The 56,306-nt window shown below is 55.4% G+C and carries 57 protein-coding genes and 1 tRNA gene (2 of these 58 running past the window's edge); 37 read left to right on the top strand and 21 right to left on the bottom strand.

Annotated features, from left to right (window positions below; genetic code table 11):
* From LB462_RS12170 to LB462_RS12150, 5 genes are all read left to right on the top strand, one after another.
* On the top strand, window positions 1-207 hold the end of the coding sequence (locus LB462_RS12170) for a hypothetical protein (protein ID WP_224508172.1). It extends 1,917 nt beyond the left edge of the window; only the last 207 of its 2,124 coding nucleotides appear in the window; its start codon lies beyond the left edge, outside the window; its stop codon occupies window positions 205-207.
* 519 nt (window positions 208-726) lie between these two features.
* The gene (locus LB462_RS12165) at window positions 727-1,545 is read left to right on the top strand and encodes a transporter substrate-binding domain-containing protein (protein WP_224508170.1); all 819 of its coding nucleotides are present in this window, start codon (window positions 727-729) and stop codon (window positions 1,543-1,545) included.
* Window positions 1,546-1,599: 54 nt separating this feature from the next.
* Complete coding sequence (locus tag LB462_RS12160; RefSeq protein ID WP_224508169.1) at window positions 1,600-2,247, top strand: amino acid ABC transporter permease; 648 nt, start codon at window positions 1,600-1,602, stop codon at window positions 2,245-2,247.
* Window positions 2,247-2,909, top strand: a complete 663-nt coding sequence (locus LB462_RS12155) for an amino acid ABC transporter permease (RefSeq protein ID WP_224508167.1) — start codon at window positions 2,247-2,249, stop codon at window positions 2,907-2,909. Before LB462_RS12160 ends, LB462_RS12155 begins: the two co-directional genes overlap by 1 nt.
* 1 nt (window position 2,910) lies before the next feature.
* The gene (locus tag LB462_RS12150; RefSeq protein ID WP_224508165.1) at window positions 2,911-3,684 is read left to right on the top strand and encodes an amino acid ABC transporter ATP-binding protein; all 774 of its coding nucleotides are present in this window, start codon (window positions 2,911-2,913) and stop codon (window positions 3,682-3,684) included.
* Between the two features lie 257 nt (window positions 3,685-3,941).
* Here LB462_RS12150 and LB462_RS12145 read toward each other — a convergent pair whose 3' ends face one another.
* Window positions 3,942-4,559 carry a Type 1 glutamine amidotransferase-like domain-containing protein gene (locus tag LB462_RS12145; RefSeq protein WP_224508163.1) on the bottom strand — a complete coding sequence of 206 codons (618 nt, stop codon included), beginning with the start codon at window positions 4,557-4,559 and terminating at the stop codon, window positions 3,942-3,944.
* A gap of 287 nt (window positions 4,560-4,846) precedes the next feature.
* Between LB462_RS12145 and LB462_RS12140 the strand changes: the two genes are divergently transcribed.
* The 7 genes from LB462_RS12140 (at window position 4,847) to LB462_RS12110 (ending at window position 12,393) form a co-directional block, all read left to right on the top strand.
* Window positions 4,847-5,731 (top strand): helix-turn-helix domain-containing protein, encoded by an 885-nt coding sequence (locus LB462_RS12140; RefSeq protein ID WP_224508161.1) that lies wholly within the window; start codon window positions 4,847-4,849, stop codon window positions 5,729-5,731.
* A 182-nt stretch (window positions 5,732-5,913) separates the two neighbouring features.
* Window positions 5,914-6,972: an ABC transporter substrate-binding protein gene (locus tag LB462_RS12135; protein WP_224508158.1), complete on the top strand. Its 1,059-nt coding sequence runs from the start codon at window positions 5,914-5,916 to the stop codon at window positions 6,970-6,972.
* 83 nt (window positions 6,973-7,055) lie between these two features.
* The gene (locus LB462_RS12130) at window positions 7,056-7,877 is read left to right on the top strand and encodes an ATP-binding cassette domain-containing protein (RefSeq protein WP_224508156.1); all 822 of its coding nucleotides are present in this window, start codon (window positions 7,056-7,058) and stop codon (window positions 7,875-7,877) included.
* Window positions 7,874-9,133 carry a sugar ABC transporter permease gene (locus tag LB462_RS12125; protein ID WP_224508154.1) on the top strand — a complete coding sequence of 420 codons (1,260 nt, stop codon included), beginning with the start codon at window positions 7,874-7,876 and terminating at the stop codon, window positions 9,131-9,133. Before LB462_RS12130 ends, LB462_RS12125 begins: the two co-directional genes overlap by 4 nt.
* A gap of 28 nt (window positions 9,134-9,161) precedes the next feature.
* Entirely contained in the window at window positions 9,162-9,890 is a 729-nt protein-coding gene (locus LB462_RS12120) for an SDR family oxidoreductase (protein ID WP_224508152.1), read from the top strand.
* 2 nt (window positions 9,891-9,892) lie between these two features.
* Complete coding sequence (locus LB462_RS12115; RefSeq protein WP_224508149.1) at window positions 9,893-11,533, top strand: FGGY-family carbohydrate kinase; 1,641 nt, start codon at window positions 9,893-9,895, stop codon at window positions 11,531-11,533.
* A 74-nt stretch (window positions 11,534-11,607) separates the two neighbouring features.
* Window positions 11,608-12,393: an SDR family NAD(P)-dependent oxidoreductase gene (locus LB462_RS12110; protein WP_224508148.1), complete on the top strand. Its 786-nt coding sequence runs from the start codon at window positions 11,608-11,610 to the stop codon at window positions 12,391-12,393.
* Between the two features lie 135 nt (window positions 12,394-12,528).
* Here the strand turns inward: LB462_RS12110 and LB462_RS12105 are convergent, their stop codons facing one another.
* Window positions 12,529-12,831 carry an I78 family peptidase inhibitor gene (locus LB462_RS12105; protein ID WP_224508146.1) on the bottom strand — a complete coding sequence of 101 codons (303 nt, stop codon included), beginning with the start codon at window positions 12,829-12,831 and terminating at the stop codon, window positions 12,529-12,531.
* A 158-nt stretch (window positions 12,832-12,989) separates the two neighbouring features.
* Here LB462_RS12105 and LB462_RS12100 point away from each other — a divergent pair, with 158 nt between their 5' ends.
* The gene (locus tag LB462_RS12100) at window positions 12,990-14,390 is read left to right on the top strand and encodes a tyrosine-type recombinase/integrase (protein ID WP_224508143.1); all 1,401 of its coding nucleotides are present in this window, start codon (window positions 12,990-12,992) and stop codon (window positions 14,388-14,390) included.
* Window positions 14,391-14,499: 109 nt separating this feature from the next.
* On the opposite strand, the gene LB462_RS12095 is transcribed toward LB462_RS12100, so the two are convergent.
* From LB462_RS12095 to LB462_RS12080, 4 genes are all read right to left on the bottom strand, one after another.
* Window positions 14,500-15,483: a DarT ssDNA thymidine ADP-ribosyltransferase family protein gene (locus LB462_RS12095; RefSeq protein ID WP_224508141.1), complete on the bottom strand. Its 984-nt coding sequence runs from the start codon at window positions 15,481-15,483 to the stop codon at window positions 14,500-14,502.
* On the bottom strand, window positions 15,474-16,382 hold the full coding sequence (locus LB462_RS12090; protein WP_224508139.1) for a macro domain-containing protein: 909 nt from the start codon (window positions 16,380-16,382) through the stop codon (window positions 15,474-15,476). The genes LB462_RS12095 and LB462_RS12090 overlap by 10 nt, the downstream gene beginning before the upstream one ends.
* Window positions 16,383-16,629: 247 nt before the next feature.
* Entirely contained in the window at window positions 16,630-17,712 is a 1,083-nt protein-coding gene (locus tag LB462_RS12085; protein ID WP_224508137.1) for an HNH endonuclease family protein, read from the bottom strand.
* Window positions 17,709-18,797, bottom strand: a complete 1,089-nt coding sequence (locus tag LB462_RS12080) for an adenine-specific methyltransferase EcoRI family protein (RefSeq protein ID WP_224508135.1) — start codon at window positions 18,795-18,797, stop codon at window positions 17,709-17,711. Before LB462_RS12080 ends, LB462_RS12085 begins: the two co-directional genes overlap by 4 nt.
* Window positions 18,798-19,184: 387 nt before the next feature.
* On the opposite strand from LB462_RS12080, the gene LB462_RS12075 reads away from it, so the two are divergent.
* Complete coding sequence (locus tag LB462_RS12075; RefSeq protein WP_224508132.1) at window positions 19,185-19,610, top strand: hypothetical protein; 426 nt, start codon at window positions 19,185-19,187, stop codon at window positions 19,608-19,610.
* 129 nt (window positions 19,611-19,739) lie between these two features.
* On the opposite strand, the gene LB462_RS12070 is transcribed toward LB462_RS12075, so the two are convergent.
* Window positions 19,740-20,543 (bottom strand): hypothetical protein, encoded by an 804-nt coding sequence (locus tag LB462_RS12070; protein WP_224508130.1) that lies wholly within the window; start codon window positions 20,541-20,543, stop codon window positions 19,740-19,742.
* 241 nt (window positions 20,544-20,784) lie between these two features.
* Between LB462_RS12070 and LB462_RS12065 the strand changes: the two genes are divergently transcribed.
* The 4 genes from LB462_RS12065 to LB462_RS12050 all read left to right on the top strand — a co-directional run bounded on the left by LB462_RS12065 (window position 20,785) and on the right by LB462_RS12050 (window position 24,163).
* Window positions 20,785-21,339 carry a recombinase family protein gene (locus LB462_RS12065; protein ID WP_224508129.1) on the top strand — a complete coding sequence of 185 codons (555 nt, stop codon included), beginning with the start codon at window positions 20,785-20,787 and terminating at the stop codon, window positions 21,337-21,339.
* 177 nt (window positions 21,340-21,516) lie between these two features.
* Window positions 21,517-22,929 (top strand): hypothetical protein, encoded by a 1,413-nt coding sequence (locus tag LB462_RS12060; RefSeq protein WP_224508127.1) that lies wholly within the window; start codon window positions 21,517-21,519, stop codon window positions 22,927-22,929.
* A gap of 130 nt (window positions 22,930-23,059) precedes the next feature.
* Window positions 23,060-23,341 carry a hypothetical protein gene (locus LB462_RS12055; RefSeq protein ID WP_224508125.1) on the top strand — a complete coding sequence of 94 codons (282 nt, stop codon included), beginning with the start codon at window positions 23,060-23,062 and terminating at the stop codon, window positions 23,339-23,341.
* A gap of 144 nt (window positions 23,342-23,485) precedes the next feature.
* Window positions 23,486-24,163, top strand: a complete 678-nt coding sequence (locus LB462_RS12050; protein ID WP_224508123.1) for a hypothetical protein — start codon at window positions 23,486-23,488, stop codon at window positions 24,161-24,163.
* 273 nt (window positions 24,164-24,436) lie between these two features.
* On the opposite strand, the gene LB462_RS12045 is transcribed toward LB462_RS12050, so the two are convergent.
* The 3 genes from LB462_RS12045 to LB462_RS12035 are packed head-to-tail and all read right to left on the bottom strand — an operon-like array spanning window position 24,437 to window position 27,520.
* The gene (locus LB462_RS12045) at window positions 24,437-25,393 is read right to left on the bottom strand and encodes a hypothetical protein (RefSeq protein ID WP_224508122.1); all 957 of its coding nucleotides are present in this window, start codon (window positions 25,391-25,393) and stop codon (window positions 24,437-24,439) included.
* A gap of 13 nt (window positions 25,394-25,406) precedes the next feature.
* Window positions 25,407-26,297 (bottom strand): zinc metalloprotease, encoded by an 891-nt coding sequence (locus tag LB462_RS12040; protein WP_224508120.1) that lies wholly within the window; start codon window positions 26,295-26,297, stop codon window positions 25,407-25,409.
* Complete coding sequence (locus LB462_RS12035) at window positions 26,294-27,520, bottom strand: trypsin-like serine peptidase (RefSeq protein WP_224508118.1); 1,227 nt, start codon at window positions 27,518-27,520, stop codon at window positions 26,294-26,296. Before LB462_RS12035 ends, LB462_RS12040 begins: the two co-directional genes overlap by 4 nt.
* A 125-nt stretch (window positions 27,521-27,645) precedes the next feature.
* Between LB462_RS12035 and LB462_RS31435 the strand changes: the two genes are divergently transcribed.
* The gene (locus tag LB462_RS31435) at window positions 27,646-29,724 is read left to right on the top strand and encodes a S8 family serine peptidase (protein ID WP_224508116.1); all 2,079 of its coding nucleotides are present in this window, start codon (window positions 27,646-27,648) and stop codon (window positions 29,722-29,724) included.
* Between the two features lie 535 nt (window positions 29,725-30,259).
* On the opposite strand, the gene LB462_RS12025 is transcribed toward LB462_RS31435, so the two are convergent.
* Window positions 30,260-30,350 (bottom strand) — tRNA-Ser (locus LB462_RS12025).
* A 169-nt stretch (window positions 30,351-30,519) separates the two neighbouring features.
* Here LB462_RS12025 and LB462_RS12020 point away from each other — a divergent pair.
* From LB462_RS12020 to LB462_RS12010, 3 genes are all read left to right on the top strand, one after another.
* Window positions 30,520-31,047 (top strand): hypothetical protein, encoded by a 528-nt coding sequence (locus LB462_RS12020; protein ID WP_224508114.1) that lies wholly within the window; start codon window positions 30,520-30,522, stop codon window positions 31,045-31,047.
* Window positions 31,048-31,282: 235 nt separating this feature from the next.
* On the top strand, window positions 31,283-32,278 hold the full coding sequence (locus tag LB462_RS12015) for a BMP family lipoprotein (RefSeq protein ID WP_209998481.1): 996 nt from the start codon (window positions 31,283-31,285) through the stop codon (window positions 32,276-32,278).
* 166 nt (window positions 32,279-32,444) lie between these two features.
* Window positions 32,445-33,086 (top strand): LysE family translocator, encoded by a 642-nt coding sequence (locus LB462_RS12010; RefSeq protein ID WP_224508112.1) that lies wholly within the window; start codon window positions 32,445-32,447, stop codon window positions 33,084-33,086.
* On the opposite strand, the gene LB462_RS12005 is transcribed toward LB462_RS12010, so the two are convergent.
* A complete protein-coding gene (locus LB462_RS12005) occupies window positions 33,087-33,299 on the bottom strand; it encodes a SlyX family protein (RefSeq protein WP_209998478.1) in 213 nt (70 codons plus the stop codon).
* A gap of 121 nt (window positions 33,300-33,420) precedes the next feature.
* Between LB462_RS12005 and LB462_RS12000 the strand changes: the two genes are divergently transcribed.
* From LB462_RS12000 to deoA, 7 genes are read left to right on the top strand one after another with little or no spacing between them, the layout of a single operon-like run.
* On the top strand, window positions 33,421-34,953 hold the full coding sequence (locus LB462_RS12000) for an ABC transporter ATP-binding protein (RefSeq protein WP_224508110.1): 1,533 nt from the start codon (window positions 33,421-33,423) through the stop codon (window positions 34,951-34,953).
* On the top strand, window positions 34,950-35,501 hold the full coding sequence (locus LB462_RS11995) for a cysteine hydrolase family protein (RefSeq protein WP_224508109.1): 552 nt from the start codon (window positions 34,950-34,952) through the stop codon (window positions 35,499-35,501). Before LB462_RS12000 ends, LB462_RS11995 begins: the two co-directional genes overlap by 4 nt.
* Window positions 35,498-36,643, top strand: a complete 1,146-nt coding sequence (locus tag LB462_RS11990) for an ABC transporter permease (protein WP_224508107.1) — start codon at window positions 35,498-35,500, stop codon at window positions 36,641-36,643. Before LB462_RS11995 ends, LB462_RS11990 begins: the two co-directional genes overlap by 4 nt.
* Window positions 36,643-37,614: an ABC transporter permease gene (locus LB462_RS11985; RefSeq protein WP_224508105.1), complete on the top strand. Its 972-nt coding sequence runs from the start codon at window positions 36,643-36,645 to the stop codon at window positions 37,612-37,614. The genes LB462_RS11990 and LB462_RS11985 overlap by 1 nt, the downstream gene beginning before the upstream one ends.
* On the top strand, window positions 37,611-38,015 hold the full coding sequence (locus tag LB462_RS11980) for a cytidine deaminase (RefSeq protein WP_224508261.1): 405 nt from the start codon (window positions 37,611-37,613) through the stop codon (window positions 38,013-38,015). The genes LB462_RS11985 and LB462_RS11980 overlap by 4 nt, the downstream gene beginning before the upstream one ends.
* Window positions 38,012-38,812: a purine-nucleoside phosphorylase gene (locus LB462_RS11975; protein ID WP_224508103.1), complete on the top strand. Its 801-nt coding sequence runs from the start codon at window positions 38,012-38,014 to the stop codon at window positions 38,810-38,812. The genes LB462_RS11980 and LB462_RS11975 overlap by 4 nt, the downstream gene beginning before the upstream one ends.
* Before the next feature lie 6 nt (window positions 38,813-38,818).
* The gene (deoA, locus tag LB462_RS11970) at window positions 38,819-40,132 is read left to right on the top strand and encodes a thymidine phosphorylase (RefSeq protein ID WP_224508259.1); all 1,314 of its coding nucleotides are present in this window, start codon (window positions 38,819-38,821) and stop codon (window positions 40,130-40,132) included.
* On the opposite strand, the gene upp is transcribed toward deoA, so the two are convergent.
* Together upp and LB462_RS11960 are read right to left on the bottom strand one after the other, a co-directional pair.
* Window positions 40,133-40,759, bottom strand: a complete 627-nt coding sequence (gene upp / locus LB462_RS11965; RefSeq protein WP_112525651.1) for a uracil phosphoribosyltransferase — start codon at window positions 40,757-40,759, stop codon at window positions 40,133-40,135.
* A gap of 177 nt (window positions 40,760-40,936) precedes the next feature.
* Window positions 40,937-41,956, bottom strand: a complete 1,020-nt coding sequence (locus LB462_RS11960; RefSeq protein ID WP_224508100.1) for an adenosine deaminase — start codon at window positions 41,954-41,956, stop codon at window positions 40,937-40,939.
* A gap of 112 nt (window positions 41,957-42,068) precedes the next feature.
* Here LB462_RS11960 and ubiE point away from each other — a divergent pair, with 112 nt between their 5' ends.
* From ubiE to LB462_RS11940, 4 genes are all read left to right on the top strand, one after another.
* On the top strand, window positions 42,069-42,845 hold the full coding sequence (gene ubiE / locus LB462_RS11955) for a bifunctional demethylmenaquinone methyltransferase/2-methoxy-6-polyprenyl-1,4-benzoquinol methylase UbiE (protein ID WP_224508098.1): 777 nt from the start codon (window positions 42,069-42,071) through the stop codon (window positions 42,843-42,845).
* A 7-nt stretch (window positions 42,846-42,852) separates the two neighbouring features.
* Complete coding sequence (ubiB, locus tag LB462_RS11950; protein ID WP_224508095.1) at window positions 42,853-44,430, top strand: 2-polyprenylphenol 6-hydroxylase; 1,578 nt, start codon at window positions 42,853-42,855, stop codon at window positions 44,428-44,430.
* A gap of 68 nt (window positions 44,431-44,498) precedes the next feature.
* Complete coding sequence (gene coaBC / locus LB462_RS11945) at window positions 44,499-45,887, top strand: bifunctional phosphopantothenoylcysteine decarboxylase/phosphopantothenate--cysteine ligase CoaBC (protein ID WP_224508093.1); 1,389 nt, start codon at window positions 44,499-44,501, stop codon at window positions 45,885-45,887.
* 23 nt (window positions 45,888-45,910) lie between these two features.
* A complete protein-coding gene (locus tag LB462_RS11940) occupies window positions 45,911-46,435 on the top strand; it encodes a GNAT family N-acetyltransferase (RefSeq protein WP_224508091.1) in 525 nt (174 codons plus the stop codon).
* Window positions 46,436-46,491: 56 nt separating this feature from the next.
* On the opposite strand, the gene LB462_RS11935 is transcribed toward LB462_RS11940, so the two are convergent.
* From LB462_RS11935 to dut, 6 genes are all read right to left on the bottom strand, one after another.
* Window positions 46,492-47,037, bottom strand: a complete 546-nt coding sequence (locus LB462_RS11935) for an SRPBCC family protein (RefSeq protein WP_224508089.1) — start codon at window positions 47,035-47,037, stop codon at window positions 46,492-46,494.
* The gene (locus LB462_RS11930; RefSeq protein WP_224508088.1) at window positions 47,034-47,438 is read right to left on the bottom strand and encodes an ArsR/SmtB family transcription factor; all 405 of its coding nucleotides are present in this window, start codon (window positions 47,436-47,438) and stop codon (window positions 47,034-47,036) included. Before LB462_RS11930 ends, LB462_RS11935 begins: the two co-directional genes overlap by 4 nt.
* 95 nt (window positions 47,439-47,533) lie before the next feature.
* Window positions 47,534-48,538, bottom strand: a complete 1,005-nt coding sequence (locus tag LB462_RS11925; RefSeq protein WP_224508085.1) for a proline racemase family protein — start codon at window positions 48,536-48,538, stop codon at window positions 47,534-47,536.
* A complete protein-coding gene (locus LB462_RS11920; protein ID WP_224508083.1) occupies window positions 48,538-49,194 on the bottom strand; it encodes an HAD family hydrolase in 657 nt (218 codons plus the stop codon). The genes LB462_RS11925 and LB462_RS11920 overlap by 1 nt, the downstream gene beginning before the upstream one ends.
* A 4-nt stretch (window positions 49,195-49,198) precedes the next feature.
* On the bottom strand, window positions 49,199-50,017 hold the full coding sequence (locus LB462_RS11915) for an isocitrate lyase/PEP mutase family protein (RefSeq protein ID WP_224508081.1): 819 nt from the start codon (window positions 50,015-50,017) through the stop codon (window positions 49,199-49,201).
* Between the two features lie 29 nt (window positions 50,018-50,046).
* Window positions 50,047-50,532, bottom strand: coding sequence for a dUTP diphosphatase (dut, locus tag LB462_RS11910; protein WP_112525631.1), 486 nt, complete (start codon window positions 50,530-50,532; stop codon window positions 50,047-50,049).
* A 165-nt stretch (window positions 50,533-50,697) separates the two neighbouring features.
* On the opposite strand from dut, the gene LB462_RS11905 reads away from it, so the two are divergent.
* From LB462_RS11905 to LB462_RS11895, 3 genes are all read left to right on the top strand, one after another.
* On the top strand, window positions 50,698-51,090 hold the full coding sequence (locus LB462_RS11905) for a type II toxin-antitoxin system RelE/ParE family toxin (RefSeq protein ID WP_370637117.1): 393 nt from the start codon (window positions 50,698-50,700) through the stop codon (window positions 51,088-51,090).
* Window positions 51,087-51,368: a helix-turn-helix domain-containing protein gene (locus tag LB462_RS11900; RefSeq protein ID WP_224508077.1), complete on the top strand. Its 282-nt coding sequence runs from the start codon at window positions 51,087-51,089 to the stop codon at window positions 51,366-51,368. Before LB462_RS11905 ends, LB462_RS11900 begins: the two co-directional genes overlap by 4 nt.
* Window positions 51,369-51,474: 106 nt before the next feature.
* Entirely contained in the window at window positions 51,475-53,064 is a 1,590-nt protein-coding gene (locus LB462_RS11895) for a peptide chain release factor 3 (RefSeq protein ID WP_224508075.1), read from the top strand.
* Between the two features lie 7 nt (window positions 53,065-53,071).
* On the opposite strand, the gene LB462_RS11890 is transcribed toward LB462_RS11895, so the two are convergent.
* Window positions 53,072-55,057, bottom strand: a complete 1,986-nt coding sequence (locus LB462_RS11890; protein ID WP_370637124.1) for a long-chain-fatty-acid--CoA ligase — start codon at window positions 55,055-55,057, stop codon at window positions 53,072-53,074.
* Between the two features lie 399 nt (window positions 55,058-55,456).
* Between LB462_RS11890 and LB462_RS11885 the strand changes: the two genes are divergently transcribed.
* On the top strand, window positions 55,457-56,306 hold the 5' portion of the coding sequence (locus LB462_RS11885) for a Na+/H+ antiporter (protein ID WP_224508073.1). 785 nt of this gene lie beyond the right edge of the window; 850 of the gene's 1,635 nt are visible here — the first part of the coding sequence; it begins with the start codon at window positions 55,457-55,459; its stop codon lies off the right edge, out of view.

Below are 56,306 nucleotides of genomic sequence, written 5' to 3'. Positions count from 1 at the left end.
ACACCATCCCCAATACCGTCCACTACCGATCCCACAATTCCGAATATACCGTCCCCGATACCCCCTATTCCCGATCCCGCGATGCCGAAAATACCGTCCCCCTTGCCGCCAACTTCCGACCCCACAATTCCGAAAATACCGTCCCCCCTACCGCCAACTCCCGGTCCGACGAGCAATCCGGTAGAAATACTGCACGATCTCTTTTGACTAACACCTCGATCCAGGCGCAGGCCGAAACGGACCTGGAAGTTGCCTTGGTCGGATGGGTCTCCACGTTAGTGGGAATTATGACTGCTTGTGGCGTGAAGCCGGCTTCGCGCTGTCCAATGTTCAAGGTTCGTGCTCCAAACGTTGTATAACGTTTCATCGGAACCGTACTTATTAACGATGCGGATATGACGTCAATTTTCTTGCTTTCCCGCTTGGCTGAAACGTATGAGTAGACTCCCAGGTTCGGTCGCTTTGCCGAATCGCGGAAACAAGGACTTCTCGTAGCGTTCAGGCAGTCTTGCGTGGGCGAAGCAGAATATGCAGGGGCGGTGCCCCTGTCGCTGTGGAGTGACCGGGCGATGAACGTGACGCGTCACGCTGACGCCAGCTCGAAGGTGGAAGCAGCCGATTGCGCGCAAAACACGTACATCGGTCCGGCACTCTTTGATCTACAATACGGCAACGCAGTGCGTATTGGCCGTATCCATCCCGTTGGTTCAAAAAGGAGCAACTGCAATGAACATTCACATGACCGTCAAAGGCACGCTTCTCGGCTTAGCCGCACTTTGTTTTGCCAGCGCCGCCGGGGCCGACCAGCTTGCGGACATCAAGGCGGCCGGCAAGATCGTCACTGCCACCGACATGCACTACGCGCCCTTCGACATGTTGAACAACGGCACCTATGAGGGCATGACCAAAGACTTGTTCGATGAGGTTGCCAAAGAAATCGGGGCTGAGCCAGTGTATCAGGATATCCCCTGGACTGCCGAGCTGCCGGGACTTGAGGTCAAGAAGTTCGACATCGTGATCGCCCCGGTGACCATTACGCCGGAGCGGCTGGAGCGTTACGGCTTTACCTTGCCTATTGCTGATGCAACCGTCTCGCTGCTCAAGGCCGCGAACAACAGCGAACTTACCAAACCTGAAGACATCAAGGGCAAGACCGTCGGCGTCCAGCAGGGCACCGCGCAGTTCAAGCAGCTTGAGGCCTATGGCCAGAAGCTGGGCGGTGTGACGATCAAGGAATACGGCACCACGGACGAAGCTTATGCCGATCTCGCCGCCGGCCGGCTGGATGCGGTCGCAGGATCACTTCCAAACCTCACCTATCTCGTGAAGAGCCGTCCGGAGAGTTTTGCTCTCTTCACGCCAGCCCAGTTCGGTGAACCGAAATATTTCGCATGGGTGGTGCGCAAGAATGCAGATAGCGAAAGCTTCAACAAGGCCATCAACGATGCGATGATCAAGATGACCGACGACGGCCGCGTCAAGGCTATCCAGGAAAAGTGGCTGGGCAGCTATACCGAATTGCCCCGCGAAGTTCCGGCCAAATAAGTCGCTCGCGGGCGGAGGTGGCGCCGCCCGCGCGCTTGAGCATAGTGAGGGTGGATGTTTTCCCTAGCGGTATTCTTTCAAAGCTTCGGGCCATTGTTCTGGGCAGCGCGATATACACTGCTGATCTCGGTTCTTGGCATCGGGTTGGGTATTGTGATTGGCACGCTGATTTGTGCCGCTCGCCTGTCGCCGTACCCGCCGCTGCGCCGCTTTGCGGCCGTTTGGGTCAGTTTCTTGCGCGGCGTGCCACTGCTTGTCCAATTGCTGGTGTTCTACTATGCCTTGCCGGTTATCGGCCTGGACGTGCCAGCAATGGTCGCCGCCGTGGTGACCGTGGGCATCTGCGCCAGCGCTTATATCTCCGAAATCTGGCGCGGCGCGATCGCGGCGTTACCGAAAGGACAAGCGGAGGCTGCGGTCGCCATCGGCATGACGCCTGTCGACGTATGGACCCGGGTTATCCTCCCACAAGCCGTGACGCTTTCACTGCCGGCTTTGATCAATGAACTCATCCTGCTTGTGAAGGCGTCTTCATTGGTTTCGGTCGTCGGCATTCTCGAAATCACTCGCGCCAGCCAAGCGCAGGCCGCCACCACCTTCCGTCCGCTTGAAGTCTATATAGCGGCGGCCTGCATCTATCTGCTGATCAATCTGTGCCTGGCGGCGCTGGGACGTTATCTCGAACACAGGACGGCCGTCTGATGGAATGGAGCGTTCTGCAGCAATACGGCCCCTCGCTGCTGAAGGGCTTTGGCAATACCATCCTGTGCTGGGCGCTTGGCACGGTCTTCGGCATGGCGCTTGGCCTCGTCATTGCGCTCATTCAACGCTATGCGCCACGTTGGGTGACATGGATCGTCCAAATCTATATCGAAGTGATCCGCGGCACGCCCTTCCTCGTCCAGTTGTTCGTGCTCTACTATGGCGGCCCACTCGTCGGCCTGCGCCTTGATGCGTTGCCTGCAGGCCTGCTGGGTCTGACGATCTATGGCAGTCCCTACTTCGCGGAGATATTTCGTTCGGGCTTCCGCGCCGTACCCGATGGCCAGATCGAGGCGGCCCGTGCGATCGGCATGTCCGAATCGGATATCGTGCGACGAATCCTACTGCCTCTGGGCCTGGTCTCTGCTCTGCCAGCGCTGGTAAACTTCTCGATTATCCTCACCAAGGAAACGGTCATTCTGTCGATTATAACCGTTCCCGAACTGCTGTATCAGGTGCAGCGCATGTCCGCCGAAACCTTCCGCTACGTGGAGGCAAACCTGGTGCTGGCGTTGTTCTTCTGGGGCCTGGTCGAGACGATCTCGCGCGTCGGACTCAGATTGGAAGCGCGCATCACGAAACATCTGATCGAAAGGACGTAAGATGCTCGCTGCGTCATCAGTCGAAATGCGCAAGGTCAACAAGTACTACGGCAAGTTTCAAGCGTTGAAAGACATCGATCTGTCGATACCGCCGGGCAAGGTCACCTGTCTCATTGGCCCTTCGGGTTCGGGAAAGTCGACCCTCCTTCGCTGCATAAATTTCCTCGAAGAGTATGATTCCGGTGAAGTCCGCATTGACGGTCAGCTTATCGGCTATGACGCGCCCAACAAGAAGATGTCAGGCCGCAGGCTCCGCGAGATGCGCCGATCGATCGGCATGGTGTTCCAGCAGTTCAACCTCTGGCCGCACATGACCGCCAGGGAGAATGTGGCTGAAGGGTTGATCCGCGTGCGCCGAATATCGAAAGCCGATGCGGATCGGCGTGCCAGCGAGGCGCTGGCCAAGGTTGGGCTGGCAGACAAGAGCGCAAGCCATCCATCGCGGCTTTCCGGTGGTCAGCAACAGCGCGTAGCAATTGCCCGCGCAATCGCCATGGAACCCAAGCTGATGCTTTTCGATGAGCCGACATCCGCGCTTGACCCGGAACTTGTGGGCGAAGTGCTGAGCGTCATGAGGACGTTGGCTGGCGAGGGGATGACGATGGTGGTTGTAACGCATGAAATGGGTTTCGCTGCCCATGTTGCGGATCAGGTGGGCTTCATGGAAAAAGGCGAACTGGTCAGCGTGGCGAGCCCCGATCGCATCCTGCATCGTCCCGAGGATGCGCGTATTCAGTCGTTCCTGCGTACCTATCACGAGCGTAACAGCTTCTAAGCCAACGAGCGTTAAGGCTTCCCAGCTGTGAACTGACGCGATCGGCTTCCTCCAATGCGCGAGGTCGCCACCCTCCTCACAGGCCAAGAACCGGATATACAGTCTGCGATGCGACTTGATAACATGCAAAACCAGGTCGGCTTCGCTGCAAAGCAGCGGCCGCATTATGTCTGTCCGCTACTAGCGCAAAACTGAAATCATGAATAACTTTCATGGCGCGAAGCGGTATTTTGTTTTGTGAGAAAGTTTAGCTAGCCTCAAATCACCTTGAATGAATCGCCCACAACGTGGATGACCTGATCATCGTTGAGGCCGAGGCACATCGTCCCGTTGCCCTCAAACGCGTTATAGGTTTTCTGAACCAAAGCGCTGAAGCTGGCATGATCCATGTGCGGCAGGATTGAAAAATTCACCAGATTGAGACCAATATCGTTGTTTTGCTCCGCCTTTGATCGGTCGTCCAGGGCGTCCGCGTAACCGATGTCCGGTGTCACGACAATCGAGCCGGCGCTTGAGCCGATATAGATCAGTCCTTCCCTAATCCGTTCGCGCACGTGATCAAAGAAGCCGCTTTTGCGCATTTGGTCGAGGAGGTAGAAGGTGTTACCTCCGCTCATGTAAACGGCACTGACCTTACCGAGTGCGGCCTTCACCTCATCCGCCGTCTTGCCGACGAGGTCATAGTCAATAACCTCAAAGCCGATTTCTTCAAATGGGCGGTAGTGGCCCTCGTAATCCGGCTTCCATCCTTCGCCGTAAGCTGCCGTGGGCACGATCATGAGTTTCGTGCCCGCAAGTCTGTCCGCGAGGATCGAACGGATTTTTGGAAAACCTGAGGTGAGCTCTGACGCGAGCAGTAGTTCCTGCGATTTCATAGACCTTTGATGAATCGCCGGGCCGAAGATGTCAACATCGGTACTATTGCCGTGGGCGCTTCGGTGGTTGCCTTGTAATGGCAATCGGACAGTCGCCTTCCTGTTCGCATGTGCGAAACAGCGCTTCTTTCGAAGCAAAATGTCAAAAAAGTATCAGTCATGTGGCGCTACCGTAGTAGCCTTCGGGCTATATGACAGCTAGGTTTCAACCGCGCTTGTGAAAATGCTTCTGGGAGGAGGCGTCCGAATAGGACCGCAAGATTGAGAGGCGCAGGGAGGAGATTCAAGTGAATCCAGATTTGGAAGTAGTCCAGATCGGTCGTGGCGAGTCGTTCAAGGCCTGGGAGCACGGCTATCCCTTCCACACCGTACGCTGGCACTTTCATCCAGAATACGAAATACATCACGTCGTCGCGACAAGCGGGCGATATTTCGTAGGCGACTTCATCGGTGAGTTCGAACCGGGCAATCTGGTTCTCACCGGCCCCAATTTGCCGCATAACTGGGTAAGCAACATTCCTGCCGGCACCTGCATACCCTTGCGGGGCAGGGTGGTGCAATTCAACGAAGCGTTCATAACTGACGCCAGCAACGTATTCCCCGAACTGGCGGCGTGCCTACCTATGTTGGAGCTCAGTCGGCGCGGAGCGCTGTTTTCTGCAGCGACGGCGGGCGTAGTCGGACCAATGCTGAAGGAACTAGTAGCAGCCAAAGGCTTGCGGCGCATCGAACTCTTTATCGGGGTGTTGAATGCGATGAGTTCCGCAGCGGGAACGCGTTCGCTGGCAAGCTCCCGATACATGCCCGATCCGTCTGGATTCATGTCGGCTGGTGTCAACCAGGCTCTTTTGTACATAAACAGCCACTTGACTGAACCCTTCAGCGAAGGAGATCTCGCCGGCCTGACGGGACAAAGCGCCAGTGCTTTCTCGCGCAGTTTTCGCCGCCACACCGGCATGGCGCTCGTCCAGTACGTCAATCGGCTGCGCATTAATTTCGCGTGCCATCTGCTGATGAGCGAGCCCGCGATGACCATTACCGACATCTGTTTCGCGGCGGGTTTCAACAATATTTCCAACTTCAATCGCCATTTCCTGGCGCAAAAGGGGATGGCCCCTTCGCGCTTTAAAACATTGTTGGCACAGAACGTCAGAGCGGTGGAGGCCGCATAAGAGGAGGAAAGGGAGGACCAAAATCGGCGAGAAGTGCGGAGCGCAGCTGCGCGCCGTCGGGATCGCTTTGCCAATTTTCTGGATGGCAAACGGCAAGTCATCGCCCATGGCCAGATTCAACATGCTTTAGAATGAAAGCGGGAACGCAAAAAACCATCATCAAACGACAAGGGAGAAATTCTATGACGAGAATCGCAATTAAAATGACCGGAGCCGCAGCGCTTGTCGCCGGTCTTCTCGGCAGTGTATCGGCATTTGCCCAGTCAGGTGCTACAGTCGCCTTTTTAATGCCGGATCAAGCCTCGACTAGATATGAGGAGCACGACGCCCCCGGCTTCATCGCCGAAATGAAAAAGCTATGCGCTGACTGCAAGGTTGTTTACCAGAACGCCGACGCCGATGCTTCGCGTCAGCAGCAGCAATTTAACTCCGTCGTGTCGCAAGGCGCGAAGGTTATCGTGCTCGATCCCGTCGATTCTACGGCCGCTGCATCGCTGGTCAAGCAGGCCCAAGCGCAAGGCATCAAGGTCATTGCTTACGACCGGCCCATTCCGGACGCAAAGGCCGACTTCTACGTTTCGTTCAACAATGAAGGCATCGGCAAAGCGATCGCGGATTCACTGGTCGAGCATCTGAAGGCAAAGGGGGTGGCTGCTGCGGACGGCGGCGTACTGCAGATCAACGGCTCCCCGACCGACGCTGCGGCGGGACTGATCAAAAAGGGTATTCATGCCGGTCTGGACAACAGCGGCTATAAAATCCTGGCTGAATACGACACGCCGGAATGGGCTCCGCCAAAGGCGCAGCAATGGACGAGCGGACAAGTCACTCGCTTCGGAAAGAAAATCGTGGGGATTGTCGCGGCAAACGACGGAACCGGCGGTGGGGCGATCGCAGCGTTGAAGGCAGCTGGTGTGGATCCGGTTCCGCCGGTGACCGGCAACGACGCGACGATTGCAGCGCTCCAGCTGATCATCTCGGGGGACCAGTACAACACGATTTCCAAGCCCAGTGAAATCGTCGCGGCTGCAGCAGCCAACGCTGCAGTGAAATTGCTGGCAGGCGAGACGCCAAAGTCTGACGTGACTTTGTACGACACCCCGTCCCAGCTGTTCATTCCCGCCGTCGTCACGGCGGAAAACCTGAAAGCGGAGATCATCGACAAGAACATCATGAAAGCTGAACAGCTTTGCGTCGATCGCTATGCCGAGGGATGCAAAAAATTGGGCATTGGTGGATGAACTGATGAAGCGGAAAGTTCCGGCGGCGGTGTTCGCGGCCGGAAACTTCCCTTGTCCAGCCGTATCGGAAAGGCATGCCGCGAATGACCGAAACCATCGACCGAAAAACGCCTGCGGGCGAAATGGTGCTTAGCCTGCGGGGCATCTCCAAGAGTTTTGGCGCCGTTTCGGCTCTCACCGACATTGATCTCGATGTCCATGCGGGCGAGGTCGTTGCCCTCGTCGGGGACAACGGAGCCGGGAAATCAACCTTGGTGAAGACACTCGCGGGCGTGCATCAACCGACAGCTGGAACGATCACCTTCCGCGGCCAGCCCGTTACGATGACCGACCCGAGCGCAGCGCTCAACCTCGGCATCGCCACGGTGTTCCAGGACTTGGCGCTATGCGAGAACCTGGACGTCGTCGCCAACATTTTTCTCGGACGCGAGCTTAAACCGATGCAGCTTGACGAAACGGCGATGGAAGTCAGGTCCTGGACGCTGCTGAACGAACTTTCCGCGCGAATCCCGAGCGTCCGCATTCCAATCGCGTCGCTCTCCGGGGGGCAGCGCCAAACCGTTGCAATCGCCAGGTCGCTACTGCTCGAACCGAAACTTATTCTTCTTGACGAACCAACCGCGGCCCTGGGCGTAGCGCAGACTGCCGAAGTACTGAACCTGATCGAAAGAGTACGCGATCGCGGCCTCGGCGTCATCATGATCAGCCACAACATGGAAGACGTCCGTGCCGTTGCTGACCGGATCGTAGTCCTGAGGCTCGGTCGCAACAATGGTGTGTTCTATCCTGATGCGACGAACCAGGAACTGGTCGGTGCAATCACCGGCGCAGTCGACAACTCCGTCACGCGAAGGGAAGAGCGGCGTCACGCCGAGCAGCAGCTTTCTGAAGGGGGACAGCCATGACGGGTAACCTCAAAGACAATGCACTCCCAGCCGTTATGTTGGATCGCAGCGACGAGCGCCTGAAGCATGAAGCGGGTATTGGCGGTGCCGTCCGCGGCTTCATCGACCGCGTGCGGTCCGGTGACCTCGGTTCGCTTCCCGTCGTGGTCGGACTGGCCTTGATATGGACCGTATTTGCCAGCCTCAATCCGATATTTCTGTCGAGCAACAACCTCGTCAACCTGCTGTTCGACTGCTCCACAGTCGGCGTCATCGCGCTCGGTATCGTGTGCGTGCTTATGGTGGGTGAGATCGATCTTTCTGTAGGATCGATCAGCGGCTTTGCCTCGGCCATTGTCGGCACGCTATGGGTCAACCAAGGTTGGCCGGTCGCCCTGGCCATCCTCGCCGCCGTTGCCGTCGGGGGCCTCATCGGGTCGCTTTATGCGCTCTTATACAATCGCCTGGGCATGCCAAGCTTCGTCGCGACGCTTTCCGGTTTGCTGGCGGTCTTGGGGATGCAGCTTTATATCCTCGGCTCCACCGGCTCGATCAACCTGCCGTATGGGTCAGCCATGGTCAATTTCGGGCAGATGTTGGTGATGCCCCACTTTTTGGCCCATGTCCTCGCTGCGGTCCCTGGCGTGGTGATGCTCGCGACGGGCATTCGCACGATTTCTCGCCGCCGCGAAGCCAATTTATCCGCACCGTCGTTGGGGAGTATTGTCCTTCGCGCCGCCGTTACAACATTGGTGCTGGAGATCATCGTGCTCTACCTGAATCAGGATCGCGGTATTCCCTGGATGTTCGGTCTTTTCGTGGGACTGGTGATGTTGATGAACTATGCGTTGACGCGCACCCAGTGGGGCCGGTCAATGACAGCGGTAGGCGGAAACCGCGAGGCCGCTCGCCGTGCCGGCATCAACGTCCGGCGCATCTACGCCAGCGCCTTCGTGCTCTGTTCGATGTTGGCGGCACTCGGCGGCGTGCTTTCGGCCTCCCGCCTGGCGTCTGCAAGCCAGCAAGCCGGTACCGGCGACGTCAATCTCAATGCTATAGCAGCGGCTGTCATCGGTGGAACGAGTTTGTTCGGCGGACGGGGCAATGCCTACTCAGCGTTGCTCGGCATCATCGTGATCCAGTCGATCGCCAACGGCCTGACGCTTCTCGATCTGTCATCTTCTCTTCGGTACATGATCACGGGCGGTGTCCTTGCAATCGCCGTCATCGTCGATTCTTTGGCGCGCCGGTCGAGAGTTTCCCACGGTCGCGCATAATGCAACGTTCTCACAAGTAAGGTTTGCCATGAAACAGGAACTGTCAGGAAAGGTCGCAGCCATTACCGGCGCAGCCTCCGGAATCGGCCTCGAATGTGCCAAATATTTACTGCGCGAAGGGGTCAGCGTCGCACTCGTCGACAGGGCAGAGGACACCTTGAACAAATTATGTTCAGAATTGGGGCCACAAGCCTATCCCGTGGTCGTCGACCTGACGAAGCCGGCCGAAGTTTCGACAATGCTGCCACGTATCCTGGAGAAGTTCGGGCGTCTCGATATCTTCCACGCCAATGCCGGCTCTTACGTGGGCGGGGAAGTTGTGGATGGAGACCCGGATGCCTGGGACCGAATGCTCAACCTCAATATCAACGCTGCATTCCGATCGGTCCAAGCCGTGCTGCCTCATATGGTAGGGCGCAAAAGCGGCGACATCATCATGACCAGCTCCATCGCCGGCCTGGTTCCGGTGGTAGGGGAACCGATCTACACAGCATCAAAATATGCGGTGCAAGCATTCGTTCATACGGTTCGACGCCAAGTGGCAAAGCACGGCATCCGGGTGGGTGCGGTAGCGCCAGGCCCGGTAATTACCGCTTTGATTAGCGACTGGCCCAAGGAGAAGCTCGACGACGCGATCGCGGCGGGAGGGTTGATGGAAGCAAGCGAAGTGGCGGAGGCTGTGTTGTTCATGTTGTCCAGACCGCGCAACGTCACCATCCGCGATTTGGTCATTCTGCCCTTCAGTTCGGACTTGTGAAGATGGCCGCCCACTTTATCGGTGTCGACGTCGGAACGGGCAGCGCTCGCGCGGGGGTCTTTGACGAGAATGGCACTCTGCTTGCCGTGGCGAAGCGCCCGATCAACATCTGGCAAGAGGCAGGCGACGTCGTCGAGCAATCAAGCGAAGATATCTGGAGTGCAGTGTCGACAAGCGTGAGGGAGGCAGTGGCGGCTTCCGGTGTCGATACAGCCGACATCCGGGGTCTGGGATTCGACGCCACATGTTCGCTCGTCGCCGTCACAGCCGATGGCTCCCCGGTTGCGGTCGGAAGTTCGGGCGATCCGAAGCGAAACATCATTGTCTGGATGGACCACCGCGCCGCTGGCGAAGCAGAGGAGATCAATGCCGGCGGGCACGAAGTCCTGAGGTACGTGGGTGGTCGTATCTCACCCGAAATGGAGACGCCGAAACTTTTGTGGTTGAAGCGCAATCTGCCGGACTCCTTTGCTGCCGCCGAGCACTTTTTCGACCTCGCCGATTATCTGACATGGCGGGCAACCGGCTGTTTGACGCGCTCGACCTGCACCGTCACGTGCAAATGGACTTATCTTGCCCACGAAAATCGCTGGGATTCGGACTATTTCAACAAGATCGGTTTGGAGGAACTGGTTGCGGAGCGGTTCGCCAGAATTGGGACCGAGATCGCGCAGCCGGGTACACGGCTGGCTTCCGGTTTGACTGAAACGGCCGCTGCGGAGCTGGGATTGCAGCCGGGGACCGCCGTCGCCGCATCTCTGATCGATGCGCATGCCGGCGGCCTCGGGACTTTGGGGGCGGCCGGAGAGGGGGTGACCTCGGATATCGGTCGCCGCCTTGCGTACATATTCGGCACCTCGGCTTGTTCCATGGCGTCCAGTCAAGAGCCCGTTTTTGTAAATGGTGTATGGGGGCCATACTTTTCCGCCATGATCCCCGATCTATGGCTTAACGAAGGCGGACAATCGGCCGCCGGTGCCGCGATCGACCACCTCGTGGCAATGCATCCAGCGTCGGCATCTGCCACCGGGCTTGCCGAAGCGGCCGGGACATCGCTTGTCGGTTGGCTTGACGCAGAGGCGTCCAAAATGTGCAGCAAACAAGAGGATGTTATGGCTCTGGCACGTCGGATCCATGTCGTTCCGGAGTTTCTGGGAAACAGATCGCCGAACGCCGATCCGGATGCACGCGCAGTCGTAGCTGGTTTGAGCCTTGACGCGGGGATACCCGACCTCGTTGCATTGTACATCGCCGGGCTCTGCGGCATAGGCTACGGGCTTAGGCAGCTTCTGATCAAACTGGGCGACGACGGAATTCCGATCGACCTCATCATCGCCAGCGGTGGCGCGGCGCAGAGCGACCTCGTCAGGCAGTTGTTAGCCGATGCTACAGGTGTCCGGGTGGCGGTAATTGACAATCCTGAGCCTGTTTTGCTCGGCTCGGCCATGCTGGCCGCGGTGGCTTCTGGTCATCGCGCGAACTTGGCCGATGCGATGACTGCCATGTCAAGGATCTCGCGAGTCTTCGAGCCCGCCCAAGGCACACTCAAGAGGGTCCACGAAATACGCTATAGCATCTTCAAAAGGCTCCAGTCGGTCGATCGGGAGATAAGGACGGAGCTTCGGATGGGATTGCAGCCGTAGAGCTCGAACTTTACTCGCGTGCCAGCTATCTTATCGCTTGGTAAGATGTGAATATATCACTCCGGAGGAGTACCATGGCAGATCAGCTTAAACATGCCCCGGATTTTGGCCTTGCAGGAAAAGTGACTTTGGTGACAGGCGCATCTCGCGGGATAGGCAGAGCTTGCGCCCTCGCGTGCGCTGCCGCGGGCTCCGATATTGTTCTCGGATTGCGCAACGTTGCTGCGTCCAGGGAACTGATCGAGGAAATAGAAGGTATGGGAAGGAAAGTCCTTCCCGTCCAGCTGGATATTTCACAACGAGATCAGATAGAGACGTCCATCGCCAAGGCGATTGAGAGGTTCGGACGGATTGATGTCCTTGTGAACAACGTTGGCGTCGCACCCGGTGATCTTGCAGAGCGTGTTGCTGAGGCAGATGTGGATGAGATTCTCCAGGTGAACCTCAAGGGCACCTTCCTAATGACCCAAACCGTTGGCCGGCAGATGATCGCACAAAAGGCAGGCCGCATCATCAGCATAAGCTCCCAAGCTGGTACGGTGACGCTTCGCGGCGAGGCAATCTATTGTATGAGCAAGGCCGCCATAAATCACCTGATGCGTTGTCTCGCAGCTGAATGGGCGCCGCACGGTATCACAGTCAACACTGTCGCGCCGACATTCGTATGGACCGACGGAACGAGGCCCGCACTGGCTAATAAAGACTTTTATGACAGAACCCTTGCACATATTCCCATGGGCCGGATCGGCGAAACGAATGACGTCGTGGGTGCTGTCGTATTTCTAGCATCGCCGGCAGCCTCCCTCATCACGGGACTAAATTTGCTGGTCGATGGCGGATGGTCCGTATCATCGAAATAACCGTGGCAAATGCCAATCTGGAGTTCACGAAGGTTGTTGACCGCTTTTGGTGCAAAGCGGACTTTCAAACATATAAGTTAGACGTTCTTGCATCAGATCGGCGATTGTAGATTTTTGGGCACCAATCGGATTCGACTAGCCGCAGACGGCTCGCATAACGATACCATGACCGTCAACTTCCATTGTCAGCCGGTCCTTCTGGAAATCTTGCGTAACCATATCTCCAGGCGATATTCGGCGTACCGTAACTGCTCCCGTGACTGACTTTGCCTCGCTTTCCATTACGCCCGACCGTCCAACGAGTGTCTGTGCAGCAATTGGATTGCAGCGATCCACAGAACCACCATTGGTATTATTGTCGTTGGCGGTGCAGGCGACAAGGCTGAGAGAAAAGAAGAACAAGGCAGTTGTAGTCATAAGAAGACGTTGCTTGGACATTTGGACCGCTCACCAAAAGCATTGAAATCATTACGTTTTATGGGTAAAAAATATCTGGCGGAGAGAGCGGGACTATACGACAATCGGTTCTAACCACTTGAAACCATTGTTATTGCAGGGTAATAAGCCCTCAGTATTGGTCTAAGGGGTTGGTCTAAATGGTCGTAAAAGTTAACAGGCATCTCACACTGAAGGGCCTCACCTACTGGTTCAAGATGGGAATACCAGAGGTGTACCGAAGCCACTTTGGAGGGCGCACGGCCTACGTCGTGAGTACGGAAACTGGTGATCTCCGGAAGGCGCGGGATCGCCGCGACCAGACCGAACGAGAACTGTTGAGTACCTTCCGAAGGATTAAGGAAGGCGCGATTGTGAGTAATGCTCAGTCATATGTGGTACAAGCTGCCGAGGGCTATCGGGCAGCGTATATGGCGGAAACTGACAAAGTACAGAAGGCGCTCATTGTCGAGGCCGCGGGCGACCACCGTGAAAGTTTGAAGCGGGTTTACCAGCAAGACATCAACGAGCACATAGCACTGGCGAAGCAAGGCATCGACGGGGATGACATTGATACGCCGAGTTCTCCTTTGCAGGAAGCCTTCGACAAAGTGTGGGCCGGTCGGGATCCTGTCGATCATTATGTCGAGGCATGGCTGAAGTCTGCCAAGCTTGCTGAGAAGACCTCAAAGGGATATCGCGGTATGGTCGCCAGCTTGGGGCGTTGGGCTGCATCGAAACGTTTGACGCTGGTGGACATCAATCGACGGATCGCGGGGCAATTTGTCGAAGCTGAGCTGCAACCCATGCATCGGAAGACGGCAAAGACGAAACTTACTGCCATTAGTGGATATTGGGAATATCTCCAGCGCAGAGGACTTGTCGGTCGGGAGCAAGGAAACCCTTGGGACAATCAGTTACCTAAAGAAATGGGTAAGGCGGCCAAGAAAGAGTTGCGAGAGAGGGCTTTCACAGATGATGAACTGGCTACTGTGCTCTACGGTCACTCAGGCGTGAGCCATGAGAATGATGTAAAGGAACTGGCACTGATCAGTACGCTGAGCGGAATGCGTTGGGGAGAGCTCATGGGGCTCACTGTCAAAGCATGTCAAGACGGCCTGTTCGATCTGACGAAATCGAAGACCCAAGCTGGAGTTCGCATAATACCCATTCATTCGATGATCAAGCCGATCATTGCCCAGCGCATGGAGGGTAAGAAGCCGGACGAACTCCTGTTCCAATTTCCTAGACTAAAGAACCCCACGGATGCGCTTGGCAAAGCCTTCGCTCGACACCGAGTACAACTGAAGGTCGACCAGCGCGTGGATGGTGTACGCAGATCGCTTGTCAATGCGCACAGTTTCAGACGTACCTTCATTACCAAGGCACGACATGCTAATTTCGATCAGGCGACAATTGCCGATATTGTCGGCCATGATATTGGTCAGAAGAAGAAGCAAGATAACTTCACGTTCGACATCTATACGTCCGGCGCGAGCATAGAGCAGAAGCGAAAATGCGTTGAGGCCGTCACCGTTGCCAAGGCTGCCTACGAGCGATGAGGTCGAAATATTTCTCCAAAGAATCTTAGACCCCATCAAATGAAAAAGCTTTAGGTGAGTTACCCCCCTGGACCCCCACGATTCTCCCCGAGTTTCGACCATTGAAACATCATAACAAGGGGTCATTAAGCTCGAGGTGACTCTCATAGGCCAAATGGCCTTCAAGTAAAATACGAACGTAATAGGTTCCGGGCGTCAAGATACACGGATGACGCCATTGTTGTGCCGATGGCGGACGCGGTGCGAAATCGGGGTTAACGAATGTAGCGACGGGATGGCCAGCGAGTGTAGTTACGCTCAAATCAATAGATACATTGCGCCAATCTGAGCGAGGGTTGAGTTGAAACACAACCCCTTCGGGGCTCAGGCGAACGACCTCGACGAACGTATACTCCCGCTGGAAGACCCTTAGATCATCGGAAACAACTAGTCGGTTCGTCCAATCAATATGCGAGCCTCTTAAATGGTGCAATAGTGTCTCTTTCTCTGCACTCGAACGACAGTATATCCACTGAAGCGCTTCGTTCAACTGCAAAGGCGACGCTGCCAAAACCTCAGCGCACCGATGTTGTATTATCGACTGATCCCCCGATATCGCTCCCATGTGGAATACTTTCTCGAAAGGGATAGCGGAGAAATACTCCTCGTCGTCGCGGTGACCGACGCCAGGAATTTGCATATTTCTATCACTGAAATAAGTACCATTGCGGGTAAGTAAGGCCTCAGCATCGAGAACAAACATTACCAGAAATGGCGCATGTGACACATCACCGTACTTACTTTCACCCGGCTTGCGGATGCCTTCGATGCGATACTGGGTTGGCGTGCACGGCCGAAAGTAGGTACGCACAAATTCGTGGGCTGCTTGGGTATTGTCTATTACACCTGGTGCGGCGACGTCGACCGGGCGAGTGTTTGTCGGATCGTTTCTGGCACACAAAACGCCCGAAAGAAGAATTGGGACGGCGTTCTGCAAGGGGCTGTGATGAAATAAGTAGCGGGGCCAATTCTCTCTATGCCGATAATAAGGGAGCGATAAGTTCTGTTGCCATTTTGCGATGTGGGCTCGAACGAAATCGCGGCTTAGTGCCATACTGATTCTATCTGCTTCTCGACGGGCGGGACTACGGTGCTTCCTCGACTCGTGGGGGCCAGTTCTACCGCTAGCTCTGGTTCATCCTCCTCCTGCCGCCTAATTTCAATTGGACGAACTTGGGGTAACAAGCTTACCAACGAAAGAAGCGGACTGCCGCTTGCCTCGTTGAGCCAGCCAGCCTTTTCTCTCGTCAGCAGACCCTTAAGTAGACTTAGCCAGACGCCTCTTAGATCGTCACGTTCAAAGGTCCACGTCGCTTCACCAGTGTCGATTTGGAGATTGTCGTCAACAACTCGGGCATGGATTGGCTCCTCAGTCGTAATATCTACGAGCCCGTCACCCGATAGGTCCACTGCGTGTAGTAGGTCAGCAACAAAGACATCAAACGAAAGGTCTCGCGCAGTCTTGTGTTTTAATTGATCCGCGACGTGCTCGAGATGCTCGGGCAGTCCGATGACTTTGGTGTAGTCGTGAACGTAGACATCGATAGGCAGGCGGGTCAGGTATTTCTCCATTAGCGGCTGAACGTCGTGCCAATCGAGTCCACCGTTACCGCAACCAAGTCGTGGGAAAGAAATTTCCTTAATACCCGCCCGTTCATAGGTAGCGACAAACTTCCTTAGTCCTGCCTCGATCCAATCCAGTTTGGAGGGGTTCTTCCAATGAATCTTTGTCGGAAAGTTTAACGTCAAGTGGTTTGGACCACGCCATAGCCACAGTTTTCCGGGAGAGAGCAGCTTTTGATCGCAGATGCGCTTGTAAGCAGCAAACATCTCTGGCTCGCGTTCTTTGAACTCTTTCGCGATACCCTTCCCCATCACACCAACACAATTAACAGTGTTCACGAGTGTTTGAGCGGGGGACGAGAACAAGTCCGTGCGCCGATATACTAGCATTCGAAACCCAATGCCTTAATCATCCTAAAAGCCTCTCCCAGTAGAACATAGAGTGAACATAACTCAAGTTGCGAGGGTTTGCCAAGACTTTCGCGCTTGTACATGGCGCAAATTTGACCAAGTCCACCATCTAGGCGATTGTTCGAATCCTAGTGTCAAGCAGTAGGCGAGGTTACACACATGAAAGATCGAGTCGATCACTGGGTCGCTCGCATCTGGCCTTGAGCAATCCATCTTATCATGTGACTTACCGTCCGCCTTTACGGCGGTTGTCTTCCATGCAGAGCATTTGGCAATTGGACGCGGTGGTCTTGCCACCTTCATGCCATGGGGTGACGTGATCAGCTTCCATAGCCTCATGCTCGAAGTGTTTGCCACAGTCAGGGCACAGGCCTCGCTGCCGCTCATAAGCCTCACGTCGCATAGCAGGGCTGAATGCGCGGATGCTGAGGTGCTTTTCTTTGCCGTCAAGCAAGTACGAGTAGATTCCCTTCTTTCGCTCCACGTCCTCGTCAAGCATCAGACGGGTCACCTCGGCGTCTAACTTCTTAGAGTCGAGCGGCTTGTCCTTAAATTGGTTGTAAAGCTCACCCCAAGCGACAGTCTTCATCTCTTTGCGGTAGGTGGGATAGGTGGCCTGGACCCACGCTATTACCGCTTGGAAGTAGAGCCAAAGCTCATTGGCGTTGGGGTCGTGCTGATGCAGCGCCATGTAGCCTTCTATGTCGCCGTCATTGATCCAATCAATAGCGGTTTCAAGGTAGGCTTGGCGGTTCAGCTCACCATTAACGTATTTGTTTCCAATTCCGTAGGCGGGGCAGCCAATCTTGCTGAAGTAGCGCTTAGCTTCTGTAACCCACGACCCTGCATAGACGGCATTTCGAAGTTCCTGATGAGTTAGTTGTGCACCCGCGATGTTGATGATCTTGAACCAGTCCAGCTTCTCGCTGTCCGTCCCGCTGCAATGGTAGACCATGAGCTCATAATTGAGGACCTGCTCCTTCTCGTTCGCGTGCAGGTTGTAGAAGTAGCGGCCATTGTAAGAAAAGTCTCCTGCCACATACTGACAAATGGAGATGGTGCGCTGCTGGCCGTCTATGACTTCATAGCCGCCCTCATCCCTCACTGCCCAGTACATCACGTTGAGCGGGAAGCTTTTGAAAACTGTCTCGATGACGGCGTCCCGCTGCTTGTCCTTGTAAATGAACTCTCGCTGGTACGGTGGGCGGATGTCGAGCTGGCCGCCGTAGCCCACGACGCCTGCCTCATTGTTGTCCTCGTATTCTTTGGTCAGTTCCCGGATAGTGACTTTCTGCAGCAGGATTTTCATGAGGTTCTTCCCTTGCGGCGGATGAACAGCCGCCTGTAAATGCCCTTGACAGGATAGCCAACGTCGAAGTGGGTCCCAGCACCGAACGAGTCTGCTCTGATGACACAGCCCAACGTTCCGGTGTTGGACTTTTTGCGTACGCCATCGACTACTCGTTCCTTCTTTCCGTACTTCTTCGTTGTGGGGTAGTCAGTCCCACTAAGTCCCAAAATCTCAAACTGATCGGGGTTGTGCTTGTCTAGGAAGGTGAGAGGCACACCCATTATGCCATCGTAGTCAACGGGTAGGTCGACGACCTTCGAGACTTCGATGGCGTCATAGTTATCGTAGGTCGGGTAGTCCTCGGGGGTATAGGTCTTGTAGAGGATCAAGTCCTCATGGCGCTTGGCAAGGTCAAGGTTTGTGAACCAGCAGGCGTTCCCAAGACTCCGCCACTTCTGGCCCTTGTCATCCACCCAAAAGCGAGTAGTCCGTGGGGCATAGGAGTCCGGTACCCTGAAACTCATATCGCCGTTATTGTGGCCCAGCCAAAGCTTGTTGTCCTTGATAAGGCGAAAGACTTCCTTGTAACTGATCGCATTCTGATTACCGACGATAACAAACTTCTTGTTGTGTTTCATCAACTGCGCCAAGTACTCGCGGAAGAGCGAAAAGGGCGGATTTGTAACCACGATATCGGCCTGCTTCAGCAACTCGATGCTTTCAGGACTACGGAAGTCTCCATCGCCGTTAAGGGTCTTAGCGCCGATCTCGGCCGGGTCGGGCACCATGTTTTGGTTCTTGTCGCCTAAGTACTCAAGGTAGAGGGCAACCTGGGAATTATTTTGGCTGAAGAGGTCTACGTCTTGGCTTTTGTAGCAAGTGGTGATCAGCTTCTTCAGACCCACCCGCTCAAAGCTGTAACTGAAATAATGGAAAAAGTTGCTGACGCGGGGATCGTCGCAATTGCAATACACCACCTTGTCTCTAAAGTGCTTCTTGTAGTGCTTGAGCTCCCGCTCGATGTCGGTGAGCTGAGTATAGAACTCGTCTTCCTTCGCCTTCTTGGCGTCCGCTAGACTCTGATTTAGGTCTTTACTAGCCACTCAAGTCTCCTGTCGGCGTACAATATCCGGCATACCTATGTTGATGATGTTCCGTCGACGCGACGTTGACCCAGGAGGCAATAATATGCCTGATGAGGCCACCACTCATACTAGAATGGCGGCATTAGGGAAGACCTCGAAGCAAACGATCTTTTCTTTCTCAAGAGTAGCACGTGGGAGAGGCATCCACGCGCAGCGTTTTGTTTGCAAGGGTGTGCCTCATGAACGCACAAGAAAAGCGATGAAGGGGTGTACGAGAGGGTTGACTTAGTTCTACTTCCCAGACGATCTGCATCTCTCAGTCGCAATTTGCACCGTAGTCCTTTGTAGGGATCTACGGCTGCCGAGCGAAGTTTGATGCCAACATAACATTGGGAAAGACTATCAATGCCAAGATCAGCCGACAAACTTACCAAGGACGAGTTGGTAAAAATGTACGACGAACTTGTGGACGCCTTCCACGCCCTTGAAGAACGATATCGCGTGGCGGCCGCTCAGCACAACGACAAGGTGGACAAGCTCATCGAACTCGAACAAGACCTCGAAGTCTTGGAAGCCGACAATAATGAGCTTGTAGTGATCGTAGCAGCCGCCGTCCGCGACGGTGCCAATTTCAAGCCCGTTCGAATGCAGAAGCTAGCTCACGAGTGCGTCACCCGAGCTGCCAAGATAATCCAAGACAAGAAAAACGGCACAGCGGCACAGCGTAAGGCGGACTTGGAGAATGCTAAGGCGACTCGCGCCTCTACCAATGCGATCATCAAGGAGCTGAACGAAAGTGCAGAGGCTGGCACCCCCCAATTACCCAATTGATCGAGGTCGACCCAAAACAACCGGCGTGGCACAGAGCCGCGCTGGGGATAGACACCAGCGCTTCCCATCAGCTCCGCTGAGCGGAATCAGAGCGAATACCTGACTCGGCATAAATAGTAACGTTGATAATTAATGCCGATCTAGTAGCAACCGATTATTTAATTTCGACAACGCCCCCAACTTAATCGCTTCGGTTGCTACTCGATGGGCTAAGTCCCATCGACCCCGCTGAACTAGCACTTCAGAGATTGGCTCAATCATATCTCGCATATTAAGGCTGACCAACGTGTTTATCAGAGCGTGAACAAGTCGCTGGGCCTCCAATTCTGCATCGCCGTCGAGATCGCCATCCGCAATCTGTTCTAATTGTGTCACGAAGCTGTCTGGTGTCGAGCGCGGCACCCTTGAAGGGAGTTCGTTACCTTGAGGGTGGAGCCCCGCTCGTCGGATCTCATTTTGCTCTCGGATAGCGGCAGCTTCAGCACTGGTGAACCGAAATCGTAACTCTTCTCCGTCTCCGCTTTTATATTCTAAGTCAACTTCTCCGCCGGAATGAATGGCGGTCTCAAGTAACTGCTGGACGGATCGGGTTCCTGCGTTCCCTTTAGCGATGAGAGGCTCCTTATTAGTCGTATTCTGAGCCTTAGAGAGTAACTCAGCAATGGTTGTGTATAGTTTCTTTACGGATTTGGCTGCGGCGGCGACTTTCGATGCATTCTCAAGATGCGGGCTTAACCATGCGGCAGCGTCGCCGAGAATAGCGATAATCGAACCGCTCTTTATCTGACCGACTATTAACGTCCGGCCGCCTGACAGCTTCTTGTAGTCATCGGCGAGCGCTCGGAGGAGACGGCCAAGATCATTCGCAGAGATTGGCTTTTCGTAGTTTAAGTGCAGAACAAGTTCAGGTCTGGTAGGTCGAGAAATAGACATTATCTGCTCATCCGATTTATAATTGGAGTTGAGATGGCTAGCACGTCATACGGACAAGTGCGACTACTTCAGGGGAATGCGCACAGCTTCATCTGAAGAGCCCCTCCAAATTCGAGGCTAGGCCACACCTTCTCAAAATGTATACGTCTGAGACATTTTTCTCGTCCCTGCCATTGACTGTGTCTCAACTATGTCTCATAAGTGTTGTCTCAGATCGCCTAAGACCTTGGAGACACTAACCATGACCATCGTAGCCTATGCCCGCGTATCGTCCACCGGACAATCCCTTGATGTCCAGCTTGAGAAGCTCGGTGCGCTAAAGCCATCGAAGGTGTTTCAGGAGAAGCTGTCAGGCGTAGACCGGGATCGACCGGAGTTGACCAGGGCGATTGAGTATTGTCGCGAGGGAGACATCTTCGTTGTGACAAAGATCGACCGGCTTGCCAGATCAACGCGGGACCTACTGAACATCATCCATGAGTTGTCCGCGAAGGGCGTGGAGTTCAAGGTGCTGGATCAGAGCATCGATACAACCACACCCACCGGCAAGCTGACTTTGGGCATACTCGCGAGCGTCGCCGAGTTCGAAAACAACATCCGTAAGGAACGACAGGCTGATGGCATCGCCAAGGCCCGCAAGGACGGCAAGCAGCTCGGGCGGCATCCGAAGATGACCGACGAGACTGTGGTGACGATAAGGGTACTGAGGTCCAAGGGCGTCATGATTAAAGACATCATGAAAAACGTCGGCATGTCCAAGGCTTCGGTCTATCGAGCATTGGCCGAACCAACTTGAGGTCAGGCTGAAACAGCTAGTTAAATTGTAATGTTGGGTGTCGTCGCAGCACCATTTAGTGCCGTGATGTTCGTCTCTGCATTTCTGATCTGTCACTAATGAAGCGCTTAGCTTCCGAGACGCATGGCCATGGGTCTGGCAATGGTTGTCCAAACCTTCGGAGATTGGATATTGAGCATGGAGATAGAACTACCCTTCGACGGTTGCCTGATCGCGAAGACCAAGCCAGCAAGTGACCTTGTGGCTTATATCGTGGCCGATTACCTCACCAATGAGGAACCAAGGCGAGCACGAAGGCGCAACACTAGGGCTCACGCCCAACTCGTCGCCACCATTCAGGCTTTCATTCTTGAGGTCGTTCTGATCAGGCAGGAAGAGGGCCATGATGGTTGTATATTCATCACTGCCAACAACCGCATGTCGCGCTACCTACCTAAGACCATCACACTGGAGGCCGATAAGGTCTACAAGGAGTTAGGTCGTCTAGGCTGGCTGACTGTCAAACTTGGTACCAAGTACAGCACTGAGTTCAACGCTGCTCTCGGCAACCTTAAGGCAACCACCCTCGCCGCTTCAGACAAACTCATGGCCGCCGTGGAGCATTATCGCATCGACCGCCGTGACACGCGGACAGACTTCACCAACTCTGAAGTCATCCGGCTGAGTGATACTGAGAAGAACCGGCTTGGTGATGCGGTACGAACGAAGGCAGGAACCAAGACGACCTACCCTGTCGAGTACGACGACACTCCCGCCACCATCGCAGCCCGTAAGACAATGAACGCCATTAACGGTCTGCTTGAGACTGCTAATGTGGCTATCGTCGGCACTCGGTCTGTCAATGGCAACCGGCGCAAGCTGATCAGGCAATACGGGTGTGGTGACCTGTCCTTCACCAAGCAGGGTCGTATGTTCGGAGGCTTCTGGATCAACATGTCCAAGCGTGACCGGCAACAGTTCATCCGGCTTGACGGTGAAGAGATCGCTGAAGTTGACTTCGGACAGATGTACCCGAGGCTGCTCTACAACCACTTTGGCCAGCAGCCACCAGATGGCGACATGTATTGGTGCATTGATGGCTGTGAGACAGAGGATATGCGAGACGCTCTCAAGGTGTTTGTCAATGCCATGCTGTTCACTGACAAGTTCATGGTAGGTGCACCAAAAGGCACCGAGGTCTTGTTAGCTGTCCATGACAAGGAATGGTGGCGTAGTGCCATCGTAGAGGCCCATCCGTTGCTCGCTGAGTGCTACGGTGAGGGTCTGGGTCATGACCTGCAATGGCAAGAAAGCCAGATAATGACAGCGGTAACCTTACGGTTGCTTGAAAGTGGCATGGCTGCCTTACCTGTTCATGACGCAATGCTCTGCCCCAAGCCAAAAGGCAATCTGGTCAAGACCATCATGGAGGAAGAGTACCACAAGTTCACCGGCTTTCATGGCTCAGTAAAGATCGCCAACCCACCGACACCAAGACAGTTCATCGCTGACACCTCAACCGAAGTCTTACCATTGGTGACCCTTGGACCTGCTTCGCAAGGAGATAGAGAGGGTATCAGGTCTTCTTCACCACGGTTCACTGTGAAATAACTATGGAGCTCTTATAGGCTTGTTAGGGCTGTAAGGCATCCAGACTTCCATAATAGTAGAAATACCACCATCTTCGATTGGCAATGACGTCACCGGACCATGAAACCAACAAGCATAGGACCGCAACAAAATGGACAACAACGACTGCCCCTTTGAGCCCGGCACCCTTGACCACATTCCGCGTGTGACAAGTGGACCAAGAACAGATGACAAACCCATGGCCGCACAAGTGGCCAAGGGCAACGCAGACATGATACTCGACATGCCAAGGCTACTCCAACAGCGAAAGCATTTCTTCAACTGCTGGAAGATGAGCGTCAATGCCAAGAAGAGGGCAGCACACTTCCAGTGCCTACAGAACGTAAACAGCCTCATCGCAGAGATCGAGGCGCAAGGCCATGTGGCCGAGTAACCACCAGCAAGGGTTCACACAGTGACCAAGGCATCAAGGCTACCGCAACGTCGCTACGTTGCCTCCTGTCTGCTTGCAAACGCGGGGTGGCTAGTTGGTTGACCGTTGTAGGGTGAGAGAACCCATCTGAGGGGGCGTAAGACAATGAACTGGGCCAAGAAAAAGCAGCGCAAGGACGAAGTGAAGGCCCGCGCCAACGAGCCGAACTTCAGGTTCCACACCTGTCGTGTCGTGGGGTGCGGCAAACCTTCGAGAGCTGCCACACAGGACGGGCTGGACACATTCTTCTGTCGGTCCCATGCTGACCATCACAGTCGCCATGGCTCACCGTACAAAGCCTCCTATACTGCCAAGGAGCTCGCTCCCCATCGTAAGAGGGCACGAGCATGGCTGAAGGGGCATGAGGACGATCCGTGGGTCAAGAATGCGATTGTTCGGGTCGAGACGCTCTACAATGCGGCTGGGCCCCATGTTGAGGCCTTCCGGTTGCGGGGACTGTCACCGGAGGAACGCGCACGTGCAGCTTGGGCTAGGCTCCGGAAGGCTAAGATTGACCCACGACGAGTTCTTGAGGCGTCCCTTACCATCGCGCTTACCGTCCAAGCTGACCTTCAGCCTGACAGCAAGTCGGAATACCGGCGCGTTCAATTGGCGAAGCTAGTCCACAAGCTTTCATCTGGGACGCACAAGAAATGGACAGCAGGGGTCGAAGGGCCCACCGAGATGCATGTGTATCCTCGGTCGAGAGGACAGGTTCTCAGGCATATTGGCGCCCATGTCGACAAAGCGACAGAGCTTCTCGTTGAACACCATGGGTTCTAGGTCACCTACCGCGGCGCAGAAGGGCTTATCGGCAGCTCGGTCTATCATGACGAAATGGCTGCTGAAGCCATGGCAACACCGCAACGAAGAGTGGCAGCGATGGCAATCTCTTCTTAAGACTTATAGACAGACGGGACGTTACTGAGCTATTGGGCGCAGCATTGACTCCCGCAAGTTGTGAAGCCAGTTGGACATGCAAGCGCTGGGGCTGGTGCGCCGAGCAACACAACAACAAGAGCAACATATTTTATAATCTTCATTGTAGCCTCCCTATCAGCTTTCATATTGAACATTTATCAATCCATCCGACAACATTTGTTTCAGAACTACTGCCGCACCAATCTGACGCGAAACGTAGTCTCTTTTCCAATTTCCATCACTATTGTAGCCACCCGGCCTTCCGACGTTGCTGAAATTCCAGAGATACGTAGAGGGGATGTGGTGAAAATAATACCCAAATCCGTTATATTTTTCGAAGCGAAATAAAGTCATCTCAAGCGTCCATGAATCAGGATGCTTACCCGAAAACCCCTCCATATTTAACGCATCTTGGGCACTCGCTTTCCAAGCAGAAACCGGATCCCAAGGCTCATGCGGCCACGGCCTTGGTGGCCGATTCCTCGGCACATGCACGGTTAACGATCTTAATGGGTCTCCATTGTGCAAGTGCCCCAAAAAGTTGGCGCTGGCTTCCCGTAGGTGCAGGGTGGCGACAACGTGCCAAGGTACTCCAGTCAATTGTTCAACAGCGGTGTATTGATCACGATTTCTTTTTTTTGTGAGAAACTCGGTCCATCTTTTAATCTGCGTCAACTCAGCTGCATTTGGCCGACATTGTTCAAATTGTTGTCGATAAATAGTCTTCAAGCTGCCAAATGAAGGGGCCGCAGTCTTCCTGACCTTCGACTTCAATGCCCCGTTGAGCCGACTTAAAAGCATTCCACTGTCCGACGTGAGGCCGCCGGGTTGTCCACTGTCAAACCCCTTTTCCAAAGAGGCTTCAATAATATTTGCCAATACGTAAATCTTCTCATCGTTGCTCGGTAAAGCATTGGCCGCAGTTATGGGCTTGATCAAACCCGCGTCGGCGGCTCGTGATGCGATAGAAGCAAAGTCCAATGCGGTGTCCGGCCCCTTCGCAAAAACAGGGCGCGGCAAAAGCAGGCTGGCAACCCCTGCGCCCATGAGCCTCAAACTCTGTCGACGATTTGTTATGGGCTTGTACAGCATAAGAACCTCCCCGTTAGTTTGAATAGTATTTGCGGTGATCCCGTTTGTCGGACTTTGAAAGTTGGAATTCGGGTGAACCGCCACCATTACATATGTAATGCATTACGGAGTTGCGGGTGTAAGGACTGACCGGTTTCCAATTTGGGTCTTCCAAGCCATAGAATGAGCACTCCTTGACCCCCAAGTGGCTGTGCCGATATCCCAAAATGTGCCCGATTTCATGTCTCAGCATACCAATCTTGTTAAATTCTTGATCAGTAAAATACCCACTAAAAATCTTCAAAATACGAGTGGATTTGGGGTCTCCTGGAAATGGTGCAAGGGCCAGAAACGAGGACGGCGCTGGGTCATATTGAATTACGAATGTTACGTTGTCAGTTGTGGGGGCAGCGTCAAATTTTGGATTATGCTTTATCGACAATCCGCATTTACACGAGGTGACCCAAGGAACGGTGGCTGCTTCGAAGTTTCGGCGTACAATTTCATATTGTTTCTTGTCGAACGTCCGCTTATCGATCGCATACGTAAGTTGACGATGACCTATTGGCCATTTATCTGACACTCCTGCTCTTACCATTACGTTGAGTTCTGAATTCGGGCTAACCCGATTACTGCCGTCTTTTGATCCGTTTACACGCGCCCACACCTGTTTTGCCGTCAATCGAAGGTCGCCCTCTACAATATAATAAGGCTCGTGACCAATATCATATTGTACACTCGGCAGTTTGCGCAGGAACGCTTCAAATTCCGGATCATCCATTTGCTTTCCGGCAACCGCAGCAATGTCTTTCTGTGATACATCTGCTCGGACGCGTTCGGTCGGAAGCGCAGCCCAGGAAAGAATTATACCTACGGCGAATAAAGTAATAGTTAGTATTCGCCCAATTTTGGTTAGCGAGTTCATTGCTTATTTTCCTCGCAAAATTTATTCATGATGGATTTTGTATTGTTTTCACATGCGTTAGTAATGATTGGGGCGATGCGAACGGCCTCATTCACGGCGTCTAGTACCTTGCAATCTTTGTCTCTTTTAAAGCCCGCATGGTGAAGGCCAACCAGACGCTTAGTACTAGCGTCGAAAACAGGACCGCCAGACGCGCCGGGGTCGGTGTCGCAATTGTGCTCAAAGAAGTTCGGATCGTTATCTCCGCGTTGCACCACACTGCAGTTTTTACTCAACAGCTTCGGTAGCGAAAGCGCGTGATGGAGGACGAAAAGTTGGTTCGGTGCATTGGTTACGCTGATCGGCACAGCTGCGGGCAAGGATGAAAGTGAGGGGCCATTCGCCAGAGGTGATAACCTTAAAAGGGCGTAATCTAGTCCTTCATTTTGGGCCACTACGTCACCACACGCGAACTGCGACCGTGATGTTCCCTCATCCCATCGAAAATCCATCAGACAATTTGCACGAACTTCGTTGTTCCAGAATAATGCATGGTTTTGCCAATTTTGGCCTCCACAATGCCAATTGGTGAGAAACAAAGATTCTCCGACTAACACTCCGGAACATGACCAACTTTTCTGTTCGAAGGTTTGGGGGTCCGTCGATCCGGTGAGCAGCATTCCCACGGAATCTGCCAGGCGCAAAACGGCGGCGCCTCCTGAGGGATAGGGGCTGGCCCAACTGGGTTCTTTTCCCTGTATGGAAAACAGTCGCGTATCCTTGCTCTCCTTTGGGTATGCCGCCGCACCCGTAACCTTTATTTGTCCGTCACCGTCTTTCAGGCCCTCTACGTCAATCTCTAACTGGCTGGAGAGCAATCGCTCCGTAAACACGTTCTTGGAGGCGTCCGCTTGGCTGGCACGACGAATGATTGCAAGTGGTCGGCCTCGACTATCGCGCACTGTTACCAGCCAGTTGACCTCTGAATTTGTGTTGTCTGATAACTGCAGTCGCCAACTCGTTATATGGTCCCGAAAAGTATACCGGTCCGGGGAAATTGTAGTCGACTTCGCGTTAGCACTAAGAATAATGCCAGGGTCAATCCAGTAGCCAAATTCCAACGTGGACTCTCGCGCACTACAGTCGGAGGACGCTTCTTCAGCGCCATTTCCGACTGCCACAGTCGTAGACAATATTACTATGAGCGCAAATAAACGCTTAGAAGATGAAACGATACCGAACATCTTCTTCCTCCCCCCAGAGACGATAACCTATATACGGCGCCGAACAATCCAACTTGTCAAGATCACGCTTTTGTACTACATTTATTCCTTTGAATAAGCTGGGGTAATTCTGGGGGGGCAAGCACGTGAAATGTGTTTTTCTTGCTGTTCATATTATTGTATCAACTACGCTTATCGCTTTGACATCTTCCTTCGCTCAGTCCGAAGGACGACCAAGTGAAGGTGATACCTCCCACAGTTCTGGCGTGGTGGTGTCGTTTGATGGTGGCTTGGTCTCAACTAACTTATCACGCATTCTCGACTTGATCGAAGGTGCGGGCGTGACCATACCTACCCGCGCTCTAAGGCTTCAACCTGGAGGTTCAGTTTGCCAGCTGGTCCTATCAATGGGCTATCCGACGCCGTGCGAACCGTTTCTACCCCGTGTGGAGAAGTTGAACGGTCAATTCGCCGGTCGCTTCACAAACATCCCAGCGGATGCGTACATTCGGTTGCCTGAAATAGACTTGACTACGACGTGGCAAGAAAAATCATTTTACAGGATGGAAAATACCAAGAAATATCTTGATGGCGTTAAGCAAAATTGGGCCTCTTCATCTCCTGTGATACTTCCAGACAACGATGAATACGTACGTTCGTTTCAGTATTCTCGGTATCGCGCGTCCTTTACAATATCGGACTTTGCGCTGGCTCAGAAGGTATACCTCCTGATATTGGAAAGCGATATTCCCAACACGACCGCCAGTCTTCGTGGCCCCGAATCTTCGACAGTAACTTTGCACTCGCCAATCGATAAGGGTACTGTAGAAACTGCCTGCAAGAGCGGTGCTCTCTGGCCGGAAGTAAACTATATCGATCTTTTTGACAGCGACCCGGATGTTGATGAGTTTTATAAAATCGCTCGCGATCAGGGTGCAAAGAGCGACCCTGTTCCAATTCATTTGATGGATGGTCCGCTTGTTGAATCTGGTAATCTGTTTCCAGTCTTCGGGAGCACGGTAAAATTCGAAACGATCAAAAATCACGACTGTAAGTGGAGTGAGCCTTTTGTACAGGAGCGCGATCACGCCAATCTTTTGGCCGGAATAATTGCAAGTCAAGCAAACACAGGTTTCGTCGGAATATGGCCGAACGTGTCCTTCAGTTCATTTGACATTGTTAAGAAGGATCCCGATCTAGAAGCGCATGTTATGAATCATCTGTCGGGGCTTAACCCCTCACTCGACATATACTTATTTGCATCGGAACTTAAAGTTAACGCGGGCCCGCGTGGATTCAGCAACGAAAACAAACGATTCCGAACAGCCGCGGGCTCCGTGATTCGTGGGTTCACAAACATCATCGTCACTGCAGCGCCCTTCGATAGCGATGGGCCGGTCACGCTAGATGCAAAGTATGGCAATTTTCCTCAGACATGGGGGGACTACGACAGTGTTATTGTAGTGTCATCATGTGAAGACTGTAGACGTGACTTGGCGACTCTTTCGGAGAATGCTGCCGTCTCTGAGAGTGATGGCTCGGCTGTAAAGTTTGTCCATGTTGCTGCCCCAGGCGGCGAATATATTACAGGTTGGATAAATAATTCATCGGTAGCCACCACACAAGGTGGGACTTCCCAGGCCGCTGCCTCGGTGGCAGCAGTTATATCAAGTATGATCTCCGCTTATCCTTTGGTTTATAAGAAGCCCGTCTTCATCAAATATCGCATTCAGGTATGCTCGTATCCACTAAACGCATATCGCGACGGCGTTGATAACCTAGACTTCGGTAAGATTGCGGCGGGCGTGGTCGATCCTAAGGTGTGTATGCTCGATCCCTTAAAGACATGGATCAAAGTTGGTCACAGTTGGAAAAGCGTAGATTTCGCGGCTTGGTCCAAAGAATCCAATTTCGGCACGCACCTTGATCCATCCAACATTCTCCGCGTCGTAAAAATGCCAGGAAAGTTGGACGGGGAGGCGGAGTGGAGGATCTATTCAACAAGGATGTCAGACGACCGCCGCGAATTCGACGCTGGTAGGGGGATGGGCGCCATAAAACAATCGCGCGACGTCGAAATATCAGCCGACACGAAATTCACCACGTGTGATGGTCAGGAATATGACTTGTTGGAACTAAACGACTTTATCAAAGCGATCGACACTAGACCGTCATCGTGTCCGAAAACATCATCGATTAGATCAAACGACAACGCTTTGAACTAGGGGGGAATCGAATGTCTCGATACTGCAACAATTTGATTGTGGCGGTTATGGCTGTCACGCTATGTGCCTGCACGCATACGGACTTTCAATCAGAAGCTGATAAGGTAGTTAGCAGAATTAAGATATTGTGCAAATATCGTGCTGATGCGGGGCCTATTGTAAAAATTCTTTCAAAGGGCATTCCTGGTCTAAGCACTGTCGATGGCGTGGCAGACGCTGTGTGTAGTGAGTTTAAGACTGGCGCAGCAGGTGGACTGAAAGGGGCTCCAATCGTTGGTGGAGTTAAGGTCACTGGCGCCCCACTGTAAATTTGCTCTCGAGGCCTTGATTCATCGCTTGGAGTGGTGGCCTGCTCTGACTAGGATAAGCGTTAGTTTTGAGATCGCGCTGCCTTCCTACCTAATCCGTCCTGTCCTCGACTTTTGATCACGCCTTCGACGATCGAAAATATTGGTCTAAGTGATTGGTCCAAGTCGAACAGGACTATACCGGTAAGGTATTGATCTTATTAATACAATTGCTTTATAATGATGAGTGGCGGAGAGAGCGGGATTCGAACCCGCGTTACGCTTTTGACGTAAACACACTTTCCAGGCGTGCGCCTTCAACCACTCGGCCACCTCTCCGCAATACGGCCGGCATCTGGCCGGTCGGGTTGTTTTACTGCAGCCGGAAAAACCGGCTTCAAGAGCACCGTCAACCATCGGTCACTCATATCTGGATAGACACGCGACACCCGTCGATGGTTAGCCGACAGCGACCCCGTGCGGCGCGCACTATAGTCAGAACAGACACTTGATCAACACCTATTTCAACATAATCATGCTTTGTGTGGATTTGCCGGATTTCCCGTTGAAATTGCTGGGAATTTTCTCGAATAATTCATCGTATCCCGTCAAAATGCCGGTAAAAGTGAATTCATGTGGCCTTGATCCGGCGCTACCATGTTATTCCATCAGTGAGAGACCCGGCCGTGTTGCCGTATTTTTGGAGACCATTGTGATCCGATTTATGTTCAGGCTTCTCGCCTATATCGCTTTGAGCCTGGCTATCATTGCCGCTGTTCTCGATGCAGCACGTTCCGTCGGGGCATCGCAATTGACCATGACATCGCTGCAGGAAAGCTGGCAGTCTATTTCCGCCTCCTCGCTCGCCCTCGCCGAAACAAGCATCAAAACCCACATATACCCTATACTATGGGACCCTTTGATGCTTTGGATTCTTGAGGCGCCAACCTTCGTTATTTTCGCGCTGCTCGCATTTCTGTTCTATGCGATGGGGTATAAACGCGAGAACAGGGCCGGTCGTTTCGCCGCCCGTTGAGCATCCGATGCCTGTGGCCGGTATTTCACGTCCCCGCTAGATGCGAGAACGATCTAACAGACTGACTTGACTGTATTTTTGGAGGATCTTTGACCAAGAGGCAAAATTCCGCGTGAATTTTGCCTCTTGGCATGCAAGATTGCTTCCGGGGCGGCTGGGGAGTGACCATCCGCAACGATTTTAAGGTTCGACAGAAGTTGGACCTGCTCAACAAAATCCAGAGGGTTGGTATCAAATGAAGCGTATTGTTCTTGGTCTCCTGGCTGCCACAGCAATGTCCGTCTCGGCCTTTGCTGCGGATGACAAGCCGGCCGTCATTTACGATCTTGGCGGAAAATTCGACAAATCCTTCAACGAAGCCGCGTTCAATGGTGCCGAAAAATATACGGCCGACTCCGGCGTCAAATATCGCGAGTTCGAAATCCAGAACGAGGCGCAGCGCGAACAGGCTTTGCGCAAATTCGCATCGGATGGCAATTCCCCGATCGTTATCGCGGGTTTCTCCGCCGCTGCCGCGATCGAAAAGGTTGCTGCGGAATTCCCGGACACCAAATTTGTCATTATCGATGCGGAAGTTGACAAGCCGAACGTGCGTTCCGTTGTGTTCAATGACAATGAGGGATCCTATCTTGTTGGCGTGATCGCGGCAAAATCGTCGAAAACCGGGACGGTCAGCTTCATCGGCGGTATGGACGTTCCGCTCATCCGCAATTTCGGTTGCGGTTATGTTGGCGGCGTCAAGGCTACAAATCCTGACGCCAAGGTAATCCAGAACATGACTGGCGATACGCCTGCGGCATGGAATGATCCGGCCAAGGGCGGCGAAATCGCCAAGTCACAGATCGATCAGGGTTCGGACGTGATCTTCGCGGCTGCGGGCGGCACGGGCATCGGCGTTCTGCAGACGGCTGCCGACGCTGATAAATTGGCAATCGGCGTCGATTCCAATCAGAACGGCTTGCATCCGGGCAAGGTTTTGACCTCGATGCTCAAGCGTGTTGACGTTGCAACCTACAACGCCTTCAAGGATGCTGCGGATGGCAAGTTCACAGCCGGCGTCAATGTTCTCGGCGTCAAGGAAGGCGGCGTCGACTATGCGGTCGACGAGAACAACGCCAAACTGATGACTGACGATGTCAAGAAGGCTGTCGAAGCTGCCAAGGCGGATATCATTTCCGGCAAGGTCAAGGTTCACAGCTATTTCTCGGACAATGCCTGCCCGTACAAATAAGCTTTGCTGGAGCAATTCCAGGAAAAGTGGGAACCGGTTTTCCGTTCGGAATTGCGTAAAAACAAAGAGTTAGGGCAATTCCAAAACGGAATTGCCTAGTCATTGAAACCGCCGGTCATAGGATCGGCGGTTTTCGCTCGAAGATTGCATGAAAGGAGAATGCCCCATGACAGCAGTTGCCGTTCTTTTCAGCATCCTCGCCACGATTTTTATTGGCGCGATGAGCCCCGGCCCAAGCTTCGTCCTTGTCTCACGCGTTGCCGTCGCATCGTCACGAACTCACGGTCTCGCTTCGGCTTTGGGCATGGGTCTGGGCGGCGCCATATTTGCGGCGCTCGCCGTCCTCGGCCTAACGGCATTGTTGATGCAGTTCGAGTGGCTCTACCTTATTCTCAAGCTGCTTGGCGGAGCCTATCTGATCTACATCGGTATCCGCATCTGGCGCGGAGCGTCTGAACCACTAACGACGTCAGATGCCGGCGGAACAGCGAAAGCCATAACGGTTCAACGCGCGTTTTTCCTCGGGCTGATCACACAGCTTAGCAACCCCAAGACGTCGATCGTCTATGCCAGCATCTTCGCCGCTCTCATGCCGCCTTCGCCGCCGCTATGGCTGCTGTTAGCGTTGCCGCCAATGCTGTTTTGCGTCGAGGCCGGCTGGTACGCCGTCGTCGCCTTTGCTTTTTCAGGTTCGCGCGCGCGGTCTGTCTATATCCGGCTAAAACAGTGGATCGATCGGGGCGCGGGCATGGTGATGGGAGCGCTAGGCATCAAACTTATGGTCGAAGCGCTGAAGGCCAAGCCGTAATCAGTAGTGCGGCGGTTTGGTGACGGGAACGTCAGGCGCCGTCTGCTCCTCCAGAACCAGAAATCGATCCGTCAGTGCGTCGAGCTTACGGCGCATGGCCTCGATCACTTTCCATTGCTCCGCGATCTGGCCGGAAAGCTCCTCGACGGTTTTCTCTTGCTCCGTCACAAGAATTTCGAGGCGGGTCAAGCGCTCCGGGTCGTCGGCTGTCATTGCTCGTCTCCATCTTCCACTAGCTTGTCTATTCTTGTGTTTCTTGACTGGAAAGAAAAAAATCCCGTGTTAGGGTCGAAACCTCGAAAAGACGAAAAGCTGAACAACAGCGGATGGGGATATGGCCGAACCGGCGATCGAACTAGTTGGAATCGATAAGCGCTTTGGCGCCGTCCATGCCAATCGCGATATTCATATGCGTGTCGAAAAGGGCACGATCCATGGCATTATCGGTGAGAATGGCGCGGGCAAGTCCACCTTGATGTCGATCCTCTACGGATTTTATCAAGCTGACAGCGGCGAGATACGCATCAACGGACAAGCGACCAGGATCGCAGATCCCAATGCTGCCATCGCGCTCGGCATCGGCATGGTGCATCAGCATTTCATGCTGGTTGAAAAGTTCACAGTGCTTGAAAATGTCATGCTCGGTGTCGAGGGCGCGCCGCTGCTCAAGAACGGCATCTCGAAGGCTCGCGCCGAATTGAAGCGGCTTGAACGGGAATACCAGCTCGATGTCGACCCCGATGCGCTGATAGAGGAGCTGCCGGTAGGGCTGCAGCAGCGCGTGGAAATCCTGAAAGCGCTGTATCGTGGCGCTGAAATCCTGGTGCTCGATGAGCCGACCGGCGTTTTGACACCGCCGGAGGCCGATCACCTTTTCCGTATTCTCGAGCAGTTGAAAAGCCAGGGCAAGACCATCGTGCTCATCACGCACAAGCTGCGCGAGATCATGGCGGTGACGGACAATGTTTCGGTCATGCGGCAGGGTGCGGTCGTTGCAACGCGCAAGACGGAGGAAACTACTGTCGAAGAACTGGCTGAGCTGATGGTCGGCCGGCGCGTGCTCCTGAGGGTGCAAAAGGGCGAGGCAAAGCCAGGCGATATCAAGCTCTCCGTCGAAAATCTGACAGTGCGCGACAGCCGCGGCGTTGTTATGGTCGATGATGCGTCATTCACTGTGCGTGCAGGCGAAATTGTCGGTATTGCAGGTGTTGCGGGAAACGGCCAGTCACAGCTGATCGAAACCATCGCCGGCATCCGCGCCGCCGTCTCGGGCCGTGTGCTGCTCGACGGCCAGATCATCGATATAACTGGCGCTGCAGATCCTGGAGAATTGCGCGATCGGGGTCTGGCGCATGTGCCGGAAGATCGCCACCACATGGGGCTGGTTCTCGCTTTCGAGGAATATGAAAACTCGATCCTCGGCTATCATGACGACCCGCTCTATTTGAACGGGCCATTTCTTGATCTGGAGGCGATAAAGGCGGATGCGCGCAAGAAGATCGAGAAGTACGATATCCGGCCGGGCGATCCGCGGTTGAAGACCGCCAATTTCTCTGGCGGTAACCAGCAGAAGATCGTGCTCGCGCGCGAAATGGAACGCGACCCGGGGGTTCTGATCATCGGCCAGCCGACACGCGGCGTGGATGTCGGCGCGATCGAATTCATCCACAAGCGCATCATCGAGATGCGCGACGCCGGCAAGGCCGTGCTGCTTGTTTCGGTTGAGCTTGATGAGATTCGCTCGCTTTCTGATCGCATCCTGGTGATGTTTGCCGGTCGCATCGTCGGCGAACGCGACTCCGACGCTGATGAGGGCGAACTTGGCTTGCTGATGGCCGGTGTCGAACACAAGGAGGCCGCGGAATGACGACGCAGGCGCTTATCGTCGTCGATGTGCAAAACGCCATCGATGATCCGAAGTGGGGAAGGCGCGGCCAGCCAGACACCGAGGCCATGATTGCCAAACTGCTTGCCGCCTGGCGCGAGCGGCGGCTGCCGGTCATTCATATCCGGCACGATTCCACTGATCCGGCGTCGCCCTACAGACCCGGCACAGAGGGCAATGAATTCAAACCGGAGGTCGCCCCGCAAGTCGGCGAACCCGTCGTCGACAAGCGGACCAACAATGCCTTTATCGGCACGGATCTGATGGATGTTCTGGATGAACTGCAGGTTCACAGCCTTGTCGTGACGGGCGTACTTCTTGAAAACTCTGTCGATGCGACTGTGCGCATGGCGGCCAATCTCGGATTTGAAGTGAGTATCCCAGAAGATGCCGTCGCAAGCATCGACAGGAAGGATCACCGCGGCAAGCTGTGGGCCGCTGAGGATGTACATGCGCTCGCATTGTCCGTGCTGGGCGGCGAGTATGCCCGCATCACCACGTCCGACAAAATCATCGAGACCTTGCCATGAGCCAACCTTTTGCCAAACTGCCTGCCTGGGCGGACTACGGCCTTCTTCCGCTGATCAATCTGATTGTTGCATTTCTGGTCGCTGGCCTCGTGGTGCTTCTGGTGGGCGAAAGTCCGATCGATGCGGCTGTGTTGATGGTCAAGGGCGCATTCGGTTCGGGCGACGGTGTAGGCTACACGCTTTATTATGCGACGAACTTCATCTTCACCGGTCTTTGCGTTGCCGTTGCTTTCCATTGCGGACTGTTCAATATCGGCGGGGAGGGCCAAGCCTATATTGGTGGTCTTGGCGTTTCGCTGGTCGGGCTCTGGCTCGGCAATTTTCTGCCGTGGTGGCTGACTTTCCCTCTGGCGATCCTCGCCTCGGCGTTGGTCGGAGCGCTGTGGGCGCTTATCCCCGCATGGCTTCAGGCCAAGCGCGGTTCACATGTCGTCATCACGACGATCATGTTCAATTTCATCGCTGCAAGTATCATGGTTTACCTGCTGGTAGGGGTACTGAAGCCTGCGGGCAGTCAGGCGCCCGAAACGCGCGTCTTTGCCGAGGGCGGACAATTGCCGGGTCTCGGCTGGCTGCTCAACCTCGTTGGTCTTTCAATGCGCTCGGCTCCCTTGAATGTCAGTTTCCTGTTGGCGCTGGTGGCGGCCTTTCTGGTCTGGGTGCTGATCTGGCGCACCAAGCTCGGCTATGAAATTCGTACCATGGGTTTTAGCCCGAAAGCGGCTCGCTATGCCGGTATCAGTGAGCTGCGGATCATCATCATCACGATGATGATTTCGGGCGCGCTGGCAGGAATGATGGCGCTTAATCCGATCATGGGGGCGCAACATCGTATGCAGCTGGATTTCGTCGCTGGTGCAGGCTTTGTCGGTATTGCCGTTGCATTGATGGGCAGGTCGCATCCTGCCGGAATCGTCCTCGCGGCGATCCTCTTCGGCATGCTCTATCAGGGCGGCGCGGAAATCGCTTTCGATATGCCCAATATATCGCGCGATATGATCGTCATTATCCAGGGCCTGGTTATCCTCTTTGCAGGCGCCCTTGAGCATATGTTCCGCCCCTCGCTGCAACGGATATTCTATCGTCTTGGACGAGCAAAAAATCGAACTGCCGCAGCCGCCATTGCCGGAGGAAACCAGTGATGGATCCTTTTACAACGGTCCTGCAGCTTTTCGATTCGACCATCAGGCTTTCGGCGCCTCTCCTGCTTGCCTGTCTTGCGGGGCTCTATTCGGAGCGCGCCGGCATCTTCGACATTGGCCTTGAGGGCAAGATGTTGGCAGGTGCCTTTGCCGCCGGTGCAGTCGCGACCTGGTTTGGTTCTGCTTACCTCGCGTTGCTCGCGGCAGTTTTGGTATCGGTCGCGCTTGGCCTCGTGCATGGTTTCGCGTCCATCACCCACCGCGGCAATCAGATTGTCTCGGGCGTTGCGATCAATTTCATTGCGGCCGGCACGACCGTCATCCTCGGCCAGGCATGGTTCAGCCAGGGCGGGCGCACGCCTTCCTTGCCGAATGCTGCGCGCTTCAATCCGATCAATCTTCCGGGTGCAGAAGCCATGCGCGGTGTACCGGTCGTCGGCCCGCTCTACTACGAACTCATCTCCGGCCATTCGGTGCTGGTCTATCTCGCATTCCTGCTTGTGCCTTTTACGTGGTGGGTGCTCTATCGCACGCGTTTTGGCCTGCGACTGCGCGCGGTTGGCGAAAACCCGGCGGCTGTGGATACGGCTGGTATTTCGGTGCCATGGCTGCGCTACCGCGCAGTGATCTGTTGCGGCGTACTTTGCGGTATCGCGGGCGCCTATCTGGCGACGGCGCAAGGGGCCGGTTTCGTCAAGGACATGACTGCCGGTAAGGGTTATATCGCGCTCGCGGCATTGATCTTCGCCAAATGGCGTCCGGTTCAGGCCATGTTCGCGTGCCTTCTGTTCGGCTTTCTCGACGCTGTGGGAATACGCATGCAGGGCCATCCGGTGCCGCTTATCGGCGAGGTGCCGGTGCAATTCATGCAGGCTCTGCCCTATATATTGACCGTTGTGCTTCTGGCCGGTTTCATCGGCAAGGCGATCCCGCCAAAGGCCGGCGGTGTCGCTTATGTGAAAGAGAGATAATGAAAGACCTGTTCGATGCGGCGTTCGCCGCCATGCAGAAGACGCATTCACCCTATTCGCAATTTCCGGTTGGAGCGGCCATTCGTACCAGCGACGGACGCATCTACTCCGGCTGCAATATCGAGGTAATCTCCTATCCTGAAGGCTGGTGTGCCGAAACGACTGCGCTGGGGCAGTTCGTCATGGGTGGCGGCGGTACGATCACGGATATCGCAGTCGTCGCAGAAAAGAAGGCGAAATGCACGCCTTGCGGAGGCTGCCGTCAGCGCTTGGCGGAGTTCGCTGGGCCAGATACCCGCCTGCACCTTTGCGATAATAATGGCATCGTTGAAACACTGACCATGAAGGATATTTTCCCTTACGGCTTCGAGGCGGACGTTTTGGGCAAGCGTGCCACATGATCGCACCTGCGACCAGCGCGCTTATTCAGAGGCTCAATGGTTTGGCGCCGCGTGTTGCGCTTGTCCTCGGCTCCGGTCTCGGTTCGCTGGTCGATGCCGTGGAAGACGCGGTTCGCATTCCTTATGGTGACCTGCCCGGCTTCCCGCATAGCGGCGTTTCCGGCCATGCGGGGGAGATCGTTGCCGGTTACCTCTCGGGTAAGCCGGTTCTGGTGCTGGCGGGTCGTGCTCATTATTACGAGAAGGGAGATGCCTCGGTCATGCGGCCGGTTATCGCTGCGCTGGCCGATCTCGGCGTCGAGATGCTGATTCTCACCAATGCGGCCGGCTCGGTCCGACACGATCTTGCACCGGGCAGTCTGATGCTGATCGATGATCATATCAACTTCTCCGGACTCAATCCTCTCATCGGCGAACCGTCCGACCAGCGCTTCGTCGGCATGACGACAGCCTATGACAGACAACTGAAAGACGCGTTTCTCCTTGCTGCCGGCGAGGTCAATGAAAAGCTGGAACAGGGTGTCTACATGTGGTTTTCGGGTCCATCCTTTGAAACGCCGGCTGAAATTCGCATGGCACGAACTATGGGCGCTGACGCGGTCGGCATGTCCACTGTTCCGGAAGTCATCCTGGCGCGGTTCTTTGGACTGCGTGTTGCCGCTTGTTCAGTAGTCACGAATTATGGGGCAGGCATGACCGGCGCGGAACTTTCGCATGAGGAAACCAAGGATGTTGCGCCGAAGGGCGGCGCCCGTCTTCAGAAGATCATCCGTGTACTGATCCGGGAGATAGGCTAAGCAATGTTGTTGCCGCAAGAAATTATCCGGCGAAAGCGCGACGGTCATACTCTGGACGCTGCCGATATCACGGCTTTCATCAATGCGATGAGTTCAGGGTCGATCACCGAGGGACAGGTTGCCGCCTTTGCCATGGCCATATTCTTCAATGGCATGAAACGGGACGAAGCCGTGGCACTCACCTTGGCCATGCGCGATTCCGGCGATATTCTTGATTGGTCGGACTTGCCCGGGCCTGCCGTCGACAAGCATTCGACTGGCGGCGTTGGTGACAACGTTTCGCTGATACTCGCGCCAATCGTAGCAGCCTGCGGTGCTTACGTGCCGATGATCTCGGGACGTGGGCTCGGTCATACGGGTGGTACGCTCGACAAGATGGACTCAATCCCCGGCTATCGCAGCCAACCCGACAACGCTTTGTTCCGCAAGGTCGTCCACGAGGTCGGTTGCGCAATCATCGGCCAGACTGCCAATCTGGCACCCGCCGACAAGCGGTTCTATTCGATCCGCGATGTGACGGCGACCGTCGAATCGATCCCGCTTATCACCGCTTCAATCCTGTCCAAGAAACTTTCCGCTGGCCTCAATGCGCTGGTACTGGATGTGAAATCGGGCAATGGCGCCTTTATGACGAGAAACCGCGATGCTGTGTCATTGGCTGAAAGTATTGTGGCGGTCGCGGCTGGAGCCGGGCTGACAACGACCGCCGTTCTCACGGATATGAACGAACCTCTGGCACTTGCCGCCGGCAATGCGGTCGAGGTCAGGAATGCCGTCGATTTCCTGACCGGGGACCGGCGTGACACCCGGCTTGAAGCGGTCACGCTGGCACTTGCCGCAGAGATGCTGGTTTCGGCCAAGCTTGCCCCAAATCATAAAGCCGCAACCGACAAGGCAAGGGAAGCCTTGAGCAGTGGCAAGGCGGCGGAGATTTTCGGCCGGATGGTCGCCGGCCTCGGCGGGCCAACGGATTTCATCACCCGGACCCGGCACCATCTGGCTGTTGCGCCCATCACGCATGAAGTCAAAGCCGCGCAGGCAGGCTATGTTGCGGCCGTTGATACGCGCGCTGTCGGGGTGGCTGTCGTTACACTCGGCGGTGGGCGCATTCGCCCGCAGGACCCCATCGATCATGCGGTCGGCATCACGGCGCTACAGCCAATCGGGGCAAGAATGGAAGAGGGAGAACCGATTGCCTTGGTCCACGCCCGAACCGACGCCGATGCAGCAGCAGCAGTAAAGGTAATCCAGGCCGCCTACGGGTTTTCCGAGCGCAAACCCCGCACGATTGCCCCAGTGCTTCGTCGGGTAGGACCCTGATTATTTCGTCCCGTACATGCGGTCGCCGGCATCACCGAGGCCGGGAACAATATAGCCCTTCTCATTCAAATGACTGTCGATCGCTGCGGTGAAAACCTGCACGTCCGGATGCGCATTTGTAAAGCGCTCGATACCTTCCGGTGCCGCGAGAAGGCAGAGAAAGCGGATATTGCTGGCGCCGCGATCCTTCAGCTTCTGGATGGCGGCGATAGCGGAGTTGGCCGTTGCAAGCATCGGGTCGACCACGATAATTAGCCGGTTGACTATATCCTCAGGCGCCTTGAAATAATACTCGACCGGCAGCAACGTCTCATGATCACGGTAAAGCCCGATATGCGCGACCCGTGCAGCGGGAACGAGGTCAAGCATGCCTTCGAGCAAGCCGTTGCCCGCCCGGAGGATCGAGGCGAAAACCAGTTTCTTGCCCTCGATTACCGGCGAATCCATTTCCGTCAGAGGAGTCTCGATACGGATATTGGTCAATTGCAGGTCACGCGTCACCTCATAGCAAAGGAGCAGCGATATTTCCTTGAGCAGTCGCCGGAAGCCCGCGGTAGAGGTATCCTTGTCGCGCATTATGGTAAGCTTGTGCTGGACAAGCGGGTGGGAAACAATCGTCACGCCCATTGGAAACCCCTCTTACTAGAAATTCTGCAGACTTTGGAGCCTGTTTTGAAAGTCGCTGCGGCGAGTCAGATGGAGTGGTCTTCGAGAACCGGAGCGCAGCGTACATTAAGTACGTGAGCACCGGAAGCGCAGAAAACCACGTCAGATGACGGCCACAGTAGAGTTTCAAGACGGTTCTTAGCTGCTTGAGACTGATCCTGCAAAGACCTCATCGGCAACGCGCACAGTTTTGTCCGGATAGAGCCGCTCCAGCAGTACAGTTCTCGTGTCTTCATCGACAAAAGCGGCCTTGAGCGCCGTCGCTGTAACTTCCGTCAGCTTCACGTCGTCATAGCCGAAATATGTGGCTGCGATCTCATATTCGCGCGCAAGATCCGTATGGAAATAAGGTGGATCGTCGGCATTGAGCGTTATCGGGACGCCAGCTTCGGCAAGCGCGGCAAAAGGATGCGATGGAAAATCCGGGTAGACGCCCAGCGAGATATTCGAACCGGGACAGCATTCCAGAACGACCTGCTCCTCGGCCAGCCGTTGAACCAGATCGGCATTTTCAATCGCGCGAACACCATGGCCAATGCGCGCGGGTTTCAGAGCGTCTAGCGCGTCAGCCACGCTTTCCCACCCCGCAAGCTCGCCCGCATGCACAGTGATGCCGAGCCCCGCATCACGCGCGATCTCGAATGCAGCCGCAAAATCGCCAGGGTAATGCATGCGCTCATCGCCCGCCATGCCGAAACCGGTGATGAGGGGATGCGGATTAGCGGCGATATATTGTGCCGCTGCTGTGACGGCTTCCGGTCCCTTATGACGCAGGCCTGTGGCAATCATCCGGCACTGTATTCCCGTCGCGGCTTTTGCACGCTGGATGCCCTCCGCCAGCCCGTCGATATAGGCCCGCGGGTCGAGCCCTGCGCTAATGGCGTGATCCGTCGATATGAAAAACTCCGAATAGATGGCGTCTTGCCGGCTTAACGACAGAAGGTAGTCTTCCGCGAGATCCGCGTAATCCTCTGCCGTGCGGAAAAGCATCGAAGCTTGATCGAATCCGCGCAGGAACGAGGTGAAATCATGCCAGACGAATCTGCCATTCTGGATGAATGCGGAGACGTCGGCACCATATTTAGTGGCTTTCCGTTCGACCAGACGGGGTGAGGCGGCGCCTTCGATATGGCAATGCAATTCGGCTTTCAGAACCATCCCGGTCACCCCTGACAAAACAGATCAACGCGGCGCTTCACCGCGCAAGAGACAATAGCCTTATGCGTTTCAATCTTCTATGGTTCTGGCGATTTGAAAAACAGGTAGCACAATGAGCCAGCAACGCACCGGTGCCCACGGCGGCATGGAAACGTCCTTCGGGTTTCAGGATGTCAGCGATGGGGAAAAGCAGACACGCGTCAATGACGTCTTCCACCGCGTCGCCAAACGCTATGACGTGATGAATGATTTGATGTCCGGCGGCCTGCATCGTGTCTGGAAGGATTCGATGATTGCCTGGCTCGCCCCCTCAAAAACGGCCGGCTGGAAAGTGCTCGACGTGGCGGGCGGCACCGGCGACGTTGCCTTCCGTATTGTTGAGGCGTCAAACCGCAATGCCCATGCGACAATCCTTGATATCAATGGTTCGATGCTTGGCGTCGGCCGCGATCGCGCCGAAAAACAGGGGCTTGCCGACAATACCGAGTTTGTAGAGGCCAATGCTGAAGAACTTCCCTTTGAGGATGCACGTTTCGACGCTTATACGATCGCCTTCGGTATCCGCAACGTGCCGCATATCGATCGGGCATTGGCGGAGGCTTTTCGTGTGCTGAAGCCCGGCGGGCGCTTCCTTTGCCTCGAATTCTCCGAGGTGGAATTGCCGGTCCTCGACAAAATTTATGACGCGTGGTCGTTCAATGCCATTCCAAAGATCGGCAAGGCCGTGACCGGCGATGCGGACAGCTATCAATATCTGGTGGAATCCATCCGCAAGTTTCCGCGCCAGTCCGATTTTGCCGAGATGATCCGCAAGGCCGGGTTCGAACGGGTTAGCTGGCGCAATTTCACTGGTGGTGTTGCCGCGCTGCATTCCGGCTGGAAGCTGTGATCGCAGCATGAGTAGTCCTGCAGCAATATTTCGCCTGATGCGGGCCGGATGGATCATGACGCGTGAAGGCGTCATATCCGCTTTGCCAGCCGAGGGCCTGAGTGGTCTCCCCGCCTTCGGTCACCGGATGGCCGGCCTCTTGGCCCGCCGCCGCGCCATGACGGCGCAGCGCTCCGAGCGCATGTCGCGCGCCATCAACAAGCTTGGCCCGTCCTACGTCAAGCTCGGGCAGTTCCTCGCAACACGGCCCGATGTGGTCGGGACCGAAGTGGCCGACGATCTGGCACTCTTGCAGGATCAGCTCGATTTTTTCCCTATGGACGCTTCGATCAAGGCTATCGAGGGTTCGCTTGGACGGACTGTGTCCGACCTTTTCGTAAGTCTTGATGAACCAATTGCTGCGGCATCGATTGCACAGGTGCACCCGGCCTTCGTTGCAAGCAATGGCGACATCAAGAAGGTTGCGGTCAAGGTCGTGCGCCCAGGTGTGCGCCAGCGTTTCAACAACGACCTCGAGAGTTTCTTTCTGGTGGCAAGATGGCAGGAGCGCTATGTACCTGCCACGCGCCGCCTGCGCCCGATTGAAGTTACCCGTACGCTGGCACAGACGACCCGTATCGAGATGGACTTGCGCCTTGAGGCCGCCGCGCTCTCGGAGATCGGCGAGAACACCAAGGATGATCCGGGGTTTCGTGTTCCGACTGTCGATTGGGAGCGGACTGGACGCGATGTCCTGACCCTCGAGTGGATCGATGGCGTGAAAATGTCGGACATCGAGGGCTTGCGCGCAGCCGGACACAACCTCATCAAGCTCGCCGAAACGCTGATCCAGTCATTCCTGCGCCATACATTGCGCGACGGCTTCTTCCACGCAGACATGCACCCCGGCAATCTGTTCGTCGACGACGAGGGCCATATCGTTGCGGTGGATTTCGGCATCACCGGCCGGCTTGGCAAGAAGGAGCGCCGTTTTCTCGCGGAAATCCTCTACGGCTTCATAACGCGCGATTATGTCCGTGTTGCCGAAGTGCATTTCGAGGCTGGATATGTGCCGCACCGGCATGATGTGGCGAGCTTTGCACAGGCCATCCGCGCCATCGGCGAGCCAATCCATGGCCAACCTGCCGAAACCATTTCCATGGCAAAGTTGCTCACGCTGCTCTTCGAGGTCACAGAACTCTTCGACATGGAAACGCGGCCCGAACTTGTCATGCTGCAGAAGACCATGGTTGTGGTCGAGGGGGTATCGCGCACGCTGGATCCGCATTTCAACATGTGGAAGGCTTCGGAACCGGTGGTTGGGAGCTGGATTCGCCGCAATCTAGGGCCGCAGGGCATTCTCATCGATGCGCGTGAAGGGGCTCAGGCAGTCCTGCATCTGGCCCGCCAGGTGCCCGAATTGGTCGGGCGCGCTGACCGGCTGTCGAAGGAATTCGACAGGATGGCGGAACAGGGTTTGCGATTTGACGAACAGACGGCACAGGCTATCGGCAAGGCTGAGGCCCGCCATACACGCTCGGGGCGTATCGCGCTCTGGGTGATTGCAATTTGTCTTGTCATCATCACCTATGAGCTTCTCAGCTAGGTATATATCGGCTAATGTGATTGCAATGATTGCATTTCGGCAATCTTTATCGGGGCGGGCGCAATCATATGGCCAGTATTACCATTCGCAATCTTGACGGTTCCATCAAGGAAAAGCTGCGTTTGCGCGCCGCGGCGCATGGGCGCTCGATGGAAGAAGAAGTACGGCTTGTCCTTGGGGAACTAGGAAACGCAGTTTCGATAGAGACCTCCGCAACGTCGACGACGATCCATGCCCCGGGCGCGTTATCCGGGCGTCGCATCCTGCTGATCATCGGTGCGGGAATCGCAGCCTATAAATGCCTCGATCTTATCCGGCGTCTGCGCGAGCGTGGCGCACAGGTGCGTCCGGTCCTGACCAAGGCGGCAGAAGAATTCGTAACGCCACTGGCAGTGGGTGCGCTCGCAGCTGACAAGGTTTTCACGGAACTCTTCTCGCGCGAGGACGAGCATGATGTCGGCCATATCCGCCTGTCCCGGGAGGCTGATTTGATCGTCGTCGCGCCGGCAACAGCTGACCTGATGGCAAAGATGGCGACTGGCCTTGCCAATGATTTGGCTTCGGCGATCCTCCTGGCTACCGATAAACGCGTGCTGATAGCGCCGGCGATGAATCCCAGAATGTGGAACCATCCGGCAACGAGGCGAAATCGCGCCGTGCTTCAAAAGGACGGCATTCGTTTTGTCGGCCCCAACAAGGGCGAAATGGCGGAGAGTGGTGAAAGCGGAGATGGCCGTATGGCGGAACCGCTTGAGATTGTCGGTGCTATTGAAAAGCTGCTCGACCGCAGGCCGAAACCGCTGGCGGGGAAAACCATTGTCATGACCTCGGGGCCGACCCACGAACCCATTGATCCGGTTCGCTATATCGCCAACCGCTCGTCCGGAAAGCAGGGCCACGCCATTGCCGCGGCCCTTGCCAGGCTCGGCGCAACGGTCCGTCTGGTCTCTGGTCCCGTCACGATCCCGGATCCGGAAGATGTTGCAGTGATCCACGTCTCAACGGCACGTGAAATGCGCGATGCCGTGGAGCAGCTTTTGCCTGCCGATGCCGCCATCATGGTCGCTGCCGTTGCGGATTGGCGCACCGCGAACGAAGCGGGCGAAAAGATCAAGAAGAAGCCGGGTGAAAAAGCTCCGGCGCTACAGATGATCGAAAATCCGGACATTCTTGCCGGGGTGGGTCACAGCAAATCGCGTCCGCGTCTGGTCGTCGGCTTTGCTGCCGAGACACAGGACCTGCTTGCCAATGCCAAGCGGAAGCTCGACAAGAAGGGGGCGGACTGGATCGTCGCCAATGATGTCAGCCACGCCACCGGTGTCATGGGCGGCGACCGCAACGCCGTGCGGATTGTCACCCGATCAGGGGTCGAGGAATGGCCGGATATGAGCAAGGAAGAGGTCGCGGAGCGCCTGGCAGCGAAAATAGCAGCTGCATTGCAGACGGTGGAAGTTTAAGTGTGGATCAGGAGACCAGAATCGTGATTCCAACGCTTGAAACCAAACGTCTCATCCTGCGTCCTCACAAGCGCGAGGATTTTGAGGCGCTCCATGCAATGTGGGCGCATTCTTCGGTGTATAAATACATCTCGGGCAAGCCCTCCACGCGGGAGCAATCCTGGGCAAGGCTCTTGCGTTATGCCGGTATGTGGCAGCTCATTGGCTACGGTTTCTGGGCGATGCAAGAGAAGGCAAGCGGACGTTTCGTTGGAGAGCTCGGCTTTGGCAATTTCGAGCGCGATATGGAACCGCGCATTGGCGATACGCCGGAGATGGGCTGGGTTCTCGCGCCGGAAATCCACGGCAAAGGCTTCGGAAGTGAAGCCCTTGCCAAGGTGGTCGCCTGGGGTGATGCTTTCTTCAAGCACGATCGGGCGGTCTGCATCATATCTCCGGAAAACGCTGCATCGCAGCGGATCGCTGAAAAGAACGGTTTCCGCAAGATTGCCGAAACGACCTATACGGAGGAGCCGGTCTGGATGTTCGAGAGGCGATTTCGACTGTAGTTGAAGGCCGGCAGACGATGCCGGCCAATAATGTTATGTAGGCGATATCTTCGCAATCAGCCTGCGATGATGTGCTTATATTCCTTCTCGAGCCGGGTGAACTTGTCCCAGAAACCGCTGGTCTGTTCGCCGCTGAGGTGATCGATGAGGACACCCAGATGTGTGTGCCAGCCGCTGGCAACGCTCACCATGGAGTCGTTGCTGCCAAGTCGTGTGTGCGTGACGCGGAGCAATGTATCCGATCCCGAGGCCGTAAGTTCGAATGTTACTTCGGAAGGTTCGCCTGTGGATTCCGGCCAGGTAAAGCTGAGGAATGACGGCGGCTCATAACGAGTGACCTTGCCCTTGTTCGTGTGACCCTCATATTTCTGGTAGTCGGCCGGGGTGGGCTCGTTTGACAACTGCGAGTGGTAAAAGGTCAGTTCAACATCGCCGCCGACATAATTGGCCATGGGCCCCTCGGCCAGCCATTTCTTGCGCTTGTCCGATTCAGTGAGATAGGCCCAGACCCGTTCGACTGGGCCGGGAAGGATGCGTTCGATGCGAATCGTACGAGGTGCTGTCACAACACCGAGACGATCATTTCCGACATGCTCGTTCATTTCGTGCTCCTTGACGTTTTATCAGATTTGGCAGGGCTCGACGTCGACTGTTCACTTGATCGAGCCAAGGCGCGATCTTCCTCGCGCAGGATTGCCTCGAGATCGTCGAGACGCGTTGTCCAGAACCGCTCATAGGTACGTAGCCATTCTTGCGCTTCCGCAAGGCGGGCCGCCTCAAGCTGGCAATAATGCGTCCGGCCTTGGACATGGCGGCGCACCAATCCGGCTCCTTCCAGCACCTTGATGTGTTTCGATGCACCGGCGAGCGACATATTGAAGGGCGTCGCAAGCTCGCTGACGGTACGTTCGCCCTCGGTCAGCCGGTGCAGAATGGCTCTCCGTGTTGGATCGGAGAGAGCATGGAAAACGGCGTCGAGGTGAGGTGTCTGAAATTCAACCATATGGTTTAATAACATCGAAATATTCGATAGTCAACCATTTGGTTTAATATATTTTCGAGCGAGTGTTTGGGGCCCACGAAAACAAAGCGAATGCGCTAGAGAACCAAAAAGCCCTGGCCGAGCGGATCATCGTCCTCGACGATGAACTCGGCTTTGCCGCTGTAGTAAGCGTGGCCGGAAACGCGTGCGGTAATGGCGTCGAAGTCGCCCGCCTTGGTGGTCGAGGCAACGAAGCCCGCAAAGCGTGAGCCTACAATACTTTCGAATATCCGCGCATTCCCTTCGCGAATTTGCCCCTTGGCAAACATCGCAGCGAGCCGCGCGGTCACCCCCGAACCCGTCGGGGAGCGGTCAAGCTGCGCGTCGGCGAAGATGCAGACATTCTTCGTCGGGCCTTCATTCCAGTCGTCCGCCCCATCTGTCAGGATCGATCCGTAGAGAAACGCCAGATCCTTATGGTCTGGATGATCGAGCGACACCGCCTCCTTTACGGCCTCGGTCAGGATAGTTGCAGCGTCAATGAAATTTCTCGCCGGATCGCGGCCGAATTCGAGTCCAAACTGATGACAGTCCGCCAAGGCATAGAAGGCCCCGCCATAGGCCACATCGAAATTGATTTTGCCGAACCCCGGCAGCTCGATCATCTGGTCGCCAGCATAAAGAAAGGCAGGCACGCTCTCGAATGAGACACCGCCGGATTTGCCGTCGCGTATTTCGACCGATGCCACGACCATGCCGCACGGGCATTCGATGTGGACTGTCGTCACGGGCTCCACCTTCGCCACAATCCCGTAGTCGACAGCGTAGCGGCCGAGCGCCATGATGGCGTGGCCGCACATGGTGGAATAGCCTTCATTGTGCATGAACAGCACTGCCAGGTCGGCGCCGGGCAGGTTTGGCTCGACCAGAACCGCGCCATACATATCGAAATGGCCGCGTGGCTCGAAGATCACTATCTTGCGGAGGTGATCCAGCCTGTCGCGTACATAGGCACGCTTTTCGAGGATCGTGCCCTTTGGCAGTTTGGGATAGCCGCCGGTGACGATGCGCAAGGGTTCGCCGCCGGTGTGCATGTCGATAACGGTCAAGGGCTCGGCCATCAGGCGACCCCCAGCATCGCCGGTAGTCGGCGCATATCATTGAAGAGAATGCCGCCGGCAGCCGCCAGACCCTTATGGTCTGCATGGGCATCGCCGCAATAGGAAAAGACACGCATGCCGGCGGCTGTGCCCGCCTTCGTTCCGGCAACGCTGTCTTCGATGACAACGGCCTTGGATGGCTCGCAACCCATTTCCTTGGCCGCATACAGGAACAGGTCAGGGAACGGCTTGCCGCGGGCCACCATCGAGGCGCTGTAGAGCACGTCCTGAAAATGCTCTATCAGACCGGTCTTGCCCAGCGTGATATGCATTTTCTCGACATTGGCCGATGAAGCAACGCAGTAGGGAAGTTCCGCCTTTTTGACCGCGGCGATGACCTCTTCGATATGCGGGATGGCCTCGACGCCGTTTTCGAAGATGACCGGTATCGCTTGATACCAGCGGTCGACGAAATCCTCGCCGAGCGGATAGCCTGCGGCCTCGATCTTTTCTTTCACTGCACGCATGGGCATGCCGCAGAAATCTTTGCGTACTGCCTTGAAAGTGGTTGCATAGCCGGAAGCGTCGAGCATTTTTACGAGATGTTGATTGCCGAGTGTCTCCGTATCGACCAGAACTCCGTCACAGTCGAAAATCACCAGCTCGGGTTTTGTCATTATTTCAGATGTCCTTGTCTGCGCCCTGCGAAAAGAGTTGCTGCAATTCGCCGAAGGGCATCGCCTGTTGACTGAATTCAAAAGTCCCTTTGTCCAGGATCTCGCGCGCTGCATCCCGGACCGCCGCAAAGGCGATGGTCGTCAAATACGGACCAAGCGATACACGCTTGACGCCCGCCTCCAAAAGCTGCGCAACCGTGAAGGTGGGGCCGGCCATCACGTTGACCGGCTTGGAAACCGACGAGCAGACTTGCCGGACAAGATTGATATCGCGGATGCCCGGCGCATAGAGAACGTCGGCGCCAGCTGCTTCGAATGCCTGCAGCCGCTTGATCGTGTCCTCGATATCGGGTCTACCATGCAGGAAGTTTTCAGCGCGGGCGGTAAAGACAAAATCTCCCTTCAACGCCTTGGCTGCCTCGCTCGCTGCAGCGACACGCTCGACGGCAAGCGAGAACTCATAGATGGGGTTATGGTCGTCCCCGGAATAGTCTTCGATCGAACAGCCGGCGAGCCCTGCAGCTTGGGCCGCGAAAATCGTTTCGCCCGCGCTGTCTGGACTGTCACCCTTGCCCTTCTCGAGATCGGCATTCATCGGAAGGCCCGTGGCAGAAATGAGATCCTTGCAATGCTGGATCATCATGTCAAACGGCACACCGCCATCCGGAAGACCACGTGAAAACGCAAAACCCGCGCTGCTTGTCGCAAGTGCCTTGAACCCGAGCGATGCCAGGAGCATCGTTGTGCCGGGATCCCATGGGTTGGGCATGAGAAAAATCCCGGGGGCTTCATGCAGCTGACGAAAAACCCTGCCCTTGTCCATGACGACCTCCAGTGCGGACGTCCTTTATGCTAGGACGTACCTGTTGAACCGAACCCTCCGGCACCCCGGACCGTCTCGCTGGCATGTTGCCGTTCTTCGACATCAAGCTGCACGACCGGAGCGAGGATGACCTGTGCAATACGCATGCCGCGTGTCACATAGAAATCGTCATCGCCGAGATTGATCAACAATACTTTTACCTCACCACGATAGTCGGAATCAATCGTTCCGGGGGTGTTGAGACAGGTAATTCCGTTTTTCAGTGCGAGGCCCGAACGTGGCCGGATCTGCGCCTCGAAACCCTGTGGTATTTCAAAGATCAAGCCGCTGGGCACAAGCGCTCTGCGACCGGGCAAAAGCAGCAATGGCCGGTCTTCCGGCACGGCGGCCCGAAGGTCCATGCCGGCGGAGCCTGACGTTTCATAGGAGGGCAATTCAAGATCCAGCCCATGCGGCAACCGGATAATACCGAGAGCAGGATTCTTGTGGCGAGCGGAATCGGATATTTTGGACATGAAAAGACCTTTTTCACCAGACGGCAGCCACGGTCAACTCACAAGATATGAAGGGTGCGTTGTTTGCACATAATACGCGCCAAACGCCATTTCAAAATCAAACGGCCAACTAAAGTCCAATTGCGCAATTGTCGGCACGGTCGGCATATCTCGGTTTAGCCGAGTGTGCAGAAATTGTTTGATTTTACGTACCGTAAACGGTACACTTGCGGTGGCGAATTGAAGAGAATAGCGGCAGTCTTCTATCAATCGGAAAGTGGTATTGAACCAGTCAGAGACTGGTTGAAATCCCTCGATATTGAGGATCGGCGTGTTGTAGGTTTTGATATTGCCGTGCTTGAGTTTGGGTGGCCGATTGGGATGCCCCTGTGTCGATCGCTGGGTGCTGGTCTATGGGAGGTACGCAGCAATCTTGCCCATGGACGGATTGCGCGAATCCTCTTTTGCCCGGCCCAAGGTAACATGGTCTTACTCCATGCTTTTGTGAAGAAGACGCAGAGAACGCCGGCACCGGATCTGCAAGTTGCTCGTAAACGGCAAAGGAACATTGGACGATGATTGGTAAACACTTTGGCTCGCCCTTCAATGAATTTTTGAGGGAAGAAGGGATTGACGAGGCGGCAACGGTCCATGCGATCAAACGCGTGCTGGCATGGCAGCTCGAACAGGCGATGCTGAAGGAGGGCATTACCAAGAGCGAAATGGCCAAACGGATGAAGACCAGCCGTACCCAACTCGATCGGTTGCTCGATCCTGCAAATGACAAGGTGCAACTCGATACCGTCCAGCGCGCTGCTGTCGCGGTTGGGAGAACGCTACATCTCGAACTCATATGAGCGTGCACAGCGTGAGCGTGCACAGCGCCTCGCAATCAACCATCGACTGCGAAGCCTGCGGCTGATAGAAGGCGCGCAACCTTTCCTTCATCGAGTTTGAGCTTCCATGTCTTCTGCCGACCATCCCGTTTCCAAGCGCCGTACCTTTGCGATCATCGCACACCCTGACGCCGGTAAAACCACACTGACCGAAAAGCTGCTGCTGTTCGGCGGAGCGATCCAGCTCGCGGGTGAGGTCAAGGCCAAGAAGGACCGTATCCAGACACGCTCCGACTGGATGAATATCGAGCGTGATCGCGGTATTTCGGTGGTCACTTCGGTCATGACGTTCGAGTATAGGGATTGCATCTTCAATCTGCTTGATACGCCTGGTCACGAGGACTTCGCCGATGACACCTACCGCACGCTGACTGCCGTCGACAGCGCGGTCATGGTTATCGATGCCGCCAAGGGTATCGAAGCGCGTACGCTCAAGCTCTTCGAAGTTTGCCGCATGCGCGATATTCCAATCGTTACTTTCATCAACAAGATGGACCGCGAAAGCCGCGACCCTTACGAAATTCTCGACGAGATCGAGCAGAAACTTGCGCTGGACACCGCGCCAATCACCTGGCCCATTGGCCGCGCCAAGAGCTTTGCCGGAACCTATAATCTGCAGAACAACACGGTGCGCCGACGCGACGAGGAAGAGGTGCCGACGCCGGTCAATGGTCCTGAATCCTCCGCTGCATCCGGTCTTTTGCCTGAGAACGAGCGCCAAGCCTGGATCGACGAGGTCACTCTGGCGCGGGACGCCTGCAATCCATTCGATCTGCAGGCTTTCCAGGAGGGTCATCTTACTCCTGTGTATTTCGGTTCTGCGCTGCGCAACTACGGCGTGCGTGATCTGATTGAAGCCTTCTGCGACTATGGCCCGAGCCCGCGTGCGCAGGATGCCGATACGCGCAAGGTCGAGGCAACCGAAGACAAGATGACCGGCTTCGTCTTCAAGATTCAGGCAAACATGGATCCCAACCATCGCGACCGCATCGCTTTTCTGCGGGTCTGCTCTGGGAAACTGTCGCGCGGCATGAAAGCCAAGCTGGTGCGCACCGGTAAACCGATGAGCTTGTCTGCGCCGCAGTTCTTCTTCGCGCGCAGCCGCCAGATCGCCGATGAGGCGTGGGCCGGCGATGTGGTGGGTATTCCCAATCATGGAACGCTGCGTATCGGTGACACGCTGACGGAGGGCGAGGACCTTCTGTTCCGCGGCGTGCCCAACTTTGCGCCGGAAATCTTGCGCCGCGTGCGTCTCGATGATGCGATGAAGGCGAAGAAGCTGCGCGAGGCTTTGCAGCAGATGGCGGAGGAGGGCGTGGTCCAGCTCTTCCTGCCGGATGACGGCTCGCCCGCTATCGTCGGCGTTGTCGGCGCCCTGCAGATCGACGTTCTGACCGAGCGGCTGAAGGTGGAATATACGCTCCCGGTCGGCTTTGAACCCGCCCGCTTTACTGTCGCGCGCTGGATTTCCGCGGATGATCCGGCAGAGCTGCAGCGTTTTATCAATTCACATCGTGCCGATATCGCACATGATCTCGACAATGATCCGGTGTTTCTAGCTCAGAATACGTTTTCACTGTCTTACGAAGCGGAGCGCTGGAAGGCGATCCGCTTCGCCGCGATCAAGGATTATCAGGTTCGCGACAAGGCGGCGTAGCCCCCGATCAATCCCGTAGTTCGCGCCGCAATATCTTGCCGACATTGCTCTTCGGCAACTCATCGCGAAACTCCACGATTCGCGGGCGTTTATAGTTGGTCAGCCGTTCGGCACAGAAGGCTTTCACGGCCTCCTCGGTCAACGCCGGATCCTTGCGGACGATAAAGAGTTTGACGATCTCTCCCGAATGCTCGTTCGGCACGCCGATAGCCGCCGCTTCGCGTATGCCAACGTGCTCCATCGCCACTTCCTCGATCTCGTTCGGATAGACATTGAAGCCCGAGACCAGGATCATGTCCTTCTTGCGGTCAACGATCTTGGTGTAGCCACGTTCATCCATGTAGCCCATATCGCCGGAACGGAAAAAGCCGTCGGATGTCATCGCCTTCTCGGTTTCGTCCGGGCGGTTCCAGTAGCCTGCCATGACCTGCGGACCGCGGATGCAGATCTCGCCGACTTCCATTAACGGAACCTCCTTGCCTTCATCGTCGCGGATGGAGAAATCCGTCGAGGGGAGCGGCAGTCCAATCGTCCCAGAGAATTCGGTTGCATCGAGTCGGTTTGCCGAAGCCACCGGGGAAGTCTCCGACAGGCCATAGCCTTCTGTGATCAGGCAGCCCGTTACTTCCTTCCATCGCTCGGCTACCGGCTTCTGCACCGCCATGCCACCGCCAAGCGATAGGATCATTTCCTTGAAGTCGAGCTTGCGGAATTCTTCATTATTGAGAAGGCCGTTGAACAGCGTGTTTAGCCCCGGGAAAATGTGGAACTTGTGCTTCTGCAGCTCTTTGACAAAGCCGGGAATATCGCGGGGATTTGGAATGAGCACGTTCAGCGCACCTTGATCGATGCCCATCATTGCGTTCACTGTCAGAGCGAAAATGTGATAAAGCGGCAGCGCGCAAATGTAGACGATGTCCTTCGGGCGCCCTTTCACGCGAAATCCGACATCGCACCACAGTCGCATTTGTGCGACATTGGAAACGATATTGCTGTGTGTAAGGATTGCGCCTTTGGAAATGCCTGTGGTGCCACCGGTATATTGCAGGAAGGCAACGTCAGCTCCGGTCACTTCGACGGTTTTCAGCTTCTGAGCTGCACCTTGAGCGAGTGCTGTTTTGAATGGCGTATGGCCCGGCAAAGACCACGGGGGCACCATCTTCTTGACGCGCCGCACGACGAGATTCACGAGATGACCCTTCAGGCCCAGCATATCGCCCATCGCTGCTACGATCACGTGCTGAACAGGCGTTTTGGTGACAACTTTTGCCAGCGTTGAGGCAAAATTTTCCAGAATAATAATTACCTTGGCACCGCTGTCCTTCAACTGGTGTTCGAGCTCGCGCGGCGTATAAAGCGGATTGATATTGACGACCGTCAGGCCCGCCCGAAGGATCGCAGCGATCATGACCGGGTATTGCAAGATATTGGGCATCATGACGGCGACGCGATCGCCCTTGACCAGTCCGCGCGATTGTAGCCATGCGGCCATGGCGCGCGAATGACGATTGAGATCGGCATAGGTCATGCTCTTGCCCATGCAGCTGAATGCGGGTTGGTCGGCATATTGCTTGTAAGCCCTCGCAAGCAAATCGCCGACCGACTCATATTGCGATGCAGAGATCTCCGCCGGAACACCTTCCGGATAGGATTTCACCCACTCGCGCGGCGTAGGCTTGGCGCTTGCCACCTTGGCAGTCCCGGCTTTTGGCTTTGCCACCGATTTTGCCTTGGCAGGCGTTGCTTTCGGTTTTGCAGCGGCTTCCGCAACAACAGATTTTGTTGGGACAGCTGCTGCCTTGGACGCGCGGGCGGTTCTCGTTTTCGCTGGGACTTTTGCCGGAGTGTCGCTAGCTGCCTTGACAGTCGCCGCTTTTCCCTTGGCCGCAACTTTGGCCTTGGCAGGCATTGCCTTTGCCGCGACGTCAGCCAGCGCTTGGGCAGGCGCCTTTGAAGCGCTTGCGGGTTTTGGTCTCGGAGGCGCTTTTACCAAATTGTCCGTCGCGGCCTTCCTGACATTACCGGTTTGCTTTTTCAAAGCTGGCGCGGCGGTTTTCACCACTTTATCAACTGGCGCTTTTGCCGTCGCGTTCTTGGTTGCTTTTGCCGGTGTTGTCTCTTTCGCCACATTAACCTCCCAGTTGATTTCCTTGACGCCTGCGCGCAGTTCTCCAAACCCGCATGCATGCTACTTAACAACGCTATCTATTGCGAGAGGCAGGTTGCTTGCAAGTATTTACATTGACGTAAACGTAAAATGATGTGCCTCGTCTTTCAGCGAAATCGTGCAATTCATCCCTTCGGCACTATCTGGGCACAAAGTCGCCAAGGTTCGGCTCGACAAAGCACCCGCACTTCCTCCATCCTGTTCCCGATCAAAACTGGATTTTCCGTGGAAACAATAACCATTGTCCTGCTGATGCTCCTGGCCGTGGTGGTCAGCGATTCCATCATCCGGGTCCTTCCCCTTCCAGTGCCGCTGCCGCTGGTGCAGATCGGCCTCGGAGCGGCGATCGCCTCGGTGACGAATATTCGCGTCCAGCTTGATCCGGACATCTTCTTCCTGCTGTTTCTGCCGCCTTTGCTGTTCCTTGATGGCTGGCGCATTCCCAAGGAAGGTCTCTTCCGCGACAAGGGCATCATTCTCGAAATGGCGCTCGGGCTTGTTATTTTTACGGTTATCGGCGTGGGCTTCTTAGTCCACTGGATGATCCCGTCCGTGCCCTTGCCGGTCGCCTTTGCGCTCGCCGCGATCCTTTCGCCGACCGACCCGATCGCTGTTTCCGCCATTGCGGCACGCGTGCCAATTCCCTCGCGCATGATGCATGTTCTCGAAGGCGAATCGCTCCTGAACGATGCGTCCGGCCTCGTCTGCATGCGCTTTGCAGTTGCCGCCATGCTCACCGGTGCGTTTTCGCTGCAGGCAGCATTTCTGACATTTCTCTGGCTCGCCTTTGCGGGAATTGTAATCGGTGTTGGTGTCACCCTTGGCGTCACAAGGGGCAAGGCATTCCTGACCCGGCATCTTGGTGAAGAGAGTGGCTCGCAGATTCTTATCAGCCTGCTCATTCCTTTCGGTGCCTATCTGCTGGCAGAACATGTGCATGCCTCCGGCATTCTTGCAGCCGTCGCCGCCGGCATCACCATGAGCTACGCCGAGAACACCGGCCAGTCTCTGGCTCTGACAAGGGTAAGACGCACCGCCGTCTGGGACACGGCACAATTTGCTGCCAACGGCGCCA

The sequence above is a fragment of the Phyllobacterium chamaecytisi genome (assembly GCF_020164455.1).
GTDB classification, from domain to species: Bacteria; Pseudomonadota; Alphaproteobacteria; order Rhizobiales; family Rhizobiaceae; genus Phyllobacterium; species Phyllobacterium chamaecytisi.
Note: the sequence above shows the minus strand (reverse complement) of the source record. Positions and strands in the feature narration are given on the sequence as shown.

What these genes read in the sequence shown, in the direction of transcription:
- LB462_RS12165 (WP_224508170.1), top strand. Translation starts at nt 727, where the DNA reads ATGAACATTCACATGACCGTCAAAGGCACGCTTCTCGGCTTAGCCGCA.
- LB462_RS12160 (WP_224508169.1), top strand. Translation starts at nt 1,600, where the DNA reads ATGTTTTCCCTAGCGGTATTCTTTCAAAGCTTCGGGCCATTGTTCTGG.
- LB462_RS12155 (WP_224508167.1), top strand. Translation starts at nt 2,247, where the DNA reads ATGGAATGGAGCGTTCTGCAGCAATACGGCCCCTCGCTGCTGAAGGGC.
- LB462_RS12150 (WP_224508165.1), top strand. Translation starts at nt 2,911, where the DNA reads ATGCTCGCTGCGTCATCAGTCGAAATGCGCAAGGTCAACAAGTACTAC.
- LB462_RS12145 (WP_224508163.1), bottom strand. Translation starts at nt 4,559, where the DNA reads ATGAAATCGCAGGAACTACTGCTCGCGTCAGAGCTCACCTCAGGTTTT.
- LB462_RS12135 (WP_224508158.1), top strand. Translation starts at nt 5,914, where the DNA reads ATGACGAGAATCGCAATTAAAATGACCGGAGCCGCAGCGCTTGTCGCC.
- LB462_RS12130 (WP_224508156.1), top strand. Translation starts at nt 7,056, where the DNA reads ATGACCGAAACCATCGACCGAAAAACGCCTGCGGGCGAAATGGTGCTT.
- LB462_RS12125 (WP_224508154.1), top strand. Translation starts at nt 7,874, where the DNA reads ATGACGGGTAACCTCAAAGACAATGCACTCCCAGCCGTTATGTTGGAT.
- LB462_RS12120 (WP_224508152.1), top strand. Translation starts at nt 9,162, where the DNA reads ATGAAACAGGAACTGTCAGGAAAGGTCGCAGCCATTACCGGCGCAGCC.
- LB462_RS12115 (WP_224508149.1), top strand. Translation starts at nt 9,893, where the DNA reads ATGGCCGCCCACTTTATCGGTGTCGACGTCGGAACGGGCAGCGCTCGC.
- LB462_RS12110 (WP_224508148.1), top strand. Translation starts at nt 11,608, where the DNA reads ATGGCAGATCAGCTTAAACATGCCCCGGATTTTGGCCTTGCAGGAAAA.
- LB462_RS12105 (WP_224508146.1), bottom strand. Translation starts at nt 12,831, where the DNA reads ATGTCCAAGCAACGTCTTCTTATGACTACAACTGCCTTGTTCTTCTTT.
- LB462_RS12100 (WP_224508143.1), top strand. Translation starts at nt 12,990, where the DNA reads ATGGTCGTAAAAGTTAACAGGCATCTCACACTGAAGGGCCTCACCTAC.
- LB462_RS12095 (WP_224508141.1), bottom strand. Translation starts at nt 15,483, where the DNA reads ATGGCACTAAGCCGCGATTTCGTTCGAGCCCACATCGCAAAATGGCAA.
- LB462_RS12090 (WP_224508139.1), bottom strand. Translation starts at nt 16,382, where the DNA reads ATGCTAGTATATCGGCGCACGGACTTGTTCTCGTCCCCCGCTCAAACA.
- LB462_RS12085 (WP_224508137.1), bottom strand. Translation starts at nt 17,712, where the DNA reads ATGAAAATCCTGCTGCAGAAAGTCACTATCCGGGAACTGACCAAAGAA.
- LB462_RS12075 (WP_224508132.1), top strand. Translation starts at nt 19,185, where the DNA reads ATGCCAAGATCAGCCGACAAACTTACCAAGGACGAGTTGGTAAAAATG.
- LB462_RS12070 (WP_224508130.1), bottom strand. Translation starts at nt 20,543, where the DNA reads ATGTCTATTTCTCGACCTACCAGACCTGAACTTGTTCTGCACTTAAAC.
- LB462_RS12065 (WP_224508129.1), top strand. Translation starts at nt 20,785, where the DNA reads ATGACCATCGTAGCCTATGCCCGCGTATCGTCCACCGGACAATCCCTT.
- LB462_RS12060 (WP_224508127.1), top strand. Translation starts at nt 21,517, where the DNA reads ATGGAGATAGAACTACCCTTCGACGGTTGCCTGATCGCGAAGACCAAG.
- LB462_RS12055 (WP_224508125.1), top strand. Translation starts at nt 23,060, where the DNA reads ATGGACAACAACGACTGCCCCTTTGAGCCCGGCACCCTTGACCACATT.
- LB462_RS12050 (WP_224508123.1), top strand. Translation starts at nt 23,486, where the DNA reads ATGAACTGGGCCAAGAAAAAGCAGCGCAAGGACGAAGTGAAGGCCCGC.
- LB462_RS12045 (WP_224508122.1), bottom strand. Translation starts at nt 25,393, where the DNA reads ATGCTGTACAAGCCCATAACAAATCGTCGACAGAGTTTGAGGCTCATG.
- LB462_RS12040 (WP_224508120.1), bottom strand. Translation starts at nt 26,297, where the DNA reads ATGAACTCGCTAACCAAAATTGGGCGAATACTAACTATTACTTTATTC.
- LB462_RS12035 (WP_224508118.1), bottom strand. Translation starts at nt 27,520, where the DNA reads ATGTTCGGTATCGTTTCATCTTCTAAGCGTTTATTTGCGCTCATAGTA.
- LB462_RS12015 (WP_209998481.1), top strand. Translation starts at nt 31,283, where the DNA reads ATGAAGCGTATTGTTCTTGGTCTCCTGGCTGCCACAGCAATGTCCGTC.
- LB462_RS12010 (WP_224508112.1), top strand. Translation starts at nt 32,445, where the DNA reads ATGACAGCAGTTGCCGTTCTTTTCAGCATCCTCGCCACGATTTTTATT.
- LB462_RS12005 (WP_209998478.1), bottom strand. Translation starts at nt 33,299, where the DNA reads ATGACAGCCGACGACCCGGAGCGCTTGACCCGCCTCGAAATTCTTGTG.
- LB462_RS12000 (WP_224508110.1), top strand. Translation starts at nt 33,421, where the DNA reads ATGGCCGAACCGGCGATCGAACTAGTTGGAATCGATAAGCGCTTTGGC.
- LB462_RS11995 (WP_224508109.1), top strand. Translation starts at nt 34,950, where the DNA reads ATGACGACGCAGGCGCTTATCGTCGTCGATGTGCAAAACGCCATCGAT.
- LB462_RS11990 (WP_224508107.1), top strand. Translation starts at nt 35,498, where the DNA reads ATGAGCCAACCTTTTGCCAAACTGCCTGCCTGGGCGGACTACGGCCTT.
- LB462_RS11985 (WP_224508105.1), top strand. Translation starts at nt 36,643, where the DNA reads ATGGATCCTTTTACAACGGTCCTGCAGCTTTTCGATTCGACCATCAGG.
- LB462_RS11975 (WP_224508103.1), top strand. Translation starts at nt 38,012, where the DNA reads ATGATCGCACCTGCGACCAGCGCGCTTATTCAGAGGCTCAATGGTTTG.
- upp (WP_112525651.1), bottom strand. Translation starts at nt 40,759, where the DNA reads ATGGGCGTGACGATTGTTTCCCACCCGCTTGTCCAGCACAAGCTTACC.
- LB462_RS11960 (WP_224508100.1), bottom strand. Translation starts at nt 41,956, where the DNA reads ATGGTTCTGAAAGCCGAATTGCATTGCCATATCGAAGGCGCCGCCTCA.
- ubiE (WP_224508098.1), top strand. Translation starts at nt 42,069, where the DNA reads ATGAGCCAGCAACGCACCGGTGCCCACGGCGGCATGGAAACGTCCTTC.
- ubiB (WP_224508095.1), top strand. Translation starts at nt 42,853, where the DNA reads ATGAGTAGTCCTGCAGCAATATTTCGCCTGATGCGGGCCGGATGGATC.
- coaBC (WP_224508093.1), top strand. Translation starts at nt 44,499, where the DNA reads ATGGCCAGTATTACCATTCGCAATCTTGACGGTTCCATCAAGGAAAAG.
- LB462_RS11935 (WP_224508089.1), bottom strand. Translation starts at nt 47,037, where the DNA reads ATGAACGAGCATGTCGGAAATGATCGTCTCGGTGTTGTGACAGCACCT.
- LB462_RS11930 (WP_224508088.1), bottom strand. Translation starts at nt 47,438, where the DNA reads ATGGTTGAATTTCAGACACCTCACCTCGACGCCGTTTTCCATGCTCTC.
- LB462_RS11925 (WP_224508085.1), bottom strand. Translation starts at nt 48,538, where the DNA reads ATGGCCGAGCCCTTGACCGTTATCGACATGCACACCGGCGGCGAACCC.
- LB462_RS11920 (WP_224508083.1), bottom strand. Translation starts at nt 49,194, where the DNA reads ATGACAAAACCCGAGCTGGTGATTTTCGACTGTGACGGAGTTCTGGTC.
- LB462_RS11915 (WP_224508081.1), bottom strand. Translation starts at nt 50,017, where the DNA reads ATGGACAAGGGCAGGGTTTTTCGTCAGCTGCATGAAGCCCCCGGGATT.
- dut (WP_112525631.1), bottom strand. Translation starts at nt 50,532, where the DNA reads ATGTCCAAAATATCCGATTCCGCTCGCCACAAGAATCCTGCTCTCGGT.
- LB462_RS11900 (WP_224508077.1), top strand. Translation starts at nt 51,087, where the DNA reads ATGATTGGTAAACACTTTGGCTCGCCCTTCAATGAATTTTTGAGGGAA.
- LB462_RS11895 (WP_224508075.1), top strand. Translation starts at nt 51,475, where the DNA reads ATGTCTTCTGCCGACCATCCCGTTTCCAAGCGCCGTACCTTTGCGATC.